The organism is Heliomarina sp., assembly GCF_052826185.1.
Map to the genome: position 1 here is coordinate 505,210 of NZ_JBRBUI010000017.1, position 57,150 is coordinate 562,359.

General features: G+C 62.3%; 50 protein-coding genes and 1 other RNA gene (1 of these 51 only partly in view). 19 read left to right on the plus strand and 32 right to left on the minus strand.

The genetic code is table 11. The features are described 5' to 3' along the window. Positions 1-42: 42 nt before the first annotated feature. The gene (locus tag ACU0FH_RS07740) at positions 43-879 is read right to left on the minus strand and encodes an alkaline phosphatase family protein (protein WP_446194078.1); all 837 of its coding nucleotides are present in this window, start codon (positions 877-879) and stop codon (positions 43-45) included. Positions 880-1,158: 279 nt separating this feature from the next. On the opposite strand from ACU0FH_RS07740, the gene ACU0FH_RS07745 reads away from it, so the two are divergent. The 3 genes from ACU0FH_RS07745 (at position 1,159) to ACU0FH_RS07755 (ending at position 3,482) form a co-directional block, all read left to right on the plus strand. Next, a complete protein-coding gene (locus tag ACU0FH_RS07745; protein ID WP_233145659.1) occupies positions 1,159-1,455 on the plus strand; it encodes a PAAR domain-containing protein in 297 nt (98 codons plus the stop codon). 21 nt (positions 1,456-1,476) lie between these two features. Beyond that, a complete protein-coding gene (locus ACU0FH_RS07750; protein ID WP_446194080.1) occupies positions 1,477-2,610 on the plus strand; it encodes a hypothetical protein in 1,134 nt (377 codons plus the stop codon). A 194-nt stretch (positions 2,611-2,804) separates the two neighbouring features. Then, the gene (locus ACU0FH_RS07755; protein ID WP_446194082.1) at positions 2,805-3,482 is read left to right on the plus strand and encodes a 2'-5' RNA ligase family protein; all 678 of its coding nucleotides are present in this window, start codon (positions 2,805-2,807) and stop codon (positions 3,480-3,482) included. Positions 3,483-3,620: 138 nt separating this feature from the next. On the opposite strand, the gene ACU0FH_RS07760 is transcribed toward ACU0FH_RS07755, so the two are convergent. The 16 genes from ACU0FH_RS07760 to ACU0FH_RS07835 form a co-directional block, all read right to left on the minus strand. After that, entirely contained in the window at positions 3,621-5,258 is a 1,638-nt protein-coding gene (locus ACU0FH_RS07760) for an ABC transporter ATP-binding protein (RefSeq protein WP_446194083.1), read from the minus strand. Then, positions 5,258-6,073, minus strand: coding sequence for an ABC transporter permease (locus tag ACU0FH_RS07765; protein ID WP_446194084.1), 816 nt, complete (start codon positions 6,071-6,073; stop codon positions 5,258-5,260). Before ACU0FH_RS07765 ends, ACU0FH_RS07760 begins: the two co-directional genes overlap by 1 nt. Before the next feature lie 97 nt (positions 6,074-6,170). Further along, the gene (locus tag ACU0FH_RS07770) at positions 6,171-7,127 is read right to left on the minus strand and encodes an ABC transporter permease (RefSeq protein WP_446194085.1); all 957 of its coding nucleotides are present in this window, start codon (positions 7,125-7,127) and stop codon (positions 6,171-6,173) included. Position 7,128: 1 nt separating this feature from the next. Further along, a complete protein-coding gene (locus ACU0FH_RS07775; RefSeq protein ID WP_238371057.1) occupies positions 7,129-8,715 on the minus strand; it encodes an ABC transporter substrate-binding protein in 1,587 nt (528 codons plus the stop codon). 119 nt (positions 8,716-8,834) lie between these two features. Further along, positions 8,835-10,829 (minus strand): CocE/NonD family hydrolase, encoded by a 1,995-nt coding sequence (locus ACU0FH_RS07780; RefSeq protein WP_446194086.1) that lies wholly within the window; start codon positions 10,827-10,829, stop codon positions 8,835-8,837. Between the two features lie 26 nt (positions 10,830-10,855). Beyond that, positions 10,856-11,974 carry a glycerate kinase type-2 family protein gene (locus ACU0FH_RS07785; RefSeq protein WP_446194087.1) on the minus strand — a complete coding sequence of 373 codons (1,119 nt, stop codon included), beginning with the start codon at positions 11,972-11,974 and terminating at the stop codon, positions 10,856-10,858. Further along, on the minus strand, positions 11,971-12,408 hold the full coding sequence (gene dtd / locus ACU0FH_RS07790) for a D-aminoacyl-tRNA deacylase (protein WP_446194088.1): 438 nt from the start codon (positions 12,406-12,408) through the stop codon (positions 11,971-11,973). Before dtd ends, ACU0FH_RS07785 begins: the two co-directional genes overlap by 4 nt. Before the next feature lies 1 nt (position 12,409). Then, the gene (locus ACU0FH_RS07795) at positions 12,410-13,084 is read right to left on the minus strand and encodes a nitroreductase (protein ID WP_446194089.1); all 675 of its coding nucleotides are present in this window, start codon (positions 13,082-13,084) and stop codon (positions 12,410-12,412) included. A 63-nt stretch (positions 13,085-13,147) separates the two neighbouring features. After that, positions 13,148-13,816, minus strand: coding sequence for a glutathione S-transferase (locus ACU0FH_RS07800; protein ID WP_446194090.1), 669 nt, complete (start codon positions 13,814-13,816; stop codon positions 13,148-13,150). Positions 13,817-13,833: 17 nt separating this feature from the next. After that, a complete protein-coding gene (locus ACU0FH_RS07805; RefSeq protein ID WP_446194091.1) occupies positions 13,834-14,952 on the minus strand; it encodes a primosomal protein N' (replication factor Y) - superfamily II helicase in 1,119 nt (372 codons plus the stop codon). A gap of 25 nt (positions 14,953-14,977) precedes the next feature. Continuing rightward, positions 14,978-16,096, minus strand: a complete 1,119-nt coding sequence (locus tag ACU0FH_RS07810) for an SPFH domain-containing protein (RefSeq protein ID WP_238371064.1) — start codon at positions 16,094-16,096, stop codon at positions 14,978-14,980. 32 nt (positions 16,097-16,128) lie between these two features. Then, the gene (locus ACU0FH_RS07815) at positions 16,129-17,082 is read right to left on the minus strand and encodes a DUF2927 domain-containing protein (protein ID WP_446194092.1); all 954 of its coding nucleotides are present in this window, start codon (positions 17,080-17,082) and stop codon (positions 16,129-16,131) included. A gap of 77 nt (positions 17,083-17,159) precedes the next feature. Further along, positions 17,160-18,350: a toxic anion resistance protein gene (locus ACU0FH_RS07820; RefSeq protein WP_446194093.1), complete on the minus strand. Its 1,191-nt coding sequence runs from the start codon at positions 18,348-18,350 to the stop codon at positions 17,160-17,162. A 42-nt stretch (positions 18,351-18,392) separates the two neighbouring features. Next, positions 18,393-19,268 (minus strand): 5-bromo-4-chloroindolyl phosphate hydrolysis family protein, encoded by an 876-nt coding sequence (locus tag ACU0FH_RS07825; protein WP_446194094.1) that lies wholly within the window; start codon positions 19,266-19,268, stop codon positions 18,393-18,395. A gap of 3 nt (positions 19,269-19,271) precedes the next feature. Then, positions 19,272-19,472 (minus strand): hypothetical protein, encoded by a 201-nt coding sequence (locus ACU0FH_RS07830; RefSeq protein WP_088634007.1) that lies wholly within the window; start codon positions 19,470-19,472, stop codon positions 19,272-19,274. A gap of 135 nt (positions 19,473-19,607) precedes the next feature. Beyond that, positions 19,608-20,534, minus strand: coding sequence for a pseudouridine synthase (locus ACU0FH_RS07835; RefSeq protein WP_446194095.1), 927 nt, complete (start codon positions 20,532-20,534; stop codon positions 19,608-19,610). A gap of 61 nt (positions 20,535-20,595) precedes the next feature. Between ACU0FH_RS07835 and ACU0FH_RS07840 the strand changes: the two genes are divergently transcribed. Then, on the plus strand, positions 20,596-21,051 hold the full coding sequence (locus ACU0FH_RS07840) for a nucleoside deaminase (protein WP_446194096.1): 456 nt from the start codon (positions 20,596-20,598) through the stop codon (positions 21,049-21,051). Positions 21,052-21,163: 112 nt separating this feature from the next. On the opposite strand, the gene ACU0FH_RS07845 is transcribed toward ACU0FH_RS07840, so the two are convergent. Next, positions 21,164-21,856, minus strand: a complete 693-nt coding sequence (locus ACU0FH_RS07845; RefSeq protein ID WP_446194097.1) for a metal-dependent hydrolase — start codon at positions 21,854-21,856, stop codon at positions 21,164-21,166. 257 nt (positions 21,857-22,113) lie between these two features. Here ACU0FH_RS07845 and gatC point away from each other — a divergent pair, with 257 nt between their 5' ends. From gatC to ACU0FH_RS07890, 9 genes are all read left to right on the plus strand, one after another. Next, the gene (gene gatC / locus ACU0FH_RS07850; RefSeq protein ID WP_238371071.1) at positions 22,114-22,401 is read left to right on the plus strand and encodes an Asp-tRNA(Asn)/Glu-tRNA(Gln) amidotransferase subunit GatC; all 288 of its coding nucleotides are present in this window, start codon (positions 22,114-22,116) and stop codon (positions 22,399-22,401) included. Beyond that, positions 22,401-23,888: an Asp-tRNA(Asn)/Glu-tRNA(Gln) amidotransferase subunit GatA gene (gene gatA / locus ACU0FH_RS07855; RefSeq protein WP_446194098.1), complete on the plus strand. Its 1,488-nt coding sequence runs from the start codon at positions 22,401-22,403 to the stop codon at positions 23,886-23,888. The genes gatC and gatA overlap by 1 nt, the downstream gene beginning before the upstream one ends. A gap of 37 nt (positions 23,889-23,925) precedes the next feature. Beyond that, positions 23,926-24,705 (plus strand): hypothetical protein, encoded by a 780-nt coding sequence (locus ACU0FH_RS07860; RefSeq protein WP_446194099.1) that lies wholly within the window; start codon positions 23,926-23,928, stop codon positions 24,703-24,705. Further along, positions 24,666-25,361: an N-acetylmuramoyl-L-alanine amidase gene (locus ACU0FH_RS07865; protein WP_446194100.1), complete on the plus strand. Its 696-nt coding sequence runs from the start codon at positions 24,666-24,668 to the stop codon at positions 25,359-25,361. The genes ACU0FH_RS07860 and ACU0FH_RS07865 overlap by 40 nt, the downstream gene beginning before the upstream one ends. A 33-nt stretch (positions 25,362-25,394) precedes the next feature. After that, positions 25,395-25,784, plus strand: an RNA gene (gene rnpB / locus ACU0FH_RS07870) — RNase P RNA component class A. A 110-nt stretch (positions 25,785-25,894) separates the two neighbouring features. Then, the gene (locus ACU0FH_RS07875) at positions 25,895-26,971 is read left to right on the plus strand and encodes a hypothetical protein (RefSeq protein WP_446194101.1); all 1,077 of its coding nucleotides are present in this window, start codon (positions 25,895-25,897) and stop codon (positions 26,969-26,971) included. 241 nt (positions 26,972-27,212) lie between these two features. Next, a complete protein-coding gene (locus ACU0FH_RS07880) occupies positions 27,213-29,702 on the plus strand; it encodes a GcvT family protein (RefSeq protein WP_446194102.1) in 2,490 nt (829 codons plus the stop codon). Between the two features lie 229 nt (positions 29,703-29,931). Next, a complete protein-coding gene (locus ACU0FH_RS07885) occupies positions 29,932-30,360 on the plus strand; it encodes a hypothetical protein (protein ID WP_446194103.1) in 429 nt (142 codons plus the stop codon). Between the two features lie 40 nt (positions 30,361-30,400). Then, complete coding sequence (locus ACU0FH_RS07890; protein WP_446194104.1) at positions 30,401-31,039, plus strand: Hint domain-containing protein; 639 nt, start codon at positions 30,401-30,403, stop codon at positions 31,037-31,039. A 10-nt stretch (positions 31,040-31,049) separates the two neighbouring features. Here the strand turns inward: ACU0FH_RS07890 and ACU0FH_RS07895 are convergent, their stop codons facing one another. The 9 genes from ACU0FH_RS07895 to xdhA form a co-directional block, all read right to left on the minus strand. Further along, on the minus strand, positions 31,050-31,703 hold the full coding sequence (locus ACU0FH_RS07895; protein ID WP_446194105.1) for a DUF938 domain-containing protein: 654 nt from the start codon (positions 31,701-31,703) through the stop codon (positions 31,050-31,052). A 127-nt stretch (positions 31,704-31,830) separates the two neighbouring features. Continuing rightward, on the minus strand, positions 31,831-32,784 hold the full coding sequence (locus ACU0FH_RS07900) for an aldo/keto reductase (protein WP_446194106.1): 954 nt from the start codon (positions 32,782-32,784) through the stop codon (positions 31,831-31,833). Positions 32,785-32,996: 212 nt separating this feature from the next. After that, on the minus strand, positions 32,997-34,085 hold the full coding sequence (locus ACU0FH_RS07905; protein ID WP_446194107.1) for a BMP family ABC transporter substrate-binding protein: 1,089 nt from the start codon (positions 34,083-34,085) through the stop codon (positions 32,997-32,999). Between the two features lie 209 nt (positions 34,086-34,294). Then, the gene (locus tag ACU0FH_RS07910; RefSeq protein ID WP_446194108.1) at positions 34,295-35,215 is read right to left on the minus strand and encodes an ABC transporter permease; all 921 of its coding nucleotides are present in this window, start codon (positions 35,213-35,215) and stop codon (positions 34,295-34,297) included. Then, positions 35,215-36,294 carry an ABC transporter permease gene (locus ACU0FH_RS07915; protein ID WP_446194109.1) on the minus strand — a complete coding sequence of 360 codons (1,080 nt, stop codon included), beginning with the start codon at positions 36,292-36,294 and terminating at the stop codon, positions 35,215-35,217. The genes ACU0FH_RS07910 and ACU0FH_RS07915 overlap by 1 nt, the downstream gene beginning before the upstream one ends. Before the next feature lie 69 nt (positions 36,295-36,363). After that, a complete protein-coding gene (locus ACU0FH_RS07920; protein WP_446194110.1) occupies positions 36,364-37,881 on the minus strand; it encodes an ABC transporter ATP-binding protein in 1,518 nt (505 codons plus the stop codon). Further along, entirely contained in the window at positions 37,878-38,819 is a 942-nt protein-coding gene (xdhC, locus tag ACU0FH_RS07925; RefSeq protein WP_446194111.1) for a xanthine dehydrogenase accessory protein XdhC, read from the minus strand. The genes ACU0FH_RS07920 and xdhC overlap by 4 nt, the downstream gene beginning before the upstream one ends. Next, the gene (xdhB, locus tag ACU0FH_RS07930) at positions 38,816-41,242 is read right to left on the minus strand and encodes a xanthine dehydrogenase molybdopterin binding subunit (protein ID WP_446194112.1); all 2,427 of its coding nucleotides are present in this window, start codon (positions 41,240-41,242) and stop codon (positions 38,816-38,818) included. The genes xdhC and xdhB overlap by 4 nt, the downstream gene beginning before the upstream one ends. Then, positions 41,239-42,597: a xanthine dehydrogenase small subunit gene (xdhA, locus tag ACU0FH_RS07935; RefSeq protein WP_446194113.1), complete on the minus strand. Its 1,359-nt coding sequence runs from the start codon at positions 42,595-42,597 to the stop codon at positions 41,239-41,241. The genes xdhB and xdhA overlap by 4 nt, the downstream gene beginning before the upstream one ends. A 482-nt stretch (positions 42,598-43,079) precedes the next feature. Between xdhA and dnaE the strand changes: the two genes are divergently transcribed. Then, positions 43,080-46,595, plus strand: a complete 3,516-nt coding sequence (gene dnaE, locus ACU0FH_RS07940; RefSeq protein WP_446194114.1) for a DNA polymerase III subunit alpha — start codon at positions 43,080-43,082, stop codon at positions 46,593-46,595. Between the two features lie 121 nt (positions 46,596-46,716). Here the strand turns inward: dnaE and ACU0FH_RS07945 are convergent, their stop codons facing one another. Genes ACU0FH_RS07945 through ACU0FH_RS07955 form a run of 3 tightly spaced genes read right to left on the minus strand, consistent with a single transcriptional unit; the run spans position 46,717 to position 48,772 of the window. Beyond that, positions 46,717-47,673 carry a 2-hydroxyacid dehydrogenase gene (locus ACU0FH_RS07945; RefSeq protein ID WP_446194115.1) on the minus strand — a complete coding sequence of 319 codons (957 nt, stop codon included), beginning with the start codon at positions 47,671-47,673 and terminating at the stop codon, positions 46,717-46,719. After that, positions 47,670-48,518 carry a fumarylacetoacetate hydrolase family protein gene (locus ACU0FH_RS07950; protein WP_446194116.1) on the minus strand — a complete coding sequence of 283 codons (849 nt, stop codon included), beginning with the start codon at positions 48,516-48,518 and terminating at the stop codon, positions 47,670-47,672. The genes ACU0FH_RS07945 and ACU0FH_RS07950 overlap by 4 nt, the downstream gene beginning before the upstream one ends. A gap of 59 nt (positions 48,519-48,577) precedes the next feature. Then, positions 48,578-48,772, minus strand: coding sequence for a SlyX family protein (locus ACU0FH_RS07955; RefSeq protein ID WP_088633984.1), 195 nt, complete (start codon positions 48,770-48,772; stop codon positions 48,578-48,580). A gap of 186 nt (positions 48,773-48,958) precedes the next feature. On the opposite strand from ACU0FH_RS07955, the gene hisS reads away from it, so the two are divergent. The 3 genes from hisS to hisG are packed head-to-tail and all read left to right on the plus strand — an operon-like array spanning position 48,959 to position 52,223. After that, complete coding sequence (gene hisS, locus ACU0FH_RS07960; RefSeq protein WP_446194117.1) at positions 48,959-50,455, plus strand: histidine--tRNA ligase; 1,497 nt, start codon at positions 48,959-48,961, stop codon at positions 50,453-50,455. Continuing rightward, positions 50,455-51,537, plus strand: a complete 1,083-nt coding sequence (locus tag ACU0FH_RS07965; RefSeq protein ID WP_446194118.1) for an ATP phosphoribosyltransferase regulatory subunit — start codon at positions 50,455-50,457, stop codon at positions 51,535-51,537. Before hisS ends, ACU0FH_RS07965 begins: the two co-directional genes overlap by 1 nt. Then, positions 51,534-52,223 (plus strand): ATP phosphoribosyltransferase, encoded by a 690-nt coding sequence (hisG, locus tag ACU0FH_RS07970; protein WP_446194119.1) that lies wholly within the window; start codon positions 51,534-51,536, stop codon positions 52,221-52,223. Before ACU0FH_RS07965 ends, hisG begins: the two co-directional genes overlap by 4 nt. Before the next feature lie 91 nt (positions 52,224-52,314). Here the strand turns inward: hisG and kynA are convergent, their stop codons facing one another. Further along, on the minus strand, positions 52,315-53,148 hold the full coding sequence (gene kynA / locus ACU0FH_RS07975; RefSeq protein WP_446194120.1) for a tryptophan 2,3-dioxygenase: 834 nt from the start codon (positions 53,146-53,148) through the stop codon (positions 52,315-52,317). Between the two features lie 2 nt (positions 53,149-53,150). Continuing rightward, the gene (kynU, locus tag ACU0FH_RS07980) at positions 53,151-54,344 is read right to left on the minus strand and encodes a kynureninase (RefSeq protein ID WP_446194121.1); all 1,194 of its coding nucleotides are present in this window, start codon (positions 54,342-54,344) and stop codon (positions 53,151-53,153) included. Positions 54,345-54,733: 389 nt separating this feature from the next. Between kynU and ACU0FH_RS07985 the strand changes: the two genes are divergently transcribed. Both ACU0FH_RS07985 and ACU0FH_RS07990 read left to right on the plus strand, forming a co-directional pair. Then, a complete protein-coding gene (locus ACU0FH_RS07985; protein ID WP_446194122.1) occupies positions 54,734-56,308 on the plus strand; it encodes a Re/Si-specific NAD(P)(+) transhydrogenase subunit alpha in 1,575 nt (524 codons plus the stop codon). 13 nt (positions 56,309-56,321) lie between these two features. Next, a protein-coding gene (locus ACU0FH_RS07990; protein WP_238371097.1) for an NAD(P)(+) transhydrogenase (Re/Si-specific) subunit beta crosses the window boundary here: on the plus strand, positions 56,322-57,150 show its 5' portion. Its footprint extends 605 nt past the window's final position; only the first 829 of its 1,434 coding nucleotides appear in the window; its start codon is at positions 56,322-56,324; the stop codon falls past the right edge of the window.

Genomic DNA, 57,150 nt, shown 5'->3' on the forward strand with positions numbered 1-57,150 from the left:
ACCCAGAGTACGACCCGGGTTGCGGTGGAACAGATTGGCGGATCACATCAGAAAGCTGCCAGCCTTCATCGTGTCCGGCACGGGGGCACCGAGGCGCGACAGGATGGTCGGCGCGAGCTGTAGCTGATCGATCACCGCACCGGCGTCCGGGCCTTCGGCGGGGCCGAAGTAATAGAGCGCAGATTCCTGTTGCAGGGCGCTGTGGCCGCCGTGATGACCGCGTTCGTCCTGACCGTGATCCGCGGTCACGATGATTTCGTACCCGGCGGCGCGCCATTTGTGGATGAACGGGGCGAGCATTTCGTCCATGACCGCGCAGGCGTGGTCCATTTCCTGACAATCGTGGAAGAAACGGTGCCCCATGCTGTCGAGCGTGCAGGTATGTAACATCCCGTAATTCAAGCCAAAACGCAGACAGAGATTGGTCAGCGAGGCAAAGAGATCGACGTCGGAAGGCGTCATCTGGTTGATCAGCCCATAGCCTGTCATCGTGTGGAACCGGCCGTGGTTGATGGTGTCGCTCTCGGGTTCGTCATACTCGATATCGCGCACCAGATCGAAGGGATGACGGTTGAAGAAGGACGACCAGAAGGAATGGGCGACGGCCCCGGTGACACCGCCCGCCGCGCGGACCTGGCTGAAGACGTCGGGCTGGCTCAGGCGGAAGACATTGCCGTTGCCTGTACAGCCATGTTCCTGCGGGGTGACGCCTGTGTGGATCGAAGCATAACAGCTTGCCGAGATCGAGGGGAGTACAGCGCGGTGCTTCCAGACCCGGGCCTCTCCGGCGGTGACCCAGCCTTCGAGATTGCCGAAGAGCCGACGCCAGTTGCGCCACGGAACGCCGTCGAGAATGATCAAAAGAAGTTTGTTCTGCATGGGCGCGCTCCGTTTTTTCGTGCCGATGGGTAGGCTTTCTGGCGCGCATCTAAGGACGCTTGAGCCCCGGTTGCAACCGGGTTTGAGGCGGCAAATCCGGGGGTGACATCTGTGCACCTTCTGTACACCCCCTGTACATCAGAGAGGCACCTTTCGGGCGGGGATTTCGCGCAAGCCCCGAAATTTATTCGAGGATGTGTGAACCAGATTGCTTGTCAGACCGGGGGGCGGGGTGTCTATTGAGCAGAGTTGTTTTCAGCCCGTCCGGGGATTTTGCCAATGCTCGCCTCTCGTATCACTGACATGCATGTCTGTCCGATGGTCACGCCCGCGCCCGTGCCGGTGCCGCATGTGGGCGGTCCGATCATCGGGGTTTCCGCGCCGACCGTGCTGACCTGCAAGCTGCCGCAATCGGTGGTGACAGATAACTGCGTCTGCGTCGGGCCGCCGGATGTGATCGTCAAGGGTTCGATGACGGTGATGGTCTGCAAGAAGCCCGCCGTCCGGATCGGTGATATGACCGCGCATGGTGGTTCGATCGTTGCGGGCGCGCCGACGGTGATGATCGGCGGCTGAATCCGTTTCATAGGTAACGCCATGCCCTGTTTCTGTGCCACCAACATGATGCGGCTGCCAGCGATGGCGCCCAAGGTCAGCCTGAGCGCCGTGGCCCCGGTGCCACCGCAGTTGGCGATGCTGGCGGATCTGCTGGGGCTGGAATCGATGGCGGCCAGCGGTCCCGTGGCGATGCGGGCGGATATGAAGATGAACGCGGCCTTGCCGGATATGACCGGTGCCGCATGGATGAACGCGACGCTGGGCGCGCCTCTGCCGCTCTCGGGCGGGCCGGTGCTGAGCCTCGTGATGCGGCTGGCGGCGGCGGGGATGATCTTTCCGTTGCTTGACCCGAAAAAGCTGATCCTACAGATCAAGCAGGCGGTGGCCAGCCTGATGGCGCAGGCGACGCAGGCGCTGTCGCCGTTTCAGGCGATCCCGCCGATGCAGTTGCAGAACATGACTCTGGCGGCCCGGCTGACGCTGCAACTGCGCGCGCAAGGCCTGTGCCCGATGGCGCTGGCGCGGGTCGATCCGAGCTTTTCCGCCGCGTTGAGCCTCGGCGATCCGGGGGTGCGCTTGCAGCAGGCGGCGCGGTTCTCGGCCTCTCTCAAGGTGCAGCCCTTTGCGCTGCCGCCCGCAAAGCTGAACCTTGCGATGAGCATGGCGGCCTTTGCGCCGCTGGCCTCGGCGCCGGCGGCGATGGGGCTGCCGCCCGTTACGTCGCCCGATTTCATGAAGATGGCCGTGAACATGATCAAGGCGGTCGCGGCCCTGCCGATGATGGCGCTCGATGCGCTGGGGCTTCTGGATGCGGCGGCCAAGCTGGACAGTATCGCCGTGATACAGGAAGCCTTCGGCATGGATGCGCTGACCCCGGCGGGTGTGGCGCGGGTCAACGCGATGCTGGCCTATGTGGCCAGCCTGCGGATTGCGCTGCCGAACCCGGCGACCCTTTTGATGTCGCAGCTTGGCGATCTGCCGGATCTTGAGAACGTGCGTTTGGGCGCGGCGACGGCCAAGGCGGCGGCGCCGGTGATGTCAGCGTCGATGTCGATGAAACCGCCGACCCTGGCCGCGCTTCCGCTGCTCGAGGCGATGGCGGTGCTGAGCCAGCTGCTGGGGCAGTCGCCGCTGGGCGCCTGCGGGTCCTGCCAATTCAAGATACCGGCGTGACTCCGTGAAGTAAGGAAAGGCGGTGCCCGAAAGTCGGGTTGGGCCACGAGCATTGAACGTCGGCTTTTTGACCTTCCAAGACATTCGAAAGCTCTTCTCGGTTGGGCAAAAAACATAGCTTGATCGCGCTGAGAAGGGTATGATCTAGAGCACCTTTCGAGTTACGACATCGCATATTCGGAGAGCACATTATCATGCTAAAATACATTCTTGCCTTTGCGATCATGCCGTTATCCGTCTTTGCCCAGTCGGGCGTCATTGCGATTGACGTTCTGATCGAACCCGACGAGACGATGATGGAACAAGCGGAAGAGTGGAACGCGCGACTGCGCGACGAATTTCCGCAAGGCTTCGAGCTTGATGAGGCGCATGCGCCTCACGTCACACTGTTGCAGACCTTCGTTTTGCGGAATGATTTGGACGCTATTCTCGCGACTGTTGCGGAAGTCAGCCGCCAATTCGATCTTGAGGCTCTCCAGATGACGGCAACCGGTCTTTATCACGTTCCTTCCGGTGACATCGGCTTGCAGGGTATCGTGATCGAGCCTTCGCAGGACCTACGGGCGCTTCAAGATGCGATTATCGAAGCGGTCGAGCCGTATCGCAAGCCGGCTGCCGGAGAAGAAGCGTTTGTACCTGACCCATCGGGGGCGCCCTTCGATCCGCTGCTGTTCACCTACGTAGATACATTCGTTGCCGGCCAGTCAGGCGAGAAGTTTAACCCGCATGTCACCACGGGTGTAGGTCCGCTCGCTTGGGTTGAGGCGCGAGAGACCGAACCATTCGAGCCGTTCACATTTGGCGCCGAGGGCATCGCGGTATACCAACTTGGCAACTTCGGGACTGCGGCAGAGCGTCTCTCTCGAGAATGAGTTCGTTTACAGAAATACCTATTATCGAGAGCGTCCGATAAGTCCGCGTAGCCGACCAAAACAGTATGCGAACATCCCCAAAATGAAAAACGCGCCGCGGGTGAGGCGGCGCGTTTCAAATGATCGGCGGGGCAGGGATCAGTTCCCGGCGCTTTCCATCTTGCGGTGTTCGATGACCTCTTCGAGCCAGCCGAGCTTCATTTCGGGTACCGAGGAGAGCAGCAGGTCGGTATAGTCGTCGAAGGGCGGCGAGAGCACCTGCGATTTCGGCCCGTAGCGCACCACCTTGCCCTGGTACATCACCGCGATGGAATCCGCGATGGCGCGGACCGTGGCGATGTCATGGGTGATGAAGAGATAGGCTACGTCCTCGATTTTCTGCAGGTTCAGCAAGAGCTTGAGGATACCGTCCGCCACCAGCGGGTCGAGTGCCGAGGTGACCTCGTCGCAGATGATCAGCTTGGGTTTCGCGGCAAGCGCGCGCGCGATGCAGACACGCTGTTTCTGCCCGCCGGAGAGTTCGGCCGGGTAGCGGTCGATGAAACCGGTGCCAAGCTCGATCTCGTCCAGCAACTCCTGAATCCGGTCGCGCTTGGCCTTGCCCTTGAGGCCAAAGTAGAATTCCAGCGGACGCCCGATGATGGTGCCGACGGTCTGGCGCGGGTTCATCGCGGTGTCGGCCATCTGGTAGATCATCTGCAACTCGCGCAGGTCTTCCTTGCTGCGGCTTTTGAGATCGGGGCTGAGCGTGCGTCCGGCAAATTCGATCGTGCCGCTGGTCGGCGGCAAGAGCCCGGTGATAACCCGCGCCAGCGTCGATTTGCCGGACCCGGATTCACCCACAACCGCAAGGGTCTGGCCCGGGTGCATGTCGACCTTGACCTTTTTCAGCACGTCGAAGTTCGTGCCGCGATAGCGGGCCGTGATATTCTTGACGCTGAGGACCGGTTTCTCGGACGGGATCTTTTCCTCGTGTTCGATGGAACGCACCGAGACAAGCGCCTTGGTGTAGTCCTCCTGCGGGTTGTTGATGATCTGGTCGGTTTCCCCGTATTCGACCATCTCTCCCTGTCGCAGCACCATGATGTGATCCGAAACCTGCGCCACCACGGCAAGGTCGTGGGTGATATAGAGCGCGGCCACGCCGGTCAGTTCGATGGCATCCTTTATCGCCGCGAGAACGTCGATCTGGGTGGTCACGTCCAGCGCGGTCGTAGGTTCGTCGAACACCACGATATCGGGCTGCGGACAAAGCGCCAGCACCGTCATGCAGCGCTGAAGCTGACCGCCCGAGACCTGATGCGGGTAGCGGTTGCCGATGGTGTCGGGATTGGGCAGGCCCAGCTTGTGGAACAGGTCGATGGCGCGGGATTCCGCCTCGGCCTTGGTGCAGCGACCGTGGGCGATGGCGGCCTCGATCACCTGTTCCATGATCTTCTTGGCCGGGTTGAACGAAGCTGCGGCGGATTGCGAGACATAGGTGACCTCGGCCCCGCGCAGGCCGCGCAGGCCCTTGAGCTTCATCTTGAGGATGTCGCGCCCGTTGACCCAGACCTCACCGCCGGTGAGTTCGACGCCACCCCGGCCATAGCCGAGGGTGGACAGGCCGATGGTGGATTTGCCGGCACCGGATTCTCCGATGAGGCCCAGCACCTTGCCCTTTTCCAGATCGAAGGAGACACCATGAACGATTTCGATCTCGCGGGGTTTTTCGCCCGGCGGGTAGACCGTGGCGCCGATTTTCAGATCGCGTACTTTGACGAGGGGATCGCTCATTATCCGCGCCCTCCCTTGAGGCTGGTGGTTCGGTTCAGGATCCAGTCGGCGACGAGGTTGACCGAAATGGCCAGCGTCGCGATGGCGATGGCCGGGACCAGGGCCGCCGGGATGCCGTAGACGATCCCGTCCTTGTTTTCTTTCACGATGCCGCCCCAGTCAGCGGCGGGCGGCTGAACGCCGAGGCCGAGGAAAGAGAGGGTCGAGACGAAGAGAACCATGAAGATGAAGCGCATGCCCATTTCCGCGACAAGCGGCGACAGGGCGTTGGGCAGGATTTCCCGGAAGATCACCCAGATATTGCCTTCGCCGCGCAGGCGGGCGGCTTCGACGAATTCCATCACGTTGATGTCCACGGCGACAGCGCGCGCAAGGCGGAAGACGCGGGTGGCGTCGAGCAGCCCCATGACGAGGATCAGGACCGGGATGGTGACGGGCATGACCGAGAGCACGACCAGCGCAAAGATCAGCGTCGGCACCGACATGATAAGGTCGACGAAACGGGCGAGGATGTGATCCCAGATGCCGCCGAGCACAGCGGCGAGAAAACCGAGCACCGAGCCGGTGATGAAGCTGAGCAGCGTTGCGGCGGTGGCGATGAAGATCGTGGTGCGCCCGCCGTAGATCATGCGGCTGAGCAGGTCGCGGCCGATGTTGTCGGTGCCGAGCAGGAACTCGGACGAGGACGGCTCCCACACGCCGCCGACGATCTGCGCCATGCCATAGGGCGCGATCAGTGGCGCGAAGATCGCGGCGAGAAAATAGGCGCCTGTAAGCGCCAGCCCGATCAGGGCCGATAAGGGTATGTTTTTCATTTTCGTGCCTCCTGTCGGGGGGCGGTCTTATTTATTGTTGCCGGTTGCAGGGAGGGCGCGGCGGATGCCGCGGGCGAAACGAGCGTCGTGACGACGCTCATTTCGGGTGCCTCAACCGGGGATTGGAAATGATCGAAACGATATCCGCGACCATGTTCAGGCCGATATAGACGGCGGCAAAGACAAGGCCGCAGGCCTGTACGACGGGAACGTCGCGCTTGGAGACGTGATCGACAAGGTACTGGCCCATGCCGGGATAGGTGAATACCACCTCGATCACGACGACGCCCACCACGAGGTATGCAAGGTTCAGCATGACCACGTTTACGATCGGGGCGATCGAGTTCGGGAAGGCGTGTCTCCAGATGATCTTGAACATCGTGAGGCCCTTGAGTTCGGCCGTTTCGATATAGGCCGACTGCATCACGTTCAGGATCGCGGCGCGGGTCATGCGCATCATATGCGCGAGTACCACCAGCGTCAGAACGGTGACGGGCAGGGCAATGGCGTTCAGCTTGGCGCCGAGGCTCATGCCGGGGTAGATCGTGGATACGGAAGGCGCCCAGCCGAGTTTCACGCCGATGATATACATCAGCACGTAACCGATCAGGAATTCGGGCACCGAGATCGAGGCCAGCGTCACGGCCGAGATCAGCTTGTCGGGCCAGCGGTCGCGGTAGCGGACCGCGAGGAGGCCGAGAAAGATGGCCAGCGGCACCGAGATGACGGCGGCCCAGAAGGCGAGAAGCAGCGTATTGGCCATACGCGAGCCGAGCTGGCTGGCGATGTCCTGACCGGACGTGAGCGCGGTGCCCAGGTCTCCGGTGATGGCGCCTCCCAGCCAAGCGAAATAGCGGCTGACGGCAGGTTCGTTGAGGCCCAGTTCGGCGCGAAGGTTGGCAAGTGCTTCGGGCGTGGCCGACTGGCCGAGGATCGACTGCGCGACGTCGCCGGGCAGGATCTGGGTTCCCGCGAAGATCAGGATCGACACGAGAAAGAGGAGAAGCAGGCCCAGCGCGATGCGCTGGGCCAGCAGTTTTGCGATGGGCCCCATATCAGGCGGCGACCCACATCTTCTGCGGTGCGTAGAAGTTCATCAGCTCGAAGCCGACCTTGGGTTCTTCCCATCCGGTCACGCGCTGCGAGACGCCGTCGACGAAGTCGTTGAACATCGGGCAGATCAGGCCGCCTTCGTCGTGCACGAGCAGCGACATCTCGTGGTACATCTCTTTGCGCTTGGCTTCGTCCAGTTCGGCGCGGGCCTTGAATAGCAGCTCGTCGAAACGCTCGTTGTTGAAACGGGTGTCGTTCCAGTCCGCGCTCGAGAGATAGGCCGTGGAGAACATCGCGTCCTGAGTCGGACGACCGCCCCAGTAGCTGGTGCAGAAGGGCTGGGCGTTCCAGACTTCGGACCAGTAACCGTCGTTGGGTTCACGCTTGATTTCCAGCGGGATGCCTGCTGCGGCAGCGGATTGCTGATACAGCGCCGATGCGTCGGGCGCTCCCGGGAAGGAGTTGTCCGAGGTGCGCAGGATGATCGGGCCGTCATGACCGGATTTCTCGTAGTGGAAACGGGCCTTGTCCGGATCGTAGCTGCGCTGTTCCAGCTCGGTGTAGAGCGGGTAGGACGAGTTGATCGGGGTGTCGTTGCCGACGGAACCGTAACCGAAGAGGATCTTTTCGACCATTTCCTCGCGGTTGATCGCGTATTTCAGCGCCAGACGCAGGTCGTTGTTGTCAAACGGCGACGTGTTGCAGTGCATGATGAACACATAATGGCCCGGACCGGAGGTGGTGCGCACGTCGATGTTCGGCGCGCGGCCGACCAGCGCGGCGGTACGCGGGGGAACGCGATTGACCATGTCGACCTGGCCGGACTGCAGCGCCGCCATACGGGCGGTGTCGTCGTTGATGACCACGTATTCGATCGTATCGGCATAGCCGAGGTCGCCCCAGTAGTCGTCACGCTTGGTCGCGACAAAGCGCACGCCCATGTCGACCTCTTGCAGGACATAGGGACCGGTGCCGATGGCGGCGGTCGGATCGTCCTTGCCGCCGTTGGGCTGGATGATTAGGTGGTAGTCGGTCAACAGGTAGGGAAGGTCAGCGTTGGGCTGTTCCAGCTCGACGATGAAGGTGTCGCCTTCGGTGCGCATGTTGGCAATGCCGCGCATGATGCCGAGCGCGCCCGACTTGGTGTCTTCGCCCGAGTGGCGTTCCATCGTGGCCAGCACGTCTTCGGCGGTGACGGTCTTGCCGTTCGAGAAGGTGACACCGGGGCGGATCTTGAACATCCAGACCTTGGCGTCCGGTGAGCTTTCATAGCTCTCGGCGACTTTCATTTCCAGACCGCCCTCGGGGTGCAGTTCCAGCAGCGGCTCGCCCCAGAGACGGGAGACGGAGGTTGCGGTGGCGTTGGCGGCCACTGCCGGGTCGAGGCTGTCGGAAGAGGCGCCGCCCTGGATGCCGACGCGGATGGTGCCGCCCGTTTGCGGGCCTGCGGCGCGGGCCGACGTGGTGTAGAGGCCGCTTGCGAGTGTCGTGGTCAGGCCAAGCGCGGTGGCGCGGCCGATGAATTCACGTCGGCCCATCTTGAGGGCCGTCACTCGGCTTGCGTAATACTTGAGTTGGTCGTCGTTCATAGGAATCTCCCGTTTGAGAACGCTGCATCTGTTGTGCAGTTTTTCTTGATTGATGAGTCAATGGTTGCGTATTTACCTGCCTCCCGCAAGTCTTATTGGGGGCTGATGTAACGGTGGTGTTAAAGGTGATCCCTTTCGATGGCGTCGTTTTCATCGCGCGCGTAAATCAGCACGTCGTTTTCATACGCTTCGATCCGGCCTTTGAGATAGAACCGTGTCTGGTCAGACCACATTTCGCTAAATGTCTCTGTGCGCAGAATAATATCATCCCGCTCCAATTCGGTCGTCCAGTGGCAGGTACCACGCGCCGAAAGCGGATCGTCGGGATGAATCGACCAGCGTTCGCGGGCAATGCCGCCCGAGATCAGCCCGTGAACATCGTCCTGAACCTTGCCGAAATCGTCGGTGATCACGAGGTGGATATCGCCGCTATTATGGTCGGTTTCGCTCACACGGGTGTTGGAGCCTTCGCGCAGGGTGGTGATCTGCCACGGGGTTTCCGCGTCGGGGGGCGGGAAGGTCCATTCGTCCTTGTCCGCCGTCTTGCGCACGGGCAGGGCGAGTTGGCCGCCGGTGAGGGACAGTGTCGCCATTTCCGGCGCGGGCCAGATCAGCGGCCAGTAGGCAGAAGAGATCGCAACCCGCAGGCGGTGGCCCTTGGGCAGACGATAGGCGATGTGGTCGAGATCGAGCGTGATCTGCTCAGCCTCGCCGGGGGTCATCGGTTCGGGGTTGGCCGCGCTATTGCGGTGGCTGAGGTTCAGCACCCCGTAGGTGATCCGGGTCGAGGCACCATCCGGGTGGATATGGCAGAGCCGCACCGCCATCTGCGCCTGCGGCTTGTCCGCCGCAAGGGTCAGCGTGACGCGGGGCGCGCCGACGATATCCATGTCCTCGCTTGCGGGGGCGCTGTCGAAACAGGCGGAAAACGCATCGTCGCCGCGCTGGTCGCCGGGCATTTCCGGCCCCAGCCAGATCGCGCAATATTCGCCCGAGGCCGCGCCGCAATGGGCGGGGGAGGTGACGGATTGCTTGAGCGGTCCGGTATCGGGGGAAAGACCGTCATCGGTCAGGTGCCATGTTTCGACGGGCAGGTGGCGTGAGGCACCTTCGGCTTCGGTGATCCAGCGCCCGTCGCGTTCTGTATACCAAGTGGCCGGGCGGACCCCGTCCATCAGGTAAGCGCGGCAATCGGGGTCATCCTCGACGCCGGTGTCGATGCCTTTGAGCCAGTGATCCCACCAGCGCAGCGCCTCTTGCAGAAAACCGATGCGCGGTTCGGGCACGGCGAAATGCGGATATTTATGGACCCATGGGCCAACGATGCCCTTGGCGCCGGGCAGGTTTTCCACAAGCTGCGGCACCGCGTTCTTGTAGCTGTCGCCCCAGCCGCCGACCGCCAGTACCTTGGCCTTGAGCGCTGAATAATCTTCGCAGACAGAGCCATGCTGCCAATAGGCGTCGCGGCGCTGGTGAGAGAGCCAGCGGGTGGCAAGGAAGGGTTCGTTTTCAAGCCGTTTCAGCCAAAGTTCGCGCCAGTCGTCGCGCAGGGCCGGGTCGGGCGAGCGGCTGGAATAGGCCCACATGGTCGCCCCCCAGCCAAGGTTTTCGTTCAACAGGCAGCCGCCCTTGTAATGAATATCATCGGCAAAGCGATCCACGGTCGAGCAGAGCGTGATGATCGCCTTGAGCGGATCGGGTTGCAGAGCGGCGACCTGAAGCGAGTTGAAGCCGCCCCAGCTGATGCCCATCATGCCGACATTGCCGTTGCACCAGTCCTGCGCGGCGACCCAGTTGATGACCTCGACCGCATCGGCCTGTTCCTGCGCGGTGTATTCATCCTCCATCAGGCCTTCGCTGTCGCCATTGCCGCGCATGTCGACGCGCAGGCAGGCATAACCGCGCTTGGCGAAATAGGGATGGGTCAGCGCATCGCGGGCGCAGGTGCCGTCGCGTTTGCGGTAGGGCAGGTATTCGAGGATGACCGGCACCGGGTCCTGAGCGGCATCGAGAGGACGCCAGACGCGGGCGGAGAGACGGCAGCCGTCGGAGAGAGTGATGCCCAGATCGGGCAGCTCTTCGATCTCGCGGAGAGTATTTGTGGACATGGGCATGCTTTCAACGCAATGCTGACCTTATGTCAACAGCGTAGAGCGATCAATAAGTCCATGACATTTGTACCGGTCGGACCGGTGGTGAGAAGGGCTTTGTTATCAGCAAGATAGGTGCCGCTGTCCGCCCGGTTGAGCGCGTCCTGCGCGCTGTCGGTCCAGGTTGAACCATCGACAATGCCGCCTGCCGCGTCGGTCGGGCCGTCGTTTCCATCGGTGCCGCCGACGATCAGGGCAATATCGTCGCGCCCCTTGATATGGCGCGACAGGGCAAGGGCGAGGGCCTGATTGCGCCCGCCTCGACCGGGGGTGTCGGGTAGGCGAACGGTGGGTTCGCCGCCAAGGATGATTGCGCCTTTTTCCATGTGGCTGAGGCGCGGACCCCAATCGCTGGCCAGCGCGTCGAGATCGCCATGCAGCTCTTCGCCAATTTTCAGGATTTTGTAGCCCCGGTGTTCTGCTTCACCCAGCGCGGCGTCGCGGGCGTGAGTGTTGGAGGCGACGATGCGGGTGGTGGCCGCAAAGTTCGGCGTAGGAGGCAGTGCGCCGATACCCGAGCCAATCACGGCGATGTCGTCGCCCGGCACGTCGGAGATCGCGAGTACCTGCGCCGTGGCACCGGCAAAGGCCGAGAGCAGCCCGCCGCCTTTGATCCGGCTGATCTTGCGGCGTTCGACGTTCATCTCGGTGATGTCCTTGCCGCTGGCGAGCAGAGAGCGGTTGAGCGCGGCGAGGTCTGTAAGGTCATGGCCCTTGGTCAGATCCTCGGCAAGGGAGGAGGCCCCGCCGGAGACGAGCAACAGCAGGTGACTGTTCGCAGTCATTCCGGCGACGCATTCACGCAGGGCGCGGCCCGCCTTGAGGCTGCGTTCGTCGGGGACGGGATGGGCGGATTCAATCAGGGTGACTTTGGTCGGGAGACCGGTGCCGTGCCCGTCCTTGGTTACGACCAGCGCGGGGAGGGGGCCGAAATGGTCAAGCGCGGCGCGGGTCATGGCGGCGGCGGCTTTGCCAACGGCGACGATCTGATCCGGTTTGGCAGACTGTTCTTTCAGCGCGCGGGTCACGGCGTTACAGCCGCCGACCGCATCGACCCCGGCCTGCCATATGGCGCGGGCGTCTTCCCGGGTCTGCTGCCGTGCGCTCATGATTCCATCCAGATCGTGACCGGCCCGTCATTGACCAGAGACACGGCCATATCCGCGCCGAACCGGCCGGTGGCGACGGGGATGCCCTGTTCCATCAGGGCGCGGGCGAAGTATTCATACAGCCTTTCGCCCTCGTCCGGCGGGGCGGCGGTGGAAAAGCCGGGTCGGTTGCCGCGCGAGGTATCGGCGGCAAGGGTGAACTGGCTGACCACCAGCGCGCTGCCTTTCACGTCGAGGAGGGAACGGTTCATGCGGCCCTCTTCGTCGCGGAAGATGCGTAGCTTGGCGATCTTGGCGGCCAGCTTGTCGGCTTCGGCCTCGCCATCGCCCTGCATGGCGCAGACCAGCAGCATAAGGCCGGGGCCGATTTCGCCGATGACGGTGTTGTTGACGGCAACCGACGCCTCGGTCACGCGCTGGATGAGAACCCGCATGTCAGCCTCGCCAGTCGATGATCTGGTCGAGATCGGCCCGTTCGGTCCGGAACTGGTTGGCCGGGTGATCGGGATCGGCATAGCCGAAGGAAATCGCGCAGAGCACCAGCCGGTCTTCGGGAATGTCGAAGTAACGATGCAGGAAGGGGCTGTAGCCCGCCAGCGCGGCCTGCGCGATAGTAGCTACTCCGGCGGCCTGCGCGGCAAGGGTAAAGGCGGTGACGAAACCGCCGCTGTCGAGCGCGCCATAGGCCCCGAGTTCGACCGGCGAGGACACGATCGCACAATGTGGCGCATCGAAGAGATCGAAATTGCGCAGCATCTGCTGGCGCGAGCCTTCGCGGTCGCCCTTGGTCACGCCGACCGCATCGTAAAGCGCCCAGCCGCAGGTGCGGCGGCGGTCCTGATAGACGCCGGAATAGCTGTCGGGGAAGGGCAGGTCGCTGCTGTGCTTGGCCTGCATGACCTCTTGTTTCAGCGCCTCGCGAAAGCGGTTGGTTTCTTCGCCGCTGGTAATCGCGACCTGCCACGGCTGGGCGTTGCACCATGAGGGCACGCGGCGCGCGGTGGCGACGATCTGTTCGATTGTTTCGCGCGGCACCGCGTCCGGCAGGAAGCCCCGGCAGGAGTAGCGGCTTGCCATCAGCGTATCGAGGGAACCGGGGTCGACTGTCATGATCTGTCCTTGCGTGCCTTCACTTTGGCGCAGCATGGAGCGACCCCGGGTCAAGGGCAAGGATCAACTGCCAGAGTAGCGATAGGCCCCTTTTTCGACAGCTTTCTGATAGGCCGGGCGCGCGCGGATTGCCTTGAGATAGGCGGCGGTGGCGGGGCCGGGGCCGTTTTCCATGGCGCGGTCGGCGGCGGCCTCTACCGGGAAGCTCATCATGATGTCGGCGGCTGAAAAATCGGGCCCGGCGAAGTACCCGTCGCGGGCCAGTTCCGATTCCCAAAAGGCGAGGTGATCGGCCAGTTGCGGGTCGACCATCTTGTCGAGCGCCGTGTCCGAGATCTTGCGCGCCACGGGGCGGATCAGGGCGGGGGCGCGTTTCGGCAGCATGGTAAAGAGCAGCTTTTGCAGCAGGAGCGGCATGGCCGAGCCTTCGGCATAGTGCATCCAGTAGCGATAGCGTTCACCGTTTTCCGTGCCGGGGGCGGGTTTGAACGCGCCCGAGGTATCGTAGCGGTCGATCAGGTAGCCGGTGATCGCGCCGCTTTCCGCATAGACCGCGTTGTCTTCTTCCAGCACGGGGGATTTGCCGAGGGGGTGGATGTTTTTCAGCTCACGCGGGGCGCGCATGTCGGGGCCGCGCTTGTAGGTTTTGATGTCATAGTCGAGCCCGAGTTCCTCAAGCAGCCAGAGGATGCGGTGGGCGCGGGAATCTTCGAGGTAGTGAACGCGGCGCATGAGGTGTCCTTTCAGGATCAGCCGGACTGGTTGGCAATATAGCCGAAGGCGGCGGCGAGGATCAGGCCGAAGATCACGGCGATGGCGATCTTGACGGCGGAATAGGGGCGTTCGCCCTGCACCCGGCCCGTCTGGCCGTTGACGACGAAACGGTAAGTCTCGCCCCGGTACTTGTAGGCGGCAAGCCAGACCGGCAGCAGGATATGTTTGAAAGTCACGTCCGAGAGGGAGGTGTCTATACTGTGCACGCGCTGCTGGTCGCCGCCGATGTCGAAACGCACATCGCGTTCGATCACGCGGTCCATGTACTGGCGTGCCTCGGTAAAGCCGCTTTCGAGTTCAACGGAGTATGCCTCGGCCCGGAAACCGGCGAGGTATTGCGGCTGGTAGGTTTCAAGCCGCGACAGGTCCCAGGGTTGCAGGGCGTCGGTGTAGGATTTCGGCAAGCCGGTTGAGGCGAGCACGAGCACATCGTCGAAAAACCGCGCGACCCGGCCGCGGGCGGGGTTCCAGCGGACCTTGGGCACCTGCCGTTGGACGCGCTTACCATTCTGAACGACGGTCTGTGTGACATAATAGATCGTGCCCCGTTCACCCGTGTAGCTTGAGGCGGTATGGGCATCAAAAGTCCAGTAGGGGACATAGATGCCCTCCATCCGGCGTCCCTTGCGCGCGTATTGCTTGAGCCCGTTGGGCGCGAACCAGAGCCGACCCAGCCAGGTGTTCATCGCGTCATGGGCGCCTTTCTCGTCATAGGCAAAGGGCAGCACGCCACGGGGCTTGATATGCCGGCTCGTGCCGGTGTCGGTAACAACGGGGCTGGCGCAGAACGGACATTCGGTCGCGTGGGTGTCCGGGTCGAATTCTACGGTCGCGCCGCAATTGGTGCAGGAAACCGTGCGGGTTTCCTCCATCTCGGCCTGCGGGAGCTGTTTCGCGATGGCGGTGCGAAAGTCGAGCTCTTTCAGCGCGGTGCCGCCCCAAGGTCCTGCGCCGATGTCTTGGCTGTGGCCGCAATGGGCGCAGACAAGGGCGTTGGCCGCCGGATCAAAACGGAGATCGGCCCCGCATTGATCGCAGGGAAAGCGGTGTTCGGCCGAGGCGGCGGGGGCGGCGGGGGCGGGCGCTTGGGTCATCTTGATGTCTTGTCTTGGCGCGCGATCACGCACCGGGCGGCGGCGGCGGCATCACCGTGAAGAGCCGCGCCAGTTCGGTCACGTCGCCGGCGCGGGACCAGCCGTCCTGACCTTCGGTCCAGACATAGGTTTCGCGGGTCAGCTTTCCTTGCGAGACCATGCGGCCCAGAGAGGCGCGCGAGAAGGGGCCGGAGGTTTCGCCATTCTCGGCAAGGTGCCAGACCTTTTCGGGGCTGGGCGGCGGCGGAGGTGCAGCCGGGGCAGAGGGGGCCGCGCCCCAGGGTCCGCTGCGACCCTGTTGCGCCATCTGGTTGGCCATCGCCATGCCCATGCCCGCGCCCAGACCGGCTGCCATGCCACCCCCGGCGGGGTTGTTGGCGGCTGCGGTCATCGCCTCGGCGGCGGAATACTGGGTAAACTTGCCCAGATCACCCGCCAGACCCATTGACGTGCGCTTGTCGAGCGCGGCCTCGACCGCGGGCGGCAGCGAGATGTTCTCGATGTAAAGCTCGGGGATCGCGAGGCCATAGGCGGCGACCGGCTCGGCAATGGCGGAGGCGACCAGCTTGCCCAGGTCGGCGGTGTTCGCGGCCATATCCAGAACCGGGATGCCGGAGCTTGCCAGCACGCGCGAGAATTCCTGCACGATGATGTTGCGGATCTGGAACGAGATCTCGTCCATGGTGAATTCCCCGTCGGTGCCGACGATTTCCTGCAGGAAGCGCGCCGGGTCGGTAACGCGGACGGAATAGGTGCCATAGGCGCGCAGCCGTACCGGGCCGAATTCGGGGTCGCGGGCGATGATCGGGTTCTTGGTGCCCCATTTCAGATCGTTGAACCGGGTCGTGTTGACGAAATAGATCTCGGATTTGAAGGGCGACTGGAACCCGTGATCCCAGTGCTGGAGCGTCGTCATGATCGGCATGTTGTTGGTCTCGAGCATGTAGAGACCGGGGGTGAAGACATCGGCAAGCTGGCCTTCGTGGACAAAGACCGCCGCCTGACCTTCGCGTACCGTCAGCTTGGCTCCATACTTGATTTCATGGCCGTGGCGTTCGAACCGCCAGACCATCGTGTCGCGGGTGTCATCGGTCCAGTGAATGACGTCGATGAACTGTCCGGAAAGAAAATCGAAAATACTCATGGCTCAAATCCTTTGTTGCGATCCTGCCGTAATTACAGTTCCTCGCCCATCAGCTCGGTCGCGATGGTGCGGATGATGGGGCGGGCTTCTTCCAGTGACATGCCGGGTTGCAGTCTTGGGTCGTAAAGCATCTTGAGCAGCAGCTCGTCGTGGCTGGTGAGCAGCGCGAATTCATCATCGTCGTTAAAGATCGAGGGGCGCGCGTGCGGGCTGTCATTCGGCATGCCAAGGCCCTGGGCGATTTCCTCGTGAATACAGCTGAGCCGGACGAGGTCTGGGTGTTCGGCGCGGATCAGCGCGACCGCATGGGCGTAGTTGTAGGGCTGCGACCGGCCCGCCACGGAAACCACGAGACAGTAGAAAGACCGCGGCAGGTTGCCGAAAAGCTCAAGCTCGCTCTGGCTGATCGAGGGGATCAACTTGCGCAGACGGTCCTGCACGAAGGTCCGGTCGTCTTCACCGGCGACAAACACGTGGAAATTCGGGTTGGTCCGCGTGGTAAAGATGGAATGTCCGGTGATCCGGGACAGGCGCTGGGCATAATTGTCGATGCCCGCCTGATCGATCTCGCGCTTGTCCTCGGGAACGCTGTCGCCGAATTCGACGCCAAGGCGCACCGGCACCGTCCAGCGGCTGAGGGCAACACTGGTGCCGTCGCTGCGATAGTTGATACCGCCGGAGCGGCTGTATTCCTGATAAAAGACGATAGTCTCGAAATCCTCGATCAGGTCGTCGACGCTAAAGGGCGTGTCCGGCCCGCCGCCATCGGTGCGCAAAAGGCCTTGGGTCAGCAGATCGTTCTGCACCGCCACGTAATAGCGGGCGAGGTCGATGCTGCGCTGCGACGGCTCATAGGGTTTGGCCTGAACGGCGACGCGTTCGGGCCGGGCCTGTGGCGGCAGGGAGGTGCGCGGCCCGCCCTGTTCGCAGGCGGACAATGCCAAAGCCGCGCCCAGAATCAGCGCCAGTTGCAAACGACCGATCATATTGCTGTCCGTATCCCTGAACCCTTGGAACTCTTTCGACCCCGGCGCCGGATGGCCCGGCACCGTTGACTTGTATCTCAGACCGGTATCGCGCCAGACGCGGTATCGCCCATGCCATCCTTGCGCGCGCGGGCGGCGGCCAGCGTTTCGCGCAGTTCGGCTTCCATCTTTTGCAGCTCTTCCTCGGCGGCGGCGCGGCGTGCCTTGCCTTCATCCGCGATCTGGAGGCTTTCCTGAATGGTGCCGATCAGGTCGGCATTGGCGGCCTTGACCGCCTCGATGTCAAACACGCCGCGTTCCATCTCGGTCCGGATCGCCTTGTTGCTGTCGCGCAGGTTCTTGGCGTTCGAGGTCAGCAGCTCGTTCGTGAGGTCATTGGCCTCGCGCACCGCGCCTGCCGCCTCGGAACTGCGCTGGATGGTGACCGCCTGCGCCAGCTGGGTTTCCCAGAGTGGCACGGTGTTGACCAGCGTCGAGTTGATCTTGGTCACCAGCGACTTGTCGTTTTCCTGCACGAGCCGGATCGAGGGCAGGGATTGCATCGTGACTTGTCGCGTCAGCTTGAGATCGTGCACCCGGCGTTCCAGATCGTCGCGCGCGGCGCGCATGTCGCGCAGCTCCTGCGCCTTCATCACCTGCGCATCCTCGGGCGCGGCATTGACCTCGGCCGCCTTGGCGGGAATCTTCGTGTCGTCGAGTTCCTTGAGTTTGGCCTCACCCGCCGCGATGTAAAGCGCCAGCTCGTCATAGAAATCGAGCGTTTTCTCATAGAGCATGTCGAGCGACTTGATGTCCTTGAGCAGCGTATGCTCATGACCCAGCAACTGATCGGTGATCCGGTCGATCTGGCCCTGCACCTCTTCGAACTGGGCGGTGAACTTGGCAAAGGGCGCGGCGCGGCCCAGGAGCTTTTCCCACCAGCTGCGCTTGCGGCGCACGTCCAGCTCGTTCACCGAAAAACCGCGGATGGTGGTGACGATGTCGCGCAGGGAATCGCCTGCGGGGCCGACATCCTTGTTGCGGACGTCCTGCAGCATCGCTTGGCTGATTTCCTGAAGTTCCGCCTGCGCCCGCGACCCGAAAGAAACGATGGAATTGGTGTCGTCAATATCGATTTCGGCCATGCGGGTGCGGATCGCCTCGCTCATCGGGGCGTCGGCCTGTTCGAGGGGGGTGATCTCGGCGCGGGGCTCGGGAAGGGTCACCGCCGTCGCTTCCTTGACAAGCTCTTGGGAATCCTCGGCCTTTTGGCGCAGCATTTCAGACATGGGCAAGTTCCTTAACGGCAGTGGACACTCTGGCGGACCGGCTCATTCCGGGCGCACCCCTTCGCGCTGCAACCTGTCGCGCAGCACGTCGATTTCAACGGTAAGGTCGCTGCGGTCGTCGAGCAGCATCTTCTGGGTTCGGGCATCGAAGTTCTGTTCGAGATCATCGAGCAGCGAGAGGTAATCGGCGCGTGCCTCGGTATCGGGATTGCGCGCGTAGATATCGGTAAATTTCACCGTCGCGTCGCGCGCGCCCATCAGGTAGACGGTCAGGTATTTCCGTGCAGCGGTGAGGTCACGCGGATCCTCCTCGACCGTGCGGAACAGGTCACGGGCGGTGGCCTGGAACCGCGCCACGCGGTTTTCAAGCTGACGGTCCTTGGTGCGCCGGATCGTTGAGGTCATGTCGCCAAGATAGGCCTCGGCCTCGCCCACCGCGCGGGCGACCCGGTCCTGTTGAAAGGTGTCGATGCCTTCCATCCCCTTGTTCCTGAACGGATCTAGACCAAAGGCGCCGAGGTGTAATCCACCAGCCACCACACCATAAAGCACTGGCGCAAGAAACCCCGGCTCGTTCGACCATGCCGCCAGCGCAACGCCCACGCCGGTCAGAAGGCTTGCCGCCAGTTTGCGCGGGAATGCGGGACGCCGGGCCACTTTGCGCGCCTCATATGCTGCTTGCGCCCGGAGACCTTCGCGCAGCAGCCACGCCGCCAGAAGCAGCACCGCCGCCCCGGCCGCCCCGGCTGTGAGCGCCAGCGCGCCCTTGCCGAGCGACAGGATCAGAAGAATGGCGGGCGGCACGAAGAGCAGGTTGACACGAAAGGCCGCCGGTTCGACATCGGCATTCCTGAAGTCATCCGGATCCTTGCCGGGATCACCTTTTGGGCTGTACTTGCCGCCGAAACGCTGGGCCATGGGCTAGAGCCCTCCAAGCCAGCCGGTGCCAACCCCGAACAAAAGCAGGATCAACGCAACATAAGCCAGTTTGCTGAACGTCTTGCCGCCCATATCGGCCCTTTCAACGGCGCGCCCTGCGGTTCTAGTCAACGCCGACGTCAGCAGGACAACGGCAAAAATGAACACGGTGATCGCCGCAGCCACCATGAGGAGCCGCAACATGATAAGTCTCCCGAAATCTTTAGCTACAGATAAGCCATTCGAGGCGCGCATAAAAGAGGCGATCCACCCCTTGCTTTGAAGCCTGCCGAAGCGGGGACATCTCACGCTTGGGGCAGGGCGGTTTCCCGGTCGCCGTTACTTGCGCCGCGGCCGGTCCGGTTTCCCGCCACCACGAGCCGGTGACGGGCGTCCACCCGGTTTGTTCCCGGTGCCGGCTGGTTTCTCGGGGGCAGCTTTCGGCAGGCCCGGTCGGCCGGGGCCGGGTTTGCCCGCGGTGCTGCGGCGCCGGGCGGGGGTTTTTCGCTTGGTCGTGCCTTCCGGCGCCTCTGCCTCCAGACCGAGCTGTTCGCGCATCACGCGCCGGCGTATCTCTTCGACCTCGCCCGCCTTGATTTGACCCAGCTGGAACGGCCCGTAGGAAATCCGGATCAGCCGGTTCACCGCAAAGCCAAGGTCTTCCATTGCCCTGCGAATCTCGCGATTCTTGCCTTCGCGCAGACCCACGGTTACCCAGGCGTTCGCGCCCTGCTGGCGATCGAGCGTCACCACCATCGGCAGAAATCGCTCTCCCTCGACCGTGAGCCCTTTGCGCAGCGGCTCGAAATCCTCGTCCTTGGGGCGGCCGTTGATGCGCACGCGATATCGGCGCAGCCAGCCGGTGCTCGGCAGTTCGAGCTGACGCTTGATCGCGCCGTCATTGGTTAGCAACAGCAGCCCCTCGGAATTGAGGTCGAGCCTGCCGATGCTCATGACCCGCGGCATGTCCTCGGGCAGAGCGTCGAAAATCGTCCGACGCCCCTGTTCGTCGCGGTTGCTGGTCACCAGCCCCGGTGGCTTGTGATAGAGCCAGAGCCGTACCGGTTCCGGTTCTTTCAGGGGCTGTCCGTCCACGAGGATGCGGTCAGAGGCGGTGACGTTCAGTGCCGGGCTGTCGATCTTCTTGCCATTCACCTGTACCCGTCCGGCTTCGATCATCCGTTCAGCCTCGCGGCGAGAGGCGAGACCAGCACGGGCCAGAACCTTGGCGATCCGGTCGCCGGGGGGAGGGGCAGAGTTGTTCATGCCCGAGCGTTAGACCATATCGTGCGCTTGCGAAAGACGCAGTTGCGGTCCAGTAAGGCATATGAGCTTCACGTCGTATATGGATCAGGCCCTTGCCGCGGCCCGTGCCGCCGGTGAACGCGGCGAAGTGCCGGTCGGTGCGGTTTTGATCTCGCCCGACGGTGCGGTGCTCAGCGCGGCTGGGAATCGAACCCGAGAGCTGAGCGACCCGACGGCCCATGCGGAAATCCTCGCGATTCGGCAGGCCTGCGCCGCCGCCGGTTCCGAGCGGCTGACGGGTCACCGTCTCTACGTGACACTTGAGCCCTGCGCCATGTGCGCCGCCGCCATCGCCGCCGCCCGTATCGAACGGCTCTACTACGGCGCGGCGGATCCGAAATCCGGGGGCGTCGCGCATGGCGCTAAAGTCTTTACCCGCGCACAGACCCATCACAGCCCCGAAGTCTACGACGGTCTCGCCGCCGCCGACTCCGAAGAACTTCTCAAAACCTTTTTCGCGGCGCGCCGCACCGGTTGAACCGCTCCGCCCTTCTTTGGGTTTCAAATATCCCGGGGGCGGGCAAAATCATCGATTTTGTCCGGCGGGGGCAGAGCCCCCGTCGAGACACCGGCGCGAAAGAACGACGCCGCTATAGTTCGATGGCGGACATCACCTCTGGCTCGATCACATCGACTCCCGGCAGACCCGCACGCAAGTCTTTCGCATCCTGTGCAAGAAGCGGGAAAGTGCGGTAATGCATCGGGATGACCGTTTTGAAATCAAAGTATTTCTTTGCGGCCCAGGCGGCGGCCTTCATGTCCATGGTGAAATGCCCCCCGGCACTCAGGATGCCGACGTCGGGCTGGTAATATTCGCCCAACCACTCCATATCCGCCATGATATCCGTGTCGCCGCTGAAATAGATCACGCGGCCTTCTGCGCGAATCATGTAGCCGACCTCGGAACCGGCCGCCTTGGGGCCATCGTCTGAGGCTAAGGTGGAGGAATGGTCCGCGCGCACCATCGAAACGGAGATGCCGCCGAGATCAACCGTCCCGCCCTTGTTGAAGCCCACGGTTTCGATTTTTTCGCTGTCGGCCCAGTAGGACATCAGGTCGAACTGTCCGACCATGGGGATGTCCATTTTCCGCGCAAGACCCACCACGTCTGCCGCATGGTCGAAATGCGCATGCGTGAGCAGGATATGGGTCGCGCCCTTGGTGGCCGCGTCATGCTGATCCTCGGGGAGCATCGGATTGCCGTTGAGCCACGGGTCGATGAGGATGATGGTTTCATTGCTTTCAAGGCGGAAGCTGCCGTGTCCGAGCCAGGTGAGTTTCATGTATCGCTCCGTTGGGTTTCACTGCTTCTGTCGAGCCTAGTGTGGAAGCCGCGTTTTCCAAGCCCCGAGTTTTGCCGATGGTTCGGGAGGGGCTCTGCCCCGCCGCGCGCTGCGCGGCCCCCGGAGTATTTCGTGCAAGAGGAAAAACAGGTCTTCTGCGCGAAGGGAGTGGTTGGAAAACCTTTGCAAAGAGGCGCGGACTTGCGAGCGGGGCACAGGAGGGGTAAATGCGCGGATGACGGAGAAAGAGGGTTCTGATGTCGATTGACGAAAATACCGCTGCCCGCGTGGCAAAGCTGGCCCGTATCAAGGTCGAGGATGAGGCGTTGCCGGCGCTGGCAAGCGATTTCAACCGGATTCTCGGGTTCATCGAGCAATTGAACGAGGTGGATGTGGAGGGCGTCGAGCCGATGACCTCGGTCACGCCGGTGCGGTTGAAGCGTCGCGACGACGTGGTGACGGACGGCAACCAGCAGCAAAAGGTTCTGGCCAATGCGCCGGATGCCCGCGAAGGCTTTTTTGCCGTGCCGAAGGTGGTGGAATAATGACTGATCTGAACACGCTGGGGCTGGCCGAGGCCCGTGACCTGCTGCGCAAGGGCGAGACCACCTCTGTCGAGCTGACCGAAGCCTGTCTTGGCGCGATCGACGCGGCGGAGGCGCTGAATGCTTTCGTGCACAAGACACCGGAGATTGCGCTGGAGCGGGCCAAAGCGGCCGATGCACGTCTTGCGGATGGCGATGCGCCGGCCATGTGCGGTTTGCCAATCGGGATCAAGGATCTGTTCTGCACCGAGGGTGTGCCGAGCCAGGCGGCGAGCCGGATTCTCGAAGGGTTCAAACCGCAGTATGAATCCACCGTGAGCCAGAACCTGCGCGATGCCGGGGCGGTGATGCTGGGCAAGCTGAACATGGATGAATTCGCCATGGGTTCAAGCAACGAGACGTCGACCTATGGTAATGCGATCAACCCGTGGCGGCGCGGCAATGACGAAGCGGCCCTGACGCCTGGTGGATCCTCGGGTGGGTCTGCTTCGGCCGTGGCGGCGGACCTTTGCCTTGCCGCGACCGGCACCGATACGGGCGGGTCGATCCGCCAGCCGGCCGCCTTTACCGGCACGGTGGGGATCAAGCCGACCTACGGGCGCTGCTCGCGCTGGGGGATCATCGCATTCGCCTCCTCGCTGGATCAGGCCGGTCCGATGACCAAGTCGGTCCGCGATGCGGCGATCATGCTGGAAGCCATGTGTTCCACCGATCCCAAGGATTCCACCTCGATCGATCTGCCGGTGCCGAATTTCGAAGCGATGCTGACCGGGGATATCAAGGGCAAGAAGATCGGTATCCCGACCGAATACCGCATGGAAGGCATGCCCGATGAGATCGAGACGCTCTGGTCCGATGGTACGGCCATGCTGCGCGATGCCGGGGCGGAAATCGTGGATATCTCCCTGCCGCATACGAAGTACGCGCTGCCCGCCTATTACGTGATCGCGCCAGCCGAGGCGTCGTCAAACCTCGCCCGGTATGACGGCGTGCGCTATGGCCATCGTGCCAAGCTGAGCCAGGGCGACGGGATCACCGAGATGTATGAGAAGACCCGCGCCGAAGGCTTTGGCGACGAGGTGCAGCGCCGGATCATGATCGGGACCTATGTGCTGTCGGCCGGTTTCTACGATGCCTATTACAACCGGGCGCGACGGGTTCGGACTCTGATCAAGCGCGATTTCGAACAGGTTTTCGCAGATGGTATCGATGCGATCCTGACCCCGGCGACACCGTCGGCGGCCTTTGGTCTGGGCGAGATGGCGGATGCGGATCCGGTGCAGATGTACCTGAACGATATCTTCACCGTGACCGTGAACCTTGCCGGTCTGCCCGGCATCGCGGTGCCGACCGGGACCGACCGTCAGGGTCTGCCGCTTGGCTTGCAGCTTATCGGTCGCCCATGGGAAGAAGGCGAGCTGCTTAACACGGCATATGCGCTGGAATCCGCGGCGGGCTTTGTGGCCAAGCCGGCGAAATGGTGGTAGGCGGTTAGCCCTGTAAACAACGCCATGAGGCTGTAGTATGCGTGTATTCCCCATTGTTCTTACCATTGCCGTTACCGGATTTCTTGGCGCCTGCGCGCCGCAGATCCCCGACAGCGGCGGGACGGGTTTTGACAATTCGGAAGATGCGCAGCGGGCGCGGGATCTGGAACTGACCGGCGCCGGGGGCGGTTTTGTGCCGCCGGTGGCGATTTCCGACGAGCCTCTGTCGGCGACGACGAACACTGGCTTTGAGCCAGTGCCGCCGTATGCGACGCCCGGGTCGTCGAGCAGCGCGAATTCGGCGGATATCGCGGCCGAGACGGCGGCGGCGCTTCAGGCGACCTCGCCGAATGCCTCCGCTGCTCCTGTAGCCGGGGCGACGGCGCAGCCACCGGCCGCCACGCCCCAGATCGGTCTGGATAATCCCGGCATCTCGGACGAGAACGATTTTTCGGCGGTGTCCGCCGAGCGTACGATCCAGAGCGACGCGGCGCGGACACAGGCGTTGCGCGAGAACTACCAGGTGATCGAGCCGACGGCGCTGCCGAGCCGCAGCGCTTCGGCGGATCCGAATATCGTGAACTACGCGCTGCAGACCAGCCACCCCCGGGGCACCCGGCTTTATTCACGCAGCGGAATCAACCTTGCCGCGCGGGCGCAGCGGGCCTGCGCGGGGTTTGCCTCGCCCGATCAGGCGCAGATCGAATTTCTTGCCAGTGGCGGACCAGAGCGCGACCGCCGGGGGCTTGACCCGGATGGCGACGGGTATGCGTGCGCATGGAACCCGGCGCCGTTCCGCGCGGCGGTCCAGAACTGATTTCGCCGATCTGGCAGCCTTCGCCGAATTTCACGGCACGGCGCGACGGGCTGGTGCCGTCGTTGGTGGTGATCCATTACACCGCCATGGAGAGCGCCGGGGCGGCGCTTGAGCGGCTCTGCGACCCCGAGGCCGAGGTTTCCGCGCATTACCTGATCGGTGGCGATGGTCAGCTTTGGCAGATGGTCGAGGAATCCCAGCGGGCATGGCATGCCGGGGCGGGGGAATGGGCCGGTCTGAGCGATATCAATTCGCGCTCGATCGGGATCGAACTTGATAATCGCGGGACGCATCCTTTTGCCGAGCCGCAGATGACGGTGCTTGAAGAGCTTTTGGCCGGAATCATGGAACGATGGTCGATTGGCCCAGAGGGGGTGATCGGGCATTCCTGCATGGCGCCGGGGCGCAAGTGCGATCCGGGGCCAAAATTTGACTGGGCGCGGCTGGCGCGACAGGGATTGGCGCTGGGGCCGCCCTGTGCAGCAGGGGAGACGTTCCACGATCTCGCGCGGGCGGCGGGGTTCACGGCGGAGGTCAGCGACGCGGACCTGCTTGAGGCCGTGCGCCTGCGGTTCCGGCCATGGGGACATGGAGCGCTCTGCGAGGCGGATCTGGACGCGTTGCGCGGGCCTGCGCCCGGCGGGCTTGGGGCTTGACCGGCGCGACGCTTGCTGCCACATGCGCCTTGCGCGGAGAGCCGGATGGCCGCGGGGCGTAAAGCTCCGAGGAAAGTCCGGACTCCAAGAAGCAACGGTGCCGGGTAACGCCCGGGCGGGGCAACCCGACGGATAGCGCCACAGAGAACAGACGGCCCCGCAGGTCGGGGTCAGGGTGAAACGGTGGGGTAAGAGCCCACCGCGCCGCTGGCAACAGGGGCGGCATGGCAAGCCCCACCGGGAGCAATGCCAAATAGGACCCCCGCGCGGGCTGGTCCCCTTGGGGATACCGCCGCTAGGCTCGCTTTTGCCGAGAGGGGTCGGGTTGGCAGCTAAAGGTGCATGGCAACATGTACCGTAGATGAATGGTCATCGAAGGGGGCAACCCCGGAACAAAATCCGGCTTACAGGCTCTCCGCGCGTATTTCCCGAAAGCCGGGGAGGTTTCATTCAATCGAGCGGAATGTGCCGCATTCCTGCCCGCATTCGACGGCTAAATTAACGATAGCATTTGAGCCGAGGAATTGCCGGAAATGAGTAAGGGATATCTTATTGTCTTCGGGGCCCTCGCAGGGCTGGCGTTCATGGGAACGGACTACCTTGCCGAGCAAAAGAAGCACAGGGGCGATTACACGCCGGGTGCCTATCTGGGAAAATGGATGGCGGCCGCCGATCTCGACACAAGCGAGATTGCAGGAAAGATGGCCCAGTTCAAGGAACGGGTCCTGCCGGATGCGAAACAGGGCGCCCGCGAGCGGGGCAATCCCGCCAGTCACCTGGGCGCCGCGCCCGAGGGCTGGGAAATGCTGGCGTGGAGCGAAGAACTGGATGCGCGGATGACACCGCAGCGCGAGATGCAGGATTTCGAAAAGGAGTTCCTTGACGATCCCAAGATCAAGACCCTTTTTGGCGCGAATGAAGAGGTGCGTGCCAAGGAAAAACGCAAGTCCATGCGGATTTATGCGCGGGGCGATGAGCTGATCTTTGTTTCGGCGCAATTTGCGCAACCCGCCCAGGCGAACCATCGCACCAATGCGGCAATCAACCTGATGGCGGCGAACATGCAGAGCATGTCATCGTTCAGCGGCTTTGACGTGATTCAGGGCGTTACATTCCTGCGTCGGACGTCGTGGATGCAAGAAAAGGGCGACGGTCCCGAGCGGTCGGTGTTCGAGGCGAAGATGGGCGATTCTATCACGCTGAAAGTCTCGGCCCGGGCGCAGGTTGACTCGGTTCGCGCGGTGCTGGAGACCATCGATTATGACGCGCTGAACGCGATGCTGGATACGCCACTGGTCGGGGTCGGATCCGATGCCGTGCCGCTGAGCGCGGCGCAGGCGCAGTTCATCTCGGCGCAACACGCCGAGGCGCTGAAACGGGCGGCACCGGGACAGCGCAAGGCAGCGCAGCTAGCGATGGACAAGGCGTTTCAGCCGAGCCAGCTTGAAAAATCGCTGATCGGTGGCAGCGGGGTGACCTCTCTGACCTCGCAGAGAGATGTCGCTGTGCAGCAGATGGTGGATGAGCCGACCACATCGAAACGCCCGTCGCTGAGCCAGCGGCTGAACCAGAACTGCGGTGCGGGCACCTTCTGCAAGGTCGATCCCTAGACGTTTTCACCACGGCCTGATGCGATTTGCGACAGGGATGGTCGCGCGGGAAAGCGGCCGAATCCGCCTGTAAAACAGGCGGAATTGAAACGTATTCGCGTCCAAATCGAAGAATTCTGTCGGCTGGGATAGCTGCATTAGATTGCACATGTCGCATTCCAGCCGTGACGTGTCGGGGGCGCTTCTACGCCCGATTCATTTGACGCTATTGAGGAGGCGAAATCGAACGGAGTCGCCTTCCATGAAAACCCAGGTCAAAGCCCTTGTCGTCGGCGGTGGTGCCGTCGGTACCTCGATCGCCTATCATCTTGCCCGAGCCGGCTGGACGGATGTCATGCTGCTGGAACGGGACGAGCTGACGTCCGGTTCGACCTGGCACGCGGCGGGGCTTTTGCCGCTGTTCAACATGTCCTACGCGACGACGCATATTCACAAGTATTCGGTCGATTTCTACAAGTCGCTCGAAGCAGAGACGGGTCTGAACGCGGGCTTTTCCGTGGTGGGCAACCTGCGCATGGCGCAGACGCAGGACCGTATGGACGAATACATGCTTTACGCGTCGACCGCGGAAACCGCTGGTGTCCCCTATGAGTGGATGACCCCCGACCAGATCAAGGAGCGCTGGCCGCTGGTACGCACCGAAGACCTGAAAGGCGCGATTTTCCACCCGACCGATGGCTATATCAACCCGGCGGACGTGACCATGGCGATGGCCAAGGGCGCGCGCCAGCGGGGGGTGATGATCGAGCGCAAGTGGCAGGTCGACGGCTATGAATGGACCGGCAGCCACTGGAACGTGACCTGCACCAAGATGGTCGAGAAAGGCGGCAACCTTGTCACCTCGGACGAGCAGATCGTCATTCAGGCCGAGCATGTGGTCACCGCGACCGGCAACCATGCGCAGCGCACCGCCAAGCTGCTGGGCATCAAGATCCCGGCGATCCCGGTCGAGCACCAGTTCGTCGTGACCGAACCCGATCCGGCGCTGGTTGAATATCGTAAGACCCACGGCGAACATCCGGTTCTGCGTGATGCGGATGCCAAGTGGTACGTGCGCGAGGAACGCGGCGGCTGGATCCTTGGCCCCTATGAGGAAGGCGCACCAGCGCGGTTCAAGTACGAAGTGCCGGAAACCTTCCGCGCCGATCTCTTCCCGCTCGATCTGGACCGGATCGAAGAGGAATACATGTCGATGATCCACCGGATTCCAACCTCGGAAACCGTGGGTCTCAAGGACGATTTCAACGGCCCGATCTGCTATACGCCCGATGGCAACCCGTTGGTCGGCCCGGCGCCGGGTCTGCGCAACATGTGGCTTGCCGAAGGGTTTTCCTTCGGGATCACGGCGGCGGGCGGCACCGGCTATTACCTTGCCCAGATGATGGTCGAGGGAGAGGCCGAGATCGACATGGCCTCGCTTGATCCCAAACGCTACGGCTCGTGGATGACAACCGAGTACGCGGTGCAGAAGAACGAGGAAAGCTATGCGCATGTCTTCATCCTGCACCACCCGGATGAAGAACGCGAAGCGGCGCGCCCGTTGCGTACCGCCCCGGCCTATGACCGGCAAAAGGCGCTGGGCGCGCAGTTTGGCCATGTGAACGGCTGGGAGCGCCCGAACTATTACGCGCCGGTCGGATTCGACGATCATGCCTCGCGTAGCTTCCGTCGCGGTGGCTGGTGGGAACATGCGGTGGAAGAGGCCAAGGCGATCCGCGAAGGCGTCGGCCTTGTCGATGCGACTGCCTTTACCAAGCACGTAGTCAAAGGACCGGGCGCGACCCAGTTCCTTGACTGGTTCACCTGCAACAAGCTGCCCAAGGTGGGCCGCATCAACCTGACCTATGCGCTGACCGAGGCGGGCACGACCCGGACGGAATACACCATCGTGCGGATCGCCGAGGATGCCTATTACCTCGTCTCTGCCGGTGCATGGACGGCCTATGACGCGGATTACCTGCGCAAATCGGCCGAGGATAAGGCAGGCGAGTTCGGCTATATCGAAATTCAGGACGTGACTACGCAATGGGGTGTCTTTGCCATCGCCGGGCCGAAATCGCGCGATGTCCTGAACGAGATCATCAAGGATGCCGATCCGGCGACTGCCTTGTCGAACAAGCGTTTCCCATGGCTGTCCTGCCGCAATATCGAGCTGGGTATGTGCCCGGTCCGCGCGATCCGCGTGGCCTATACGGGCGAACTTGGCTGGGAATTGCATCACCCGATCGAGATGCAGAACTATCTCTGGGATCAGCTGATGGCGGCCGGTGAAAAGTACGGGATGAAACTGGTCGGTGCCCGGGCGCAGAACTGGCTGCGGCAGGAGAAATCCTATCGTGCCTTCGGCAACGAACTTGGCCGCGACGCGACCCCGCTTGAGGCCGACCTGCCGCGCTTTGTGGATCTCTCCAAGGACTTCCGTGGCAAGGAAGCGATGCAGGCGCTGGGCGTCCGGTCGAAATGCGTCACCCTGCTGATCGACGGACCCGAAGATGCCGATCCTTGGGGTCGCGAGGCGCTTTATGATGGTAACACCAAGGTTGGCCGCCTGACCTCGGGCGGGTATTCCGTGGCCTTCGGCAAGTCCATCGGCATGGGGTATGTAAAGCCCGATCTGGCGGTTGTCGGCACCAAGCTGAAGGTCAAGATGTTCGATCAGCTCTGGGACGCGGAAATCGTCGAGGACAGCCCCTATGATCCGTCGAATGCCGTCATCCGCAAAGACGCCTAAGACCGCGTGAAAGCCTGGCCCCGGACGCTCTGCACAAGCCAGAAGCCGGGGCCAATTCCTGTTTGCGTCAGAAATCTTCTGCCAGTTTGCGATAAGCTGTCGGCGATAGGTTAACACCTTCATCCGTTTTGCCGCGACCCGGCTATTCTTTTAATGAAAGCGCAACCGGTATTCGTGGCGCCTTTTGGCCCCGTTCATCCGGGTCAGAGGTAAGGGAGGCATGTCCGATATGGCCATCCGGGCGATCTGCATCGGCTGGATTCCGCGTCTCACGGTCAAATGCCGAAACGGGGAGGCGCGCAGCAATCGCCGCAATTCAAAGAGTTTACCGCAAACCGCCCTCCTGTCTTCACCTATTGCCGAACAGGGCCAGCAAAGTCGGGTGACGACGACGGTCACAAGCACGCCCGATCAGTTCCGCGATGCAACAAGACAAGGCCCGGCCATTTGCGCCGGGCCTTTTTCTTGGCAAACGACAGAGGCGGCCCATGTTTCATTTTCGGAAAAATCCGGACACTATGCCGGGTCGCGGCAGGAAAATTGGCAATCCGTTTGGTGCACAGTTTTGATGCGGTTTCAGAAACGGGACAGGTTGCTGCCCCGGTTTTGTCCGGGAACCGGCATAGCGCGTCCCAATTTCCGCCTTAGTTCGGTGTAGAGTGGTTAAATCAATTGCAGGCAGTCAGGAAAAGATCATCGTGAGCTTTCAAGCCAAAATCGCCGTCCCGGAGCTTGTCCCGCATCGCTTTACCGGAGGTATCGCGGAGGGGGCGAACCTTCGCACCCCCTGCGGTTTGCGTCGAATCGAAATCGTGCGTGCCGGTGACCTGATCGTGACGCGGAACGGGCTAAAGCCGGTTCAGATGGTCTGGAAACGGCGCGTGACGAAGGAACAGATGCTGGCGCAGCCTGCACTGGCGCCCATTCGACTACGTCCGCGCGCGATCGGACCGATGATGCCGCAGCGCGATCTGCTCGTGGCTCCCGATCACCGCCTGCTGATACCCGGTTTCCGGCTGGGCGGTGTCGCCGATGACAAATCCGTCCTGACCGAGGCCCGCAAGATCGCCGGTTCAAGCGATGCGATCTTTGCCGACAGCTCGATGGAGAGCATCACCTACTACCAGCTTGTTTTCGAAGAACATCAGGTGCTGGCGGCAAATGGCCTGCCGGTCGAAAGCTTCCTGCCGGATGCCGCCGCGATTGCCGCGCTCGCCGGTGAAATCCGCGAAGAGCTGGATGAATGCTTCCCCGGATTGCGCGCTGCGCCCGACAGCTTTCCGTCTGCAAGCTTCCCGATCATGACCGACGTGGACTACCTGCCTTTCTACGCCTGAGGCCTTCTGGCTAAGGGTGGCGCGCAATCAGGGCAAGGTTGTTGGCGGGCATCTCGACGGTATCGACTAGCTCGAGACCTGCACTCTGCAACAAGTCCACGATCCAGGTATCGTCCTTGTACCCCACGGCGCTGTCCTGCGCCTGCAGCATCGCATGAAAATCCGCGTCGCCCTCGCTCGTCAGTTTGCCAGCGCGTTTGAAGGGGCCGTAGATCACGAAGAGCCCCCCCTGTTCCAAAGCGAGTGCCGCTTCGGCAATTAGCACTTTCGCTTCCTCATCGCTGACCAGATGCAGCAGGTTCACCAGAAGAACCAGGGTCTTACCTGTGTTTTCCTTGCCCCATCCCGGCGCCGTCGCATCGACACGGCAGACCTTTGAGAGATTGGGAAGATCTGCCCGCGCGACGCGCGCGTCAATGGCAGCGGCCCGTTTTTCGTCAACTTCGGAGGGTTGCCAGTGAAGATGCGGCAGGGCACGGGCAAATTCGACCACATGCTGGCCCGTACCGCTCGCCAGCTCAAGCGCATGACCCGGAGAGCTGGCATGTGACTTCAACAGGTTCCGGATCGCCTCGGCGTTTCGAGCGGCGGCGGGGGCATGGAGAAAACCGTCGGTGTCCGGTTCCGCATAGCCTTCGGCAGAGGGGATCAGGCGTTTGGGCATGGTGGACAAACCTCAATCACAGGGGCGCGGTCGAAAGTATTCATGGGGGCAGGGTCGATTCGAGCGGACAGTGAACTTACCGTCGAAATTTCAGCAGGATTGACGGTACCAACCACAGCCAATTCCCTCATGTCCCAAGCGCCCCAAGCGTCTGTTCCTCAAGCCGGTCCGTGGCCGGCGGCGGGGCAGGGCTAAGCGCTGCAAGCCGTGTGTAAAGCGCCTCATCCATATCAAAATCCAGAGCGGCAAGCGACGGTTCAAGCTGCGCTGCATCACGCGCCGAGATGATCGGCATAGGCCGGTCCCGATGAGCAGCGACCCAGGCCACGGCCAGAACAGCCGGATCCACCGCCAGTTCCCCCGCGATCTCGACCAGACCGGCGGCGGTTTCCTGCATCCAGCCCTGTCCGTAGCGGGCACCATAGCGGTCGTCCTCGCTCAACCGGCCGCTGCCACCGGTAAGGTATTTGCCGGTCAGCAACCCGCCGCCCAGCGGCGAATAGGCACAGACCGCGATCTGCTGGTCAGCGCACATGGGCAGGATCTCGACTTCGGCCTGCCGCTTGGCCAGATTGTACATCGGCTGCAAGGCATCGACCCGGATGCCGAAACGCGCAGCGACAGCCTGTGCCTTCATCACCTGCCACGCCGCGAAATTCGACAGGCCAATATATCTGATCTGTCCCGCATCGCGCAGCCGGGCAAAAGCCTCCATCGTTTCCGACAGATCGGTATCCGGATCGAACCGGTGCAGGTAAAGCAGATCCACCATGTCCAGATCCAGCCGCTGACGCGATTTATCGAACTGTTCGCGGATATTCTGCGCACTGGCACCGCCGATATAGCCGACCTTTGTCGCGACCAGCAGCCTGTCGCGCTCATTCCGGACCATCTCGCCCAGCAGGGTCTCGGAGTTCCCATCCGTATAGGCAAAAGCCGTATCGAAATGCGTTATACCGGCTGCACGGCAGGCGTCGAACATGGCGCGGCTCTGCGACGCATCGGCCCGCCCGCCAAACTGCATGGTGCCAAAGGCAAATCGGGAAACCGGCTGCCCGGCAAGTGTTTTAAGCTCTGTCATACCCTGCGTTCTGGCACGGCTTCGGGCACAGGGAAAGCCCCGTTTCGACAGGACGCCACACCGGCCTCCCTCAAGAATCCCTTGCTTCTTTGGGTCTTAAAATATCCCCGCCGGAGGCAAATCCGCCAATTGCCACGCCAGACGAGTCCCGCAAAAAGAAAAACCCGCGCCGACAAGGGCGCGGGTCGTCAGACACAAACGGTCCGATTGGCTTACTGCGGAATCTCGCCTTCGATGCCTTCGACGTAGAAATTCATGCCCGCCAGCGTGCCGTCATCGGCGGTCTCGCCCTCGGCCAGCCAGTCGGAACCATCCTGCTTCTTGAGCGGGCCGGTAAAGGGATGCATCTCGCCTGACGCGATCTTTTCCTTCATTTCCAGCGCGGCGGCTTTCACGTCCTCCGGAACGGCCGAGGTGATCTCGCCGATGCCGACCATGCCCGCGCCGATACCGTCCCAGCGGCTGACCGATTCCCATGTTCCGTCCATGACAGCCTTGGTGCGCTCGATGTAATAGGGCGCCCAGTTGTCGATGATCGAGGAAATGCGCGGCTCGGGCGCGTATTCGTACATATCCGAAGCCTGACCAAAGGTATAGACGCCACCGGCGTTCTGAGCCGCGGCCTGAGGCGCAGTAGAATCGGTGTGCTGAAGCACGACGTCAGCGCCCTGTTCGATCAGCACCTTGGCCGCATCGGCCTCTTTTGCCGGATCGAACCAGGTATAGACCCAGACGATTTTGAACTGCACATCCGGGTTGACCTTCTTGGCCTGGATATAGGCCGAGTTGATGCCGCGGATCACTTCGGGGATCGGGAAGGACCCGATGTAGCCGATGATGTTGCTTTCGGTCATGCTGCCCGCGATCAGACCCTGAATGGCGCGGCCCTCGTAGAAACGCGCGGAATAGGTCGACACGTTCTCGGCGGTTTTGTAACCCGTTGCATGCTCGAACTTCACGTTCGGGAATTTTTTGGCGACGTTGATCGTCGGATCCATGTAACCGAAGGACGTGGTAAAGATCAGGTCTGCGCCGTTCAGCGCCATCTGGGTCATCACACGTTCGGAATCCGGACCTTCGGCCACGTTCTCGACGAACACGGTCTCGACCTGATCGCCGAATTCTTCCTCAACCGCCAGACGGCCCTGGTTGTGTTCATAGGTCCAGCCGCCATCGCCGACCGGCCCGACAAAGACAAAGCCGACCTTGGTCTTGTCATCCTGTGCGCCGGCCGCGGTGGCCATGCCCAGTGCCGTCACGGCCGCCGCTCCGGCCAGCAGCGTTCTGCGAAGTATCGTCATTACAGGTAATCCCCTATTGGTGGTGTTTTTCTATCAGGGAGACCATCCATGATCGCCTCCCGCTGTTCAAGGGCCGCCCCAGCGGCAGGCCCCGTTCTCCGTTGTCACGGAAAGAGATGAAACGCCCGGAAAGCCTAAAATTTAGGCTTTCACGCGCGTCGACTGCGTGGCGGGTTACACCGGGCAAGGCAGTGTTTTTGCAGTCCGCCTTAACTGGTCGCATGGAAAATCCGCCCCAATGACCCCGGTGCCCGGCTTTTGTCCGCTGACAGTATGACCAGCACGACGATGGTGATCACATAGGGCGACATGGCGAGGTACTCGACCGGGATGGCGACACCCGCCGCCTGCAGGTTCAGCTGCAACACGGTAATGCCACCAAAAAGATAAGCCCCCAGCAGAACACGCCACGGCTTCCAGCTTGCAAAGACAACCAGCGCCAGCGCGATCCAGCCGACACCGGCGGTCATGCCTTCCGTCCACTGCGGCACCCGTACAAGGCTGATATAGGCGCCGCCCAGACCGGCGCAGGCGCCGCCGAACAGGATGGCCATCACGCGGATGCGCACGACCTTGTAGCCCAGCGCATGGGCCGCGTCGTGGTTTTCGCCGACAGCCCGCAGGATCAGCCCGGCCCGGGTGAACTTCAGCAAGGCCCAGACACCGGCCACGATAGCGATGCCAAGATAAAGGATCAGGTCATGGCTGAACACCACCGGCCCCAGGATAGGGATATCGCTGAGCAGTGGAATATGCAGATCCGGCGTCGGCGGCGGTTTGATCCCCACATAGGATTGCCCCATCAGCGACGACAGCCCCAACCCGAAAAGCGTCAGCGCCAGACCCGAAGCCACCTGATTGGCCAGCGCGAACTGGGTCAGGATGACAAAGAGAAACGACAGCGCCGCGCCGCCAATTGCCGCGGCCAGGAATCCAAGCCAGGGCGAGCCGGTTTCCACCGCGACGGCAAAGCCGCAGATGGCGCCGGTGATCATCATGCCCTCGACGCCAAGGTTCAGAACCCCGGCACGTTCGACGACCAGCTCTCCGATGGCGGCCAGAAGGATCGGTGTCGCCGCCACCATCAGCGAGGCGACAAGCAGTATCGGGTTGATCTGGGACAGATCCATCAGGCAACCTCGCGGCTTTTCGGTCGGATGCGGTAATTGGTCAGCAGGTCCAGCGCCAGCAGGAAGAACAGAAGCATCCCCTGGAAAACCTGAATCGCGGCGGCGGGCAGGCCCATCTGGCTCTGCGCGATTTCCCCGCCGATATAGGTCAGCGCCATCAGCAGCCCGGCCAGCAGGATACCGATCGGGTGCAACCGTCCCAGAAAGGCCACGATGATCGCGGTAAAACCGTAACCGGTGTTGAAATCGATACTGACCTGGCCGGCGGGACCGGCAACTTCGAACAGCCCGGCAAGACCGGCGAGCATGCCGGAAGTCCCGAGACAGAACAACACAAGCCGTCCCGGCGAAACACCGGCGAACCGGGCCGCCCGGGGCGCATCCCCGGTCAGGCGGATGTGAAAGCCAAGCATATGCCGGTTCAGCAGCACATAGGCAAAGATCACCGCTATGGTTGCGGCAACCACGCCCCAGTGCAGACCCGCATTCTGGTTGATCCAGCTGTTGGCCGATTCATACTCGTTCAGATTCCGGCTCCCCGGAAATCCGAACCCCTGCGGGTTCTTCAAAAGACCCAGCGACATCGAGGCCAGTAATTGCTCGGCCACATAGACCAGCATCAGCGAAACGAGGATCTCGTTGGTGCCGAAACGGACTTTCAGAACCCCCGGGATCATCGCCCAGGCCCATCCGCCAAGCGCCCCGGCGATCACCATCAGCGGAAAAATGTACCAGGCTTCCAGCGGGTAAAAGGCAAGCCCGACACCCGCCCCCGTCAGCGCCCCGATGATATACTGCCCCTCGGCGCCGATGTTCCAGATCCCGGCCTTGAACCCCAGCGACAGACCGATGGCGATCAGCACCAGCGGCGCGCCTTTCACCAGCAACTGTGGCCGGTAATAGAACGCGAACTCCCCGAACAACGGGTCCCAAAAGATCGTGCGGATCGCATCGACCGGCTGCGTGCCCAAAAGCGCGAAAAGCAACCCGCCAAACACCATCGTGGCCAGCACCGCCACCACCGGCGTCGCAAGCGACCAGAGCTGCGAGGCCTGCGGTCGTTTCTCCAGCACGATCATGAACGCGCCCCTTTGCTTCTTCTCGTGTCAAATACGGCCGCCGGAGGCGGAAAATTCCTGCACGGCATATCAGACATGCGCAACCTCCATGCCATGCGCGCCACCCATCATCAGCCCGATTTCCTCCACGGTCAGCCCGGTGGTCGGGCGCGGCTCCGAAAGCCGCCCCTCGTTCAGGGCGGCAAACCGGTCGGAAATTTCCATCAGCTCATCAAGGTCCTGACTGATGCAGATCACCGCCGCCCCCTTGGCGACAAGATCAAGGATCGCCTGACGGATCGCCGCCGCCGCCGAGGCATCGACGCCCCATGTGGGCTGGTTCACCACAAGCACTTCGGGACGTTGCAGAACTTCCCGGCCGATCACGAATTTCTGCAGGTTCCCGCCGGAAAGCGAGCGGGCCGCGTTATTTGGTCCCGGCGTGCGCACGTCGAAAGCCTCGATGATCTTTTCCGCGAAACCCTGTGCCGCGCGCCATTTCAGAAACCCCCGCGATTCGAGGTTTTCCCGGACCGAGCCCGTCAGCATCGCGTTCTCGGTCAGGCTCATGTCCGGGGCGGCCGCATGACCAAGCCGCTCTTCCGGCGCGGTCAAAAGACCGACGGCGCGCCGCGCTGTCGGCCCGGTCTGTCCGATCGGGCGACCATGCAGCTTGACCGATCCGGGTGCCGTCAGAATTTCGCCCGACAGCACCGCCAGCAGTTCGTCCTGCCCATTCCCGGCGACGCCGCCGATGCCCAGAACCTCGCCCTTGCGCACCGACAGGCTGACCGATTTCAACGAGGTGCCAAAAGCCGAGGGCGATTTCGCGTCGAGCGAAACGATCTCCAGCGCCACATCACCCATGTCGCGCCCGGCGCGGGTGGGGGTCTTCAGCGCAGTCCCGACCATCAATTCCGCCATGTCCCGTGCAGAGGTCTCTGACGGGACGCATTCACCGACATTCTTGCCAAGCCGCAGAACCGTCGCGTGATCGCACAGGGCGCGGATCTCTTCGAGCTTGTGCGAAATATAAAGTATCGCGGTGCCTTCTTCGCTCAGCTTGCGCAGCGTCTTGAACAGGATCTCCACCTCCTGCGGGGTGAGCACGCTGGTCGGCTCATCCATGATCAGCAGCTTGGGGTCCTGCAAGAGGCAGCGGATGATCTCGACCCGCTGGCGTTCACCGGCGGAAAGGTCGCCCACCGTGCGATAGGGATCAAGCGGCAGACCATAGGTTTCGCTGACCTCGCGGATACGCGCGGCCAGATCGCGCATCGGCGGTGGGTTCTCCATGCCAAGCGTGATGTTCTCCGCCACGTTCAGCGCGTCGAAAAGCGAGAAATGCTGGAATACCATGGCAATCCCGTCGGCGCGCGCCGCCCGTGGTTCAGCCGGTGTAAAGGCTTTGCCGCGCAGGGTCATCGTGCCGCTGTCGGGCTTGACCAGACCGTAGATCATCTTGACCAGCGTCGATTTCCCGGCCCCGTTCTCACCCAGCAGCGCATGGACCTCACCGGTCCCGATATCAAAGGAAACATTGTCATTGGCGACCACGCCGGGATAGGCCTTGGTCAGGCCCCTGAGGCTGAGAAGTATGTCGCTCATGCGCGTTTCCCCTTTAGCTTACCCGCCATTGCACCCTGACCGTGCCGCAGCAGCGCCGTCCCGACACCCAATGCGATAGCCTGGGGGTGTTTGCCAAGAGAGGGCTCGCCAATAGGACAGGTGAGTGTTGCAATCTTCTCCGGCGCATGTCCGAGATCGGCCAGCCTGCTGCGAAAGCGCGCCCATTTGGTGTCCGACCCGATCAGCCCGGCAAAGCCGAACCCGTGGTTCAGCAGATTGTGGCACAGCTCGAGGTCGAGACTGTGCGAATAGGTCAGGATCAGGTGCTCCGCGTGTAATGGCGCATGCCGGACCAGATCGGCGGGACGTGTCGCGGGCAAAATCCGCACAGCCTCGGGCCGCACCTCCGGATACCGGATCAAATCCGTATCGATCCAGGTGATCTCGAACTCGGGCAGCGGCGCCAGAACCTGCACAAGCGCCCGGCCCACATGCCCGGCGCCCCAGATCCAGAGGTCCCGCGAAGGCTTTCGCACCGGTTCGATCATCCATCCATCGCAAAGCTGCGGCACGGGCCGGGTGCCTTCGCCCCGCGCGCGTTTCAGCAGGTTGCGCACGCCAAGCGGCATCGGTCCGGTGCAACCGGCGGGTCGAGCGATCACGTTCTCGTCCAGCTCTGCTACCTTCGCACTGTCGAAGATCTCAAAGAATAACGTCACCATGCCGCCGCAGCACTGGCCAAGACCCGGTCCCAGCGGATGCTGACTCAGCCGGTCTGTCTCCAGCCCCAGCGCGGTTTTCGCTGCCTCGAACTCAAGCGCGCCGCCACCGATGGTACCCGATTGCCCGCCTGGCCAGACCAGCATCGCCGCCCCGGTTTCGCGGGGAGTCGACCCCCGCGTCGCCGCAATCACCACGCGCACCACTGTTCCATGTGCCGCCACCGCCCGGCGCAGATCCTCCAGATCGAAACTCATGACCGGACCTGCCCCCGTGCCCGGCCAATCGCGCGCCAGACCTCTTCGGCCGTGGCTGGCGCATTCAGCGCCGGGTACTGCGCCCCGCATCCCGCCACCGCATCCGACAGGGCAAGAAAGGCCGAGATTCCAAGCATGAAGGGCGGCTCACCCACGGCCTTGGAGCGATAGATCGTCGCCGCCGGATTCTCCGCCTCCCAGAGCGCCACGTTGAAAACATCCGGACGGTCGGAACAGGCGGGAATCTTGTAGGTCGAGGGCGCATGGGTCCGCAGCCGTCCGCTATCGTCCCAGACCAGCTCCTCGGTGGTTAGCCAGCCCGCCCCCTGCACGTACCCCCCTTCGATCTGCCCGATATCCAGCGCCGGGTTCAACGAAGCGCCTGCGTCATGCAGGATATCTGCCCGCAGGATCCGGTTCTCGCCAGTCAGCGTATCCACGGCCACCTCGGTCACCGCCGCCCCGTAAGCGAAATAGAAAAACGGCCGGCCCGCCCCGCGGATCCGGTCCCACGACAGATCCGGCGTCCGGTAATAACCCGTCGCCGACAGGCTCACCCGTCCGACATAGGCGTATTCGGCCGCTTCGGCGAAGGAATAGCTCTCCTCGCCCACGTGCACCCGGCCATCGGCAAAGCGCACGGTGGCTGGGTCGGCTTGATGCCGCTCAGCGAGATGCGCCGCCATCCGGTCGCGGATCGTGTCGCAGGCCGCCTTCACCGCCATGCCGTTCAGATCACTGCCCGAAGATGCCGCTGTCGCCGAGGTGTTGGGCACTTTGCCGGTGTCCGTCGCCGTGATACGCACCGCCTCCAGCCCGACACCGAAACGCGCCGCCGCCACCTGCGCGACCTTCTGGAACAGCCCCTGTCCCATCTCCGTGCCGCCATGGTTCAGATGGATCGACCCGTCCTGATAGACATGCACCAGCGCCCCTGCCTGGTTGAGATGCGTCAGCGTGAAAGAGATCCCGAACTTGACCGGCGAAAAGGCGATCCCGCGCCGGATCACCGGGTTCTCCGCATTCCACGCGGCAATCTCGTCGCGCCTCGCGGCATACCCGCTGGTCTCCAGCAGCGTTTCGGTCATCCGGCCAAGGATGAAATCCGTCACCGCCATGCCATAGGGCGTGGTCTGCCCCTCAGCCCCGCTGTCGCCTGCCTTTTGCCGGACTTCCGTCGCGGCCCCGCGCGAGGCAAGATCCTCGCCCTTCTTTGGGTCCAAAATATCCTCGGGGGGAGAAGCCGCCGGCTTCCGGGGGGCAGACAGCCCCCCGTCCTCGGCATCGGCATAGTAATTGCATTGCCGGATCGCGACCGGATCCATGCCCAGAACATGCGCGGCATGATCCATCACCCGTTCGATGCCGACCATCCCCTGTGGGCCACCGAAACCGCGAAACGCGGTGGCGCTCTGGGTGTTGGTCTTCAGGCGATGGCTTTCGATCCGTGCGGCGGGCAGATCATAGGCATTGTCCGCATGCAGCATGGCCCGGTCCGCGACCGGGATCGACAAGTCCTGAGACCAGCCGCAGCGCGCGTATTGCACGAATTCCACGCCCTTTATCCGGCCCGTGTCATCGAACCCCGCGCGGTAGGTGATGCGGAAATCATGCCGCTTGCCGGTGATGACCATATCGTCGTCCCGGTCATAGCGCATCTTGCAAGTGCGCCCCGTGGCGCGGGCGGCAAGGGCGCAGGCCACCGCGAGGTGGTTGCCCTGGCTCTCTTTTCCGCCGAAACCGCCGCCCATGCGCCGGGTTTCGACCCGGACCGCGTGCATCGGCACGCCAAGGGCTTCGGCAACCTTGTGCTGAATTTCGGTCGGGTGCTGGGTCGACGACATCACGACCATGTCCCCGTTTTCCTGCGGCTGCGCCAGCGCGGCCTGTCCCTCGAGATAGAAATGCTCCTGCCCGCCGATATCGATCGCGCCTTCGATCACATGCGTGGCTGACCCAATCGCCGATGCCGCATCGCCTTTCTTGTAGACCCGCGGGCCTTCCTCGAAACGGCTGTCCGCCGCCAGCGCATCCTCGATGCTCAGGATTGCCTGCTTTTCGTCATAGGTAATCCGGGCCTTGCGCGCGGCTTTCCGCGCCGCCTTGTGCGAGGTGGCGACAACGCAAAAAATCGGCTGGCCGACATAATGGACCTCGCCCGACGTCAGCAGCGGTTCGTCATGGTTCGACGGCGACACGTCATTCTCGAAGGGCATGTCATCTGCGGTAATCACCGTCACCACGCCCGGCGCGGATCGGACGTCATCCAGATTCATGTCGGTGATCGTGCCAAAGGCGATTTCGCTCAGGCCAAAGGCAAGGCAGAGGCAGTCGGCGGGCGTCGGAATATCATCCACGTAACGCGCCGCGCCGGTCACATGCAGATGCGCCGCGTCATGGGGCAGGGGCTTTGCGACGCTCATGGTTGCACCTCAAGCACTGAGGTCGCCACGCCCTGATCTTCGGCGAAATAGCGCGAGAGAAGAGCCCGTGCCGTTTCCAGACGATAGGTGGCCGAGGCGCGCATGTCGCTGAGCGGCGCGAAATCCTCGTCAAAGCTTGAGGATGCAGCATCCAACGTGTCCTCGGACCACGGCTTTCCGACCAGGGCATTTTCAACGGCCGTTGCCCGCTTGGGAATACCGGCCATGCCGCCGAAGGCAATCCGTGCCTCGCTGACGACACCATCCGACACCGTGATGTTGAAACAGCCGCAGACCGCCGAAATATCCTGATCGAAGCGTTTGGAAATCTTGTAGCATTTCAGCCGGTCTGGTTGCCGGGAAAAGCTCACCGCCTCGACGAATTCGCCGGGCTGACGGTCCTGCTTGCCATAGTCGAGGAAAAACGCCTCAAGCGGCAGATCGCGCCGTTGATCGCCCTTGCGCAAGTGCAGGGTCGCGCCAAGCGCGATCAGCGCAGGCGGGTTGTCCCCGATGGGGGAGCCATTGGCGATATTGCCACCGATGGTCGCCGCGTTGCGGACCTGAACGGAACCGTAGCGCCGGATCATTTCCGCGTATGAGGGGTGCAGATCAGCAATCGCCGCCCGCACGGTATTCATGTCCGCCATCGCTCCGAAACGCAGGGTTTTATCGTCGATGGATACCTGTTTCAGATCCGAGCAACCTGCCAGAAAGATGACCGGTTCAATATCGCGCAGTCCTTTCGTGACCCAAAGCCCGACATCTGTAGCCCCGGCGACAAGGGTCGCGTCGGGGTTGGCCTCGTAGAGTTTCGCCAGCGCGTCGGAACTGTCCGGCATGAACCGGTTCGCCGTCGAAGTCACCGGCGCATCGGCGATCCAGTCGGGAACAGGTTGATCGGCTGCAGACCAGGCGGCCCGGATGATCGGCGCATAACCCGTGCAGCGGCAAAGGTTGCCCGCAAGCTGGTCATCAAAATCGCGGGCCCCGTTGCGATGGGCCGTCGCCATCGACACGATGAAACCGGGTGTGCAGAAACCGCACTGGCTGCCGTGATCGTCGATCATCGCCTGTTGCACCGGGTGCAGCCTGCCATCGGGCGCAGCGATGCCTTCGACAGTGCGCAGCGACTTGCCGTTCAGCTGGGGCAGGAACAGGATGCAGGCGTTGAGCGCGCGCGATCCGTTTTCGTCGCTCACCATCACCGTGCAGGCGCCGCAATCGCCTTCGTTGCAACCTTCCTTAGTGCCTTTGAGGCCGCGTTCCTCGCGCAGCCAGTCAAGCAAGGTGGTCGTCGCGTCCGCGTCCGCCAGTTCAACAGTCTCTCCGTTCAGAAGAAACGTGATGTTCATATGTTAAACCCGTCGCCTTACCCTGTTTTGACCAATGGCACGCGATTCCGATGCGACGTAGAAATAGCGTTGGCCCTTTGATTGTTAGCTCAGAGGTTAGAAAGGTGCGGCCCGCTCTGGCAAGCAAAAGCTTGAAGGCAATGCGCTGCGGGATCTTGGAAAATCGGCAGTTAAGGCGCGGGGGCCGCTAATATATGCAGCGGAACCAGCGCTGACCTTGGATCATCGGGCTGTTCGCGATTGAAACAGTTTATAGAAATCCAAGATAATGATGTTCTATTTTCAGGCAAATCTGCATGCTTGGCTGGGTTTGCCATCTTCACTGAACTCGCTTGGGGGCTGTTCAGGCGGCGGGTCCAAGGCCGCCCAAGGTTCTGGAGATTGTGCCCTTGATTGACTTCGCTCCGAAGGGCTGCCGGAAAACTGCACTTGCGATCCGGGTTAGGATTGCCCCCCCATGCGGCGCGCCATAGGATCGCGGCATGAGCAATTCCCCCCGATTCATCCATCTGCGCGTGCACACCGAATACTCCTTGCTTGAGGGGGCGGTGCGTCTCAAGAAACTGCCCGGTCTTTGCGAAGCGGCTGGCATGCCTGCTGTCGCCGTAACCGACACCAATAACATGTTCTCCGCGCTGGAGTTTTCCGTCACGGCGGCGGGCGCGGGCGTGCAGCCGATCATCGGCTGTCAGGTCGATCTGACCTATCTGGAAAGCCAGCCCGGCGAAAAGCCAAAGGATCCGGCGGGCGTGGTTCTGCTGGCCCAGAACGAACGCGGGTACGAAAACCTGATGAAGCTGAACTCTTGTCTCTACATCGACAAGGGCGGGCAGGAACCGCAGGTATCGCTGGACGAACTCGTGGCACATTCCGAGGGCGTAATCTGTCTGAGTGGCGGCCCCGACGGGCCAGTCGGACGGTTGCTGCGCGCGGGACAACGGCCCGCGGCCGAGGAACTGGTGCAGCGCCTGCACGAAGCATTCGCCGACCGGTTCTACATGGAACTGCAGCGGCACCCGGGAGACGACGGCAGCCAGCCCGAGGCGGAACGGCTGAGCGAACGCGGCCACGTGGAAATGGCCTATGCGCGTCACATCCCCTTGGTTGCGACGAACGATGTCTATTTCCCGAAATCCGACATGTACGAGGCGCATGACGCGCTGATCTGCATTTCCGAAGGGGCTTATGTCGACCAGCAGCAGGCGCGGCGGCGGCTGACCCCTCAGCACTACTTCAAGTCCCCGCAGGAAATGGCGGTTCTCTTCGCGGACCTGCCCGAAGCGCTGGAAAACACCGTTGAGATCGCACAACGCTGCGCCTTCATGGCCTATCGTCGTGATCCGATCCTGCCAAAATTCGCCGATGACGAGGTCGCCGAACTGCGGCGCATGGCGAATGAAGGTTTGCAGGCGCGGCTGGCGGTCATCCCCCATGCGGTCAGCGTCGAGGAATACCAGAAACGGCTGGATTTTGAGCTTGGGATTATCGAGGGGATGGGCTTTCCGGGCTACTTCCTGATCGTTGCGGACTTTATCCAATGGGCCAAGGATCACGACATCCCGGTCGGGCCGGGGCGGGGTTCTGGGGCCGGGTCGCTTGTCGCCTATGCGCTGACGATCACCGACCTCGATCCGTTGCGCTATTCGCTGCTTTTCGAACGCTTCCTCAACCCGGAACGTGTGTCGATGCCCGACTTTGACATCGACTTTTGCATGGACCGCCGCGAAGAGGTGATCCGCTACGTGCAAGAGAAATACGGGCGCGACAAGGTGGGGCAGATCATCACCTTTGGGGCGCTCTTGTCCAAGGCGGCAGTGCGCGACGTCGGTCGTGTTCTGCAGATGCCCTACGGGCAGGTAGACCGGCTGTCAAAGATGATCCCGGTCGAAGGCGTGAAACCGGTGTCCATCGAAAAGGCGCTGAAAGACGAACCGCGTCTGGCCGAAGAAGCGCGCAACGAGGAAGTGGTGGACCGTCTGCTGACATATGGTCAGCAGGTCGAGGGTCTGCTGCGCAACGCCTCGACCCACGCGGCGGGTGTGGTGATCGGCGACCGGCCGCTGGATGCGCTGGTGCCGCTGTATCAGGATCCGCGTTCCGACATGCCCGCGACCCAGTTCAACATGAAATGGGTCGAACAGGCGGGTCTGGTGAAATTCGACTTTCTGGGTCTGAAAACCCTGACCGTTATTCAGAATGCCGTCGATCTGATCCTGAAATCCGGGCGGCCTATCCATGTCACCGCCGATGGACATGAGCTGTATCAGCCAGCGGAGGGCGGTGAGAACCAGATGAACCTCATCCCGCTGGATGACGAGAAAACTTACAAGCTGTATTCCGCGGCCAAGACGGTTGCCGTGTTTCAGGTTGAAAGCTCGGGGATGATGGATGCGCTCAAGCGCATGAAGCCGACCTGTATCGAGGATATCGTCGCGCTCGTGGCACTGTATCGCCCCGGCCCGATGGAGAACATCCCCGTTTATTGTGAGGTCAAGAACGGGGTGAAAGAGATCACCTCGGTCCATCCCTCGATCGACCATATCCTTGCCGAAACACAGGGTATCATCGTTTATCAGGAACAGGTGATGCAGATCGCGCAGGTCATGGCCGGCTATTCGCTTGGCGGCGCCGACCTGCTGCGCCGCGCGATGGGCAAGAAGATCAAGGAGGCAATGGACGCCGAGCGACCCAAGTTCGAAAAGGGCGCGGCGGAAAACGGGGTCGACAAGAAAAAGGCGACCGAGGTTTTCGACCTTCTGGAAAAATTCGCCAACTACGGGTTCAACAAGTCGCACGCGGCCGCCTATGCGGTGGTGTCCTACCAGACCGCGTGGCTAAAGGCGAACCATCCGGTCGAGTTCATGGCGGGGGTCATGAACTGCGATATCCACCTTACCGACAAGCTCGCGATCTATTTCGAGGAAGTGCGCAAGGGGCTGGGCCTGCCCTGGGTGCCGCCTTGCGTCAACCGGTCCCAGGCCCTGTTCGATGTGCAGGATGGCCAGCTTGTCTATGCGCTGGGCGCGCTCAAGAACGTAGGTGTCGAGGCGATGAAAATCATCACCGAGGCGCGCTGCAAGGATGGCGTCGACAAGCCCTTCAGGACACTGTTCGACCTTGCCCGCCGGGCCGATCTGAAACGGGTGGGCAAACGCCCGATGGAGATGCTGGCGCGGGCCGGTGCCTTTGACGAGCTCGATTGCAACCGGCGTAGGGTGTTCGACAGTCTCGACGCGCTGGTTGCCTATTCCGGTGCGATCCACGAACAGAAGGCCTCGAATCAGGTGTCGCTATTCGGTGAGGCAGGTGACGACCTCCCGGAACCGCGGCTTTCAAGTGCGCCGGACTGGATGCCTGCGGAGCGATTGAGCGAGGAATTCAAGGCGGTCGGTTTCTATCTTTCGGGCCATCCGCTGGACGATTACATGGCACCGCTCAAGCGCAAGGGCGTGATGACGCTCGACGAAGTTCGGGCGAAAGCGGCGAAATCGCCGATGGTTGCCAAGCTGGCCGGTGTCGTCGCGGGGAGGCAGGAACGGAAATCCGCGCGCGGCAACCGGTTTGCCTTTGCACAGATGAGCGACACGACTGGCGCCTACGAGGTGACGCTGTTTTCCGAAACGCTGGAAAAATCGCGCGAGTTTCTCGAAACCGGCGCGAAGGTCGTGGTGACGGTCGAAGCGACGATGGAGAGCGATCAGCTGAAGCTCTTGGGTCGCGGTGTGGCGCCCATCGACGTCGCTGTGGCGCAGGCCGGCAGTGCGGGGCTGCGGGTGTTCGTTGAAAACGCGATTGCGATCAACACGGTCGCGACGGTTCTGGAAGACGCGCAGAAAGTCGTGAAGACAGCGGCGAAAGGACCTGTGCAGCTCTACCTGATGGATCCCGGGCTGCCGGGTGAGGTCGAGATGGACCTCGGTCAGGATTTCGCGATCAACCCCGAGATCAAAGGCGCGTTGAAGAGTCTTGAAGGGGTGATGGACGTCGAGGAGCTCTAGCCGCCCGATCCGAGGCGTCGCGCCTGTTGCAGGGACATCGCAGCCTCCGGCGGGGATATTTTGAGACCCAAAGAAGGGGCGGTCGCGGTAAATTCCGAGACCGTCCCGTTTTTGGTAGTCGTTATTGCATGTTTGCGCATTCCGGAACCGGGGTGAGCACCGTTCCGTCCTTGAGCCATTGGCTGAGGTTGTCGCAGGTCAGATCACCCATGGCGGCACGGGTTTCGACAGTGGCGCTGCCCACATGCGGTTGCAGGGTCACGTTCTCCATCGCGCGCAGGGCGGTCGGGACGTGGGGTTCGTTTTCGAAAACATCGAGACCCGCCCCGCCGAGCCGTTTGTGTTCGAGCGCCTCGATCAGCGCGGTTTCATCGAGCACCGGACCGCGCGCGACATTCACGAGGATTCCCTCGGGGCCGAGCGCCTCGATCACCTCGGCATTGACGATGTGATGGGTCTCCGCGCCGCCGGGGGTGATGCAGATCAGCACGTCGCAGGCGCGGGCCATGTCGGTCAGGTTGTCGAAATATTCGTGGGGCACGTCTTTCCTCCTGCGCGAGTGGTAGACGATCCTTGCGCCGAACGGGGGCAGGCGGTCGGCGATGGCAAGGCCGATCCGGCCGAGGCCGAGAATGCCGACTGTGCGACCTTGGGTGCCGCGCGTGAGGGGCGGGTTGCCGTCCCGCTCCCACCGGCCTGCGCGCACATAGGTGTCATAGGCGGGCAGTTTGCGGGCTGTCGCCAGCCAGAGCAGGATCGCGGTATTCGCCACTTCGTCGTTCAGCACGTCAGGGGTGTGGGACACGAGAATGCCACGCTCGACCGCGCGCGCCATGTCGATGCCGTCATAGCCGACCCCGTAATTCGAAACGATCTTCAGGTTCGGCAGCCGGTCCATCAGTTCCGGCGTCAGGCCCGCGCCGCCAAAGGTGATGGCCGCCGTGATTTTCTTTGCGGTGTCATCGGCCAGCGTGTCGGTTTCATCGCGCGGCAGGGGAATGACCTCGAAGTCGCTCTCGATCCGCTCGCGCATGCGGGGCGTGATTTCCCCGATCAGGAGAAGGGCGGGTTTGCTCATGTGTCTGCCTCCAGGACTTGGGTTTGCCGTCCGAGACCTTCGATGGCGAGGGTCATGCGGTCGCCGGGCTGCAGGAAGACCGGTTCCGGCTTCATGCCGAGGGCGACGCCCGGCGGTGTGCCGGTGGCGATCACATCGCCCGGGTGCAGCGTGAAGAGCTGGCTGAGATGCGAGATGATCTGCGCGACGGTGAAGATCATGGTCGAGGTATTGCCGGTCTGGCGTCGTTCGCCATTCACGTCGAGCGTCATGTCGAGCTTTTGCGGATCGGGGATTTCGTCGGCAGTGACCAGCCAGGGGCCGACGGGGCCAAAAGTGTCGCAGGATTTGCCCTTGGTCCACTGACCGGTCAGCTTGGACTGGAAGGTGCGCTCCGAGACATCGTTGACGATGCAGTAGCCCGCCACGTGTTTCAGGGCCTCGGCTTCGGAGACATATTTGGCGCTCGTACCGATGACCACGCCAAGTTCGACTTCGTAATCGACGGTGGTGGCGTTGCGCGGGATGATCACCGCGTCATCGGGTCCGGAAATCGCCGAATTGGCTTTGAGAAAGAGGATCGGATGTTGGGGGATGTCGGCGCCGGTTTCGGCTGCGTGATCGGAGTAGTTGAGGCCGATGCACATGAACTTGCCGATATTGCCGACGCAGGGGCCTATCCGCGGGTTGTCCGAGACAGGTGGCAGGCTGTCTGGATCAAGCGTCTGCAAACGGGTAAGCGCGGGGCCGGAAAGGGTTGCGCCGGTGATGTCATCCACATGGCCGGAAAGATCGCGAAGTTGTCCCTGGGCATCGATGATGCCGGGTTTTTCTTGCCCGGGGGCACCGTATCTGACGAGTTTCATATGACTTCCTGGTATTTGTTCATGGCGACCTGCCTAGCATCGGAACCGGGCGCGGTCACCTAGTAGTGCGGCGGGCGTTCGTCACCGAGGACCACGCCGCCCGAGCCTTCGGCCTCGCGCTGGGCCTCGCGTTCCATCAGCATGCGCACGTGCCGGGTCAGGCGGTCGATGTCCTTCTGCTGGGCGGTGACGATCGCGTTCAGCTCTTCGACCGTGCGATCGAGATGGGCGAGGTGTTCTTCGATCTGTTGCATGTGAGATCCTTTCCGGCTTGGGCAACCATAGAAGGCAGGTCAGCCGGGGCCAAGGGGCGGTCTTTATGCCCGGTCGCTGCTGTCGCCTGCCCGAACGTGGGCTGGACAGCCGATGGCGGGGCTGCTTGCCCCCGTCGGGGGCTTGGGATAGACCGCGCCGCGAATGGATCCTTGAAGGACATCGACATGGCCAAGGTCAAGAAACAGCCGCGCCCGAAGGCGGAGACGCCAAAGGGGTTCAGAGATTACTTTGGTGCCGAGGTCACTCAGCGCAGCGAAATGCTGCGCAAGATCGCCCAAGTGTATCATCTCTATGGTTTCGATGCCCTTGAAACCAGCGCGGTTGAAACGGTCGAGGCGCTTGGCAAGTTTCTTCCCGACGTTGATCGTCCCAATGAGGGCGTTTTCGCCTGGCAGGAAGCGGATGATGCGGACAAGGGGGACTGGCTGGCGCTGCGCTATGACATGACGGCGCCGCTTGCGCGGGTCTTTGCGCAGCATCGCAACGACCTGCCGGTGCCCTATCGCCGCTATGCGATGGGACCGGTCTGGCGCAACGAAAAGCCGGGACCGGGTCGTTTCCGGCAGTTCTATCAATGCGATGCGGATACGGTAGGATCGGGCTCGATGGCCTCCGACGCCGAGATCTGCGCGCTGCTTGCCGATACGCTCGAAGCGGTCGGGATCGCGCGGGGCGACTACCTGATCCGGGTGAACAACCGCAAAGTCCTGAACGGCGTGCTCGAGGCGACCGGCGTCGAGGAAGACGGCCAGCGGGATGCGGTTCTGCGCACCATCGACAAGTTCGACAAGGTGGGCGAGGCCGGGGTGCGCGAGCTTCTGGGCAAGGGACGACTTGACGATTCCGGGGCCTTCATCGATGGCGTCGGCCTGACCGAGGCGCAGGCCGCTCCGGTTCTGGCCTTCCTGACGTCGAAAGGAGCGGATGCGAGCGAAACGCTTGCCAACCTGCGCTCGGCCGTCGGTGAAAGCGCTAGCGGTGCCGAAGGCGTGGATGAGCTTGAGGAAATCGCCGCCATTCTGAATGCGCAAGGCTATGGGCCGGACCGGATCGTCATCGATCCTTCTGTCGTGCGGGGGCTGGGGTATTATACCGGCCCGGTTTACGAGGCCGAGTTGACCTTTGACATTCTCGATGAAAAGGGGCGCAAGCGGCAGTTCGGGTCGGTCGCGGGCGGGGGGCGCTATGACGATCTTGTCAAGCGGTTCACCGGCCAGTCGGTCCCGGCTACGGGTGTCTCGATCGGGGTCGACCGGTTGCTGGCGGCGCTGCATGCCAAGGGGCGTGTCAGCAAGGACGCGGCGGGTCCGGTCATCGTGACGGTCATGGATCGCGACAGGATGGCGGATTACCAGGCCATGGTTTCCGAGCTGCGCGGGGCCGGCATCCGGGCCGAGGTCTACCTTGGCAATCCGAAGAACTTTGGCAATCAGCTTAAATACGCGGACCGCCGCGGCAGCCCAGTCGCCGTCATCGAAGGCGGCGAAGAGAAAGAGCGCGGCGTGGTGCAGATCAAGGATCTGGTCCTTGGTGCGAAGATCGCCGAAAACGCGACGCTTGAGGAATGGAAGGAACGGCCCAGCCAGTACGAGATTTCCCGTTCGGATCTCGTCGCCAAAGTCCGCGAAATTCTGGCCGATCAGGCCGGAGAGCAGGCGTGATGCCCGAACGGGCGGATGCACTGGCGCGGGCCGCCGCGCTGCGCAAGCGTTTCGAGGATCTCGGCGCGCAGGTCGTGGAAACCCCGATCCTGCAACCGGCCGAGGTTCTGCTGGACCTCTACGGCGAGGACATCCGTGCCCGTGCCTATGTCACCTCGGATGCACTTCGGGGCGAGCAGATGCTGCGCCCGGATTTCACCGTTCCGGTGGTGCAGATGCACATGACCCAAGGGGCGGAACCCGCGCGCTATACCTATTCGGGAGAGGTGTTCCGCCGTCAGGAACTCGACGAGGACCGGGCGAACGAATACCTGCAGGTGGGCTACGAAGTCTTCGACCGGAACGACGTCGCGGCTGCGGATGCCGAGGTGTTTGCCCAGATCAAGGAAGCAGTGGCCGGATTGCAGCTTCGCGCGGCGACTGGGGATATCGGCATTCTCATGGCTGCCGTGCGCGGGCTGTCCACGACCGAGGCACGCCGAGCCGCGCTGATGCGCCATATCTGGCGGCCGCGCCGTTTTCGCAGCCTTTTGAACCGCTATGCCGGGCGCGTAGCTCCCAGCCCGCGCAGGCAGGCCCTGCTCGCGGCAGGCGATCCCTTCGAAGGGGCTGGGCCGTTCAACGGTGTTCGCGACAAGGCAGAGATCGCCGCTCGGATCGACGCTTTGCGCGAAGATGCGGCAGCCGCACCCATCGCGGCACAGGAAATGGCCGGAATCGAAGCGCTGCTTAAGGTGCGCGAGACGCTGCCTTTCGCCTTGGAGCAACTGCGCGATATCGCGGTGGATCTGCCGTCGATCGCCCCGGCACTCGACCGGCTGGAAGCCCGGACAGAGGCGCTGGCGGCCCGTAACGTGGATGTGGCCAACCTAGATTTCGAGGCGAGTTTCGGGCGGACCTCGATGGAATATTACGACGGCTTCGTCTTTGGTTTCTACGCAGAGCAGGCACCTGATCTGCCGCCCATCGCAACCGGCGGGCGCTATGACGCGCTGACCCGGCACCTTGGACGCGGTGCCGAGATACCGGCGGTGGGCGGCGTTCTGCGCCCCGGTCTGATCCTGCAACTGGAGCGCATGTGATGCTGAAACTGGGTGTGCCCTCCAAGGGGCGGTTGATGGAGAAGACCTTTGGCTGGTTCGAAAAGCACGGTATTCGTCTGTCCCGCACGGGGTCCGACCGTGAATATGCGGGCACGGTCGATGGCATCGACGGGGTGGGGCTCGTGCTGCTCTCTGCCGGTGAGATCCCCCGCGAACTCGCGGCAGGGCGCATCCATCTTGGCGTGACGGGCACGGATCTCGTTCACGAGAAACTGGCGAGATGGGAAAGCCAGGTGCAGGAGATCGAGCCGCTCGGCTTTGGCCATGCGGATCTGGTTCTGGCCGTTCCGCAATGCTGGGTGGATGTGGATACGCTCGAAGACCTCGATGCGGCGGCGGCGGCCTTCCGGGCGCGCCATGGGTACCGGATGCGGATCGCTACCAAGTATCACCGGCTGGTGCGGGATTTCCTGCGTGAGGCCGGTGTTGCCGATTACGCGCTTGTCGATAGCCAGGGGGCGACCGAAGGCACCGTCAAGAACGAAACCGCAGAGGCCGTGGCTGATATCACCTCAACGGGCGATACCCTGCGCGCCAACCATTTGAAACTGCTGTCTGACGGGCTTGTCCTGAAAAGCCAGGCAACGCTCTGGCGCAGCCGTGTCGCCGAGTGCGATGACGCGGACCAGCAGGCAATGCAGGAAATTCTGGACCGGCTGGGGTAGCGGCGGCTCCAGCCGGAACCGCATTCTTGTTTGCGCCAAGAATTTTGAAAATTCTTGGTAAATTTCTTTCAGAAATTTGGCTGCGGAGTGATCACAGATCGGTGCGCAGATGCCAGAGTTCCGGGAACAGCTCCGTTTCCAGCATCCGCTTCAGGTAGCTCACCCCACCGGTGCCACCTGTGCCGCGCTTGAAACCAATGACACGTTCGACCGTGGTGACATGGTTGAACCGCCAGCGACGGAAGTAGTCTTCGAGGTCCACAAGCTTTTCTGCCAACTCATAAAGCGCCCAGTAGGTTTCCGGCTGCTTGTAGACGTTGCTCCACGCCGCGGCGACATCCGGGTCCGGCGCGTGTTTCTGTGTCGTATCGCTACCGGTAACCCCTTCGGGCAGAGGGAATGCCTCGGAGAGGGCGCGCAGCGCCACATCGTAGAGAGAGGGCCGTTCCAGTTCTTCCGTGAGGAGACGCAGCACTTCGGGGCGATGCTCATGCGGGCGCAGCATGGCCGGGTTCCGGTTGCCGAGGATGAACTCGATCTGCCGGTACTGGTGCGACTGAAACCCAGAACTCTGGCCAAGCGTTTCGCGAAAGCTCGTGTAATCCGAGGGCGTCATAGTACGCAGTACATCCCATGCGCTGTTGAGCTGTTCGAATATCCGGCTCACACGGCTCAGCATCTTAAACGCCGGGCGCATGTCCGGTTGACCAAGCGCCTCTCGCGCAGCCGTCAGTTCGTGTATCGCCAGCCGCATCCAAAGTTCCGAGGTCTGGTGCTGAACGATAAACAGCATTTCGTCATGCGCATCGGACAGCGGGGCCTGCGCACTCAGGATCTTGTAAAGCTGCAGGTAGTCGCCGTAGGACATGCGTCCGTCAAAAGACATCTGCGCGCCTTCGGTTTCCGGATTGTATGGTTCACTCATGGTCAGGTTACCGCGTTCCGCGTCTTGTAGGCATCTTTGTCCCACAGTTTCTTGTTCATGACATCCGAGATCACTTTGGCCGCGCCGCGAATGTCGTCTTCGTCCAGATAAAGCGGCGTGATGCCGAACCGCATGATGTCGGGCGCCCGGAAATCGCCGATCACCCCGTTGGCGATCAGCGCCTGCATCGCGGCATACCCATGCTCGAACCTGAACGAAACCTGGCTGCCGCGTTCCTGTGGATTGCGCGGGCTGGCAAGCGAAAGCATCGGGCAGGCGGCTTCGACTTCGGCGATGAACAGCTCGCTAAGTTCGATGGAGCGGGCGCGCAGGTCGTCCATGTCGACCATGTCCCAGATGTCGAGCGCGCATTCGAGCGATGTCATCTGGATAACCGGCGGCGTTCCCACGCGCATCCGCGATACGCCAGCACCGGCACGGTAATCGAGATCGAAATCGAAAGGCGCGTCATGACCAAGCCAGCCAGACAGGGCAGGCAGGGCCTGATCCGCATGTTTCGGCGAGACATAGATAAAGGCCGGGGCGCCGGGGCCGCCGTTCAGATACTTGTAGCTGCAGCCGACCGCGAAATCGGCGTCTGCTTCCGCCAGCCGGACGGGCAGGGCGCCTGCCGTATGCGCAAGGTCCCAGACGGCCAGAGCACCGACCGCATGCGCCTTTTCCGTCAGCGCCTTCATGTCATGCAACCGGCCGGTCCGGTAATCAACCTCGGTCAGCATCATCACGGCGATCTCCTCCGAGAGCTCGGATTCGACATCTTCGGGGTTCACGACGCGCAGCTCGTACGCCGGACCCAATGTCTTGAGCAGACCTTGGGCGATGTAGAGATCCGAGGGAAAGTTGCCGTTGTCGGACAGGATAACCTTGCGCTCGGGCCGCATCGCCAGCGCCGAGGCCAGCGCCTGATAAACCTTGATCGACAGGGTGTCGCCGGTTGCGACGCTGCCCGCCTCTGCGCCGATCAGACGTGCGATGCGGTCGCCGATGGCCATGGGCTGCGCCATCCAGCCGGCTTTGTTCCAGCCGGTGATCAGCATGTCGCCCCATTCGTCGCGCATCATGGCTGCGATGCGTTCCGGGGCTGCTTTCGGCAGGGGGCCGAGCGAATTGCCATCAAGGTAGAGAAGACCCTCTGGCAGGTGAAAACGCGCTTTGGTCGCCGCAAAATCCGTCATGTTCCCGACACTCGCAGTTGTTTTATGCTTGAAGTAATTCGGTCGTATCCGCTTCCTTTGGTTCTGTCCAGCGGCTTGTGCCCGTCTGCCCGGGGTGGCCATTTCCGCCCGGTCACAGGGCTGATCGTGCCTTTGTGCCCTTAAAACGATCACCTCCGAAAGAAAGATTTCTCAGTATCAATTGTCAATTCGGAACGAAATTTCGTTGGATCCTAAGCTAGGGCTTCATGTTAGCGTTCACGAACAAAAGATGCGCGCAACAAAGGTATTTTTTGCGATAATTGCGGAGCGAAACACGGGCTTTGCTTGCGCATCCATGACACGCAGGGTAGTGAATCTCGGAACTATCATGCCGGGGCTATATCGGCACAGAGATGAGGGAGTAATCGGTGAAGATAGGGACGCCCAAAGAAGTTTTCGACGGTGAAAACAGGGTTGCGATGACGCCGGACAGCGCGCGCGCCTTGCAGAAACTCGGATATGAATGCGTGATCGAGGCCGGGGCAGGCGCCCGGGCCGGTTTCAACGACGAGGCCTATGCCGAGGCCGGGGTCGAGATCGCCAAGACCGGGGCCGCTCTTTACAAGGCGGCGGACATCATCGCCAAGGTGCGTCCGCCCAGCGAGACTGAAATCAAACGTCTCAATTCCAACAAGACGCTGATTTCGTTCTTTTATCCCGGCTCCAACGAGGAGTTGATGCAAAAGGCCGCCGACACCGGTGCCTCTGTCATCGCGATGGACATGGTGCCACGGATCAGTCGCGCCCAGAAGATGGACGCGCTGAGTTCGATGGCCAATATCGCCGGCTACCGCGCGGTCATCGAGGCAGGCAACAACTTTGGCCGCTTCTTTACCGGTCAGGTGACGGCGGCGGGCAAGGTGCCCCCGGCCAAGGTTCTCATCGTCGGTGCCGGTGTTGCCGGTCTTGCCGCGATCGGCACCTCGACCTCGCTTGGTGCGATGACCTATGCCTTTGACGTGCGCCCCGAAGTGGCCGAGCAGGTCGAATCTATGGGCGCGGAATTCGTCTATCTCGATTTCGAGGAAGAGCAGACCGATGGCGCCGCAACTGGTGGCTATGCCTCTGTTTCTTCTCCGGAATTCCGCGAGGCGCAGCTGGCCAAGTTCCGCGAACTGGCCCCGGAAATGGACATCGTCATCACCACGGCGCTGATCCCGAACCGCGAAGCGCCCGAGCTCTGGACCGAGGATATGGTCAAGGCGATGAAACCGGGCTCGGTCATCGTCGACCTGGCCGCCGAGCGTGGCGGCAACTGCAAGCTGACCGTACCGGACGAAAAAATCGTCACGGATAACGGTGTCACCATCATCGGTTACACCGACTTCCCGTCGCGCATGGCCACGCAGTCCTCGACGCTCTACGCCACCAACGTGCGCCACATGATGACAGACCTGACGCCCGAAAAGGACGGCATGGTCAATCACAACATGGACGATGACGTGATCCGTGGGGCGACGATCACCCACGCGAAAGAAGTCACCTTCCCGCCACCGCCGCCAAAGGTGAAGGCGATTGCTGCGCAAAAGCCCAAGGAAAAGGTCAAGCAATTGACCCCGGCGGAAAAGCGCGAACAGGAAATCGAAGCGTTCAAGAAACAGACCAAAAGCCAGGTGACCCTGATCGCCGTCGGTGCTGTACTTCTGCTTCTGCTCGGCCTCGTGGCCCCGGCAAGCTTCATGCAGCACTTCATCGTGTTCGTTCTGGCCGTCTTTGTGGGCTTCCAGGTGATCTGGGGCGTGGCGCATTCGTTGCACACACCGCTGATGGCCGTGACCAACGCGATTTCGTCCATCATCATCCTTGGTGCCCTGATGCAGATCGGCTCAGGGTCTTTCCTTGTGATCCTGCTTGCCGCCCTGTCGGTCTTTATGGCCGGCATCAACATCTTTGGTGGCTTCCTCGTGACCCGGCGCATGCTCGCCATGTTCCAGAAATCGTAAGGAGTAGAGGATTATGGAATTCGGATTTACCACGGCGGCATATGTCGTTGCAGCCGTCCTCTTCATCCTGAGCCTTGGCGGCCTTTCCGGTCAGGAAAGCGCCAAGCGCGCCGTCTGGTATGGCATCGCCGGTATGGCGCTGGCGGTATTCGCCACGCTAATCGGACCGGGCTCAGGCCTGTGGCTGTTGTCGGTTCTGCTGATCGCGGCCGGTGGCGTCATCGGCGTGATCGTGGCCAAGCGGGTCCAGATGACCGAGATGCCGCAGCTTGTTGCGGCGATGCACTCTCTCGTTGGTCTCGCGGCGGTCTTCGTCGGCTATAACGCCCATATCGAACTGAACAACGTGCTCGCCATGACCCCCGAACAGCGCCTGTCGCTCGAAGGGTTCGCGGCCGTTCTGGCCCATAAGACCAGCGTCGAGCAAAGCATCCTGCGGGTTGAACTGTTCCTTGGCGTCTTTATCGGTGCGATTACCTTTACGGGCTCGGTCATCGCCTTCGGCAAGCTGGCGGGCAAGGTCAGCTCGGCGGCCACGAAACTGCCGGGCGGGCATATGCTCAACCTTGCGGCAGCCATCATCTCGCTGCTCTGCCTGTTCTGGTACATGGCTTCGGGTGGCTTCCTGCCGCTGCTGATCATGACGCTGGCGGCGCTGTTCATCGGCTACCACCTGATCATGGGTATCGGCGGCGCGGATATGCCTGTCGTGGTCTCGATGCTGAACAGCTATTCCGGCTGGGCGGCGGCGGCCATCGGCTTCAGCCTTGGCAACGACCTGCTGATCGTGGTCGGTGCGCTGGTTGGCTCCTCGGGTGCGATCCTGTCCTACATCATGTGCA

Bases quoted from the DNA above. Each gene is read 5' to 3' on its own strand.
- ACU0FH_RS07780 (WP_446194086.1), bottom strand. From the start codon at position 10,829: ATGCCCATGTCCACAAATACTCTCCGCGAGATCGAAGAGCTGCCCGAT.
- ACU0FH_RS07905 (WP_446194107.1), bottom strand. From the start codon at position 34,085: ATGACGATACTTCGCAGAACGCTGCTGGCCGGAGCGGCGGCCGTGACG.
- ACU0FH_RS07900 (WP_446194106.1), bottom strand. From the start codon at position 32,784: ATGACAGAGCTTAAAACACTTGCCGGGCAGCCGGTTTCCCGATTTGCC.
- xdhC (WP_446194111.1), bottom strand. From the start codon at position 38,819: ATGAGTTTCGATCTGGAGGATCTGCGCCGGGCGGTGGCGGCACATGGA.
- ACU0FH_RS07750 (WP_446194080.1), top strand. From the start codon at position 1,477: ATGCCCTGTTTCTGTGCCACCAACATGATGCGGCTGCCAGCGATGGCG.
- ACU0FH_RS07895 (WP_446194105.1), bottom strand. From the start codon at position 31,703: ATGCCCAAACGCCTGATCCCCTCTGCCGAAGGCTATGCGGAACCGGAC.
- ACU0FH_RS07955 (WP_088633984.1), bottom strand. From the start codon at position 48,772: ATGCAACAGATCGAAGAACACCTCGCCCATCTCGATCGCACGGTCGAA.
- ACU0FH_RS07885 (WP_446194103.1), top strand. From the start codon at position 29,932: ATGGCCATCCGGGCGATCTGCATCGGCTGGATTCCGCGTCTCACGGTC.
- hisS (WP_446194117.1), top strand. From the start codon at position 48,959: ATGGCCAAGGTCAAGAAACAGCCGCGCCCGAAGGCGGAGACGCCAAAG.
- ACU0FH_RS07760 (WP_446194083.1), bottom strand. From the start codon at position 5,258: ATGAGCGATCCCCTCGTCAAAGTACGCGATCTGAAAATCGGCGCCACG.
- ACU0FH_RS07810 (WP_238371064.1), bottom strand. From the start codon at position 16,096: ATGAGTATTTTCGATTTTCTTTCCGGACAGTTCATCGACGTCATTCAC.
- ACU0FH_RS07805 (WP_446194091.1), bottom strand. From the start codon at position 14,952: ATGACCCAAGCGCCCGCCCCCGCCGCCCCCGCCGCCTCGGCCGAACAC.
- gatA (WP_446194098.1), top strand. From the start codon at position 22,401: ATGACTGATCTGAACACGCTGGGGCTGGCCGAGGCCCGTGACCTGCTG.
- ACU0FH_RS07880 (WP_446194102.1), top strand. From the start codon at position 27,213: ATGAAAACCCAGGTCAAAGCCCTTGTCGTCGGCGGTGGTGCCGTCGGT.
- ACU0FH_RS07825 (WP_446194094.1), bottom strand. From the start codon at position 19,268: ATGGCCCAGCGTTTCGGCGGCAAGTACAGCCCAAAAGGTGATCCCGGC.
- ACU0FH_RS07875 (WP_446194101.1), top strand. From the start codon at position 25,895: ATGAGTAAGGGATATCTTATTGTCTTCGGGGCCCTCGCAGGGCTGGCG.
- ACU0FH_RS07775 (WP_238371057.1), bottom strand. From the start codon at position 8,715: ATGAACGACGACCAACTCAAGTATTACGCAAGCCGAGTGACGGCCCTC.
- ACU0FH_RS07965 (WP_446194118.1), top strand. From the start codon at position 50,455: ATGCCCGAACGGGCGGATGCACTGGCGCGGGCCGCCGCGCTGCGCAAG.
- xdhB (WP_446194112.1), bottom strand. From the start codon at position 41,242: ATGAGCGTCGCAAAGCCCCTGCCCCATGACGCGGCGCATCTGCATGTG.
- ACU0FH_RS07770 (WP_446194085.1), bottom strand. From the start codon at position 7,127: ATGGGGCCCATCGCAAAACTGCTGGCCCAGCGCATCGCGCTGGGCCTG.
- kynA (WP_446194120.1), bottom strand. From the start codon at position 53,148: ATGAGTGAACCATACAATCCGGAAACCGAAGGCGCGCAGATGTCTTTT.
- ACU0FH_RS07945 (WP_446194115.1), bottom strand. From the start codon at position 47,673: ATGAGCAAACCCGCCCTTCTCCTGATCGGGGAAATCACGCCCCGCATG.
- ACU0FH_RS07865 (WP_446194100.1), top strand. From the start codon at position 24,666: ATGGAACCCGGCGCCGTTCCGCGCGGCGGTCCAGAACTGATTTCGCCG.
- ACU0FH_RS07795 (WP_446194089.1), bottom strand. From the start codon at position 13,084: ATGACAGTCGACCCCGGTTCCCTCGATACGCTGATGGCAAGCCGCTAC.
- xdhA (WP_446194113.1), bottom strand. From the start codon at position 42,597: ATGAACATCACGTTTCTTCTGAACGGAGAGACTGTTGAACTGGCGGAC.
- ACU0FH_RS07740 (WP_446194078.1), bottom strand. From the start codon at position 879: ATGCAGAACAAACTTCTTTTGATCATTCTCGACGGCGTTCCGTGGCGC.
- ACU0FH_RS07860 (WP_446194099.1), top strand. From the start codon at position 23,926: ATGCGTGTATTCCCCATTGTTCTTACCATTGCCGTTACCGGATTTCTT.
- ACU0FH_RS07915 (WP_446194109.1), bottom strand. From the start codon at position 36,294: ATGATCGTGCTGGAGAAACGACCGCAGGCCTCGCAGCTCTGGTCGCTT.
- ACU0FH_RS07910 (WP_446194108.1), bottom strand. From the start codon at position 35,215: ATGGATCTGTCCCAGATCAACCCGATACTGCTTGTCGCCTCGCTGATG.
- ACU0FH_RS07845 (WP_446194097.1), bottom strand. From the start codon at position 21,856: ATGAAACTCACCTGGCTCGGACACGGCAGCTTCCGCCTTGAAAGCAAT.
- ACU0FH_RS07765 (WP_446194084.1), bottom strand. From the start codon at position 6,073: ATGAAAAACATACCCTTATCGGCCCTGATCGGGCTGGCGCTTACAGGC.
- ACU0FH_RS07830 (WP_088634007.1), bottom strand. From the start codon at position 19,472: ATGTTGCGGCTCCTCATGGTGGCTGCGGCGATCACCGTGTTCATTTTT.
- ACU0FH_RS07800 (WP_446194090.1), bottom strand. From the start codon at position 13,816: ATGCGCCGCGTTCACTACCTCGAAGATTCCCGCGCCCACCGCATCCTC.
- ACU0FH_RS07820 (WP_446194093.1), bottom strand. From the start codon at position 18,350: ATGTCTGAAATGCTGCGCCAAAAGGCCGAGGATTCCCAAGAGCTTGTC.
- ACU0FH_RS07785 (WP_446194087.1), bottom strand. From the start codon at position 11,974: ATGAGCGCACGGCAGCAGACCCGGGAAGACGCCCGCGCCATATGGCAG.
- ACU0FH_RS07840 (WP_446194096.1), top strand. From the start codon at position 20,596: ATGAGCTTCACGTCGTATATGGATCAGGCCCTTGCCGCGGCCCGTGCC.
- ACU0FH_RS07835 (WP_446194095.1), bottom strand. From the start codon at position 20,534: ATGAACAACTCTGCCCCTCCCCCCGGCGACCGGATCGCCAAGGTTCTG.
- dnaE (WP_446194114.1), top strand. From the start codon at position 43,080: ATGAGCAATTCCCCCCGATTCATCCATCTGCGCGTGCACACCGAATAC.
- ACU0FH_RS07755 (WP_446194082.1), top strand. From the start codon at position 2,805: ATGCTAAAATACATTCTTGCCTTTGCGATCATGCCGTTATCCGTCTTT.
- ACU0FH_RS07745 (WP_233145659.1), top strand. From the start codon at position 1,159: ATGCTCGCCTCTCGTATCACTGACATGCATGTCTGTCCGATGGTCACG.
- dtd (WP_446194088.1), bottom strand. From the start codon at position 12,408: ATGCGGGTTCTCATCCAGCGCGTGACCGAGGCGTCGGTTGCCGTCAAC.
- ACU0FH_RS07815 (WP_446194092.1), bottom strand. From the start codon at position 17,082: ATGATCGGTCGTTTGCAACTGGCGCTGATTCTGGGCGCGGCTTTGGCA.
- ACU0FH_RS07920 (WP_446194110.1), bottom strand. From the start codon at position 37,881: ATGAGCGACATACTTCTCAGCCTCAGGGGCCTGACCAAGGCCTATCCC.
- kynU (WP_446194121.1), bottom strand. From the start codon at position 54,344: ATGACGGATTTTGCGGCGACCAAAGCGCGTTTTCACCTGCCAGAGGGT.
- ACU0FH_RS07950 (WP_446194116.1), bottom strand. From the start codon at position 48,518: ATGAAACTCGTCAGATACGGTGCCCCCGGGCAAGAAAAACCCGGCATC.
- gatC (WP_238371071.1), top strand. From the start codon at position 22,114: ATGTCGATTGACGAAAATACCGCTGCCCGCGTGGCAAAGCTGGCCCGT.